Annotated in this window: 43 protein-coding genes and 1 pseudogene; 20 read left to right on the top strand and 24 right to left on the bottom strand. The window is 72.9% G+C overall.

Annotated features, from left to right (window positions below; all coding sequences use genetic code 11):
- From ACFV6D_RS13605 to metF, 3 genes are all read right to left on the bottom strand, one after another.
- Window positions 1-1,757 (bottom strand): heavy metal translocating P-type ATPase (locus tag ACFV6D_RS13605; RefSeq protein ID WP_380559721.1); only part of this gene is annotated, 1,757 nt, incomplete at its 3' end.
- A gap of 205 nt (window positions 1,758-1,962) precedes the next feature.
- Entirely contained in the window at window positions 1,963-3,126 is a 1,164-nt protein-coding gene (locus tag ACFV6D_RS13600) for a permease (protein ID WP_380559719.1), read from the bottom strand.
- A 128-nt stretch (window positions 3,127-3,254) separates the two neighbouring features.
- Entirely contained in the window at window positions 3,255-4,196 is a 942-nt protein-coding gene (gene metF, locus ACFV6D_RS13595) for a methylenetetrahydrofolate reductase [NAD(P)H] (RefSeq protein ID WP_363378274.1), read from the bottom strand.
- Between the two features lie 252 nt (window positions 4,197-4,448).
- Between metF and ACFV6D_RS13590 the strand changes: the two genes are divergently transcribed.
- Complete coding sequence (locus tag ACFV6D_RS13590) at window positions 4,449-4,790, top strand: heavy-metal-associated domain-containing protein (RefSeq protein WP_380559717.1); 342 nt, start codon at window positions 4,449-4,451, stop codon at window positions 4,788-4,790.
- A gap of 248 nt (window positions 4,791-5,038) precedes the next feature.
- Window positions 5,039-6,250: a cytochrome P450 gene (locus ACFV6D_RS13585; RefSeq protein ID WP_380339745.1), complete on the top strand. Its 1,212-nt coding sequence runs from the start codon at window positions 5,039-5,041 to the stop codon at window positions 6,248-6,250.
- A gap of 69 nt (window positions 6,251-6,319) precedes the next feature.
- Here ACFV6D_RS13585 and ACFV6D_RS13580 read toward each other — a convergent pair whose 3' ends face one another.
- Complete coding sequence (locus ACFV6D_RS13580) at window positions 6,320-7,507, bottom strand: Dyp-type peroxidase (protein ID WP_380559715.1); 1,188 nt, start codon at window positions 7,505-7,507, stop codon at window positions 6,320-6,322.
- Window positions 7,508-7,559: 52 nt separating this feature from the next.
- Between ACFV6D_RS13580 and ACFV6D_RS13575 the strand changes: the two genes are divergently transcribed.
- Window positions 7,560-8,924, top strand: coding sequence for a right-handed parallel beta-helix repeat-containing protein (locus ACFV6D_RS13575; protein ID WP_380559713.1), 1,365 nt, complete (start codon window positions 7,560-7,562; stop codon window positions 8,922-8,924).
- A gap of 42 nt (window positions 8,925-8,966) precedes the next feature.
- Here the strand turns inward: ACFV6D_RS13575 and ACFV6D_RS13570 are convergent, their stop codons facing one another.
- Both ACFV6D_RS13570 and ACFV6D_RS13565 read right to left on the bottom strand, forming a co-directional pair.
- Window positions 8,967-9,731, bottom strand: a complete 765-nt coding sequence (locus tag ACFV6D_RS13570) for a hypothetical protein (RefSeq protein ID WP_380486125.1) — start codon at window positions 9,729-9,731, stop codon at window positions 8,967-8,969.
- Between the two features lie 134 nt (window positions 9,732-9,865).
- Window positions 9,866-12,577 (bottom strand): SdrD B-like domain-containing protein, encoded by a 2,712-nt coding sequence (locus ACFV6D_RS13565; protein ID WP_380559711.1) that lies wholly within the window; start codon window positions 12,575-12,577, stop codon window positions 9,866-9,868.
- Window positions 12,578-13,069: 492 nt separating this feature from the next.
- Here ACFV6D_RS13565 and ACFV6D_RS13560 point away from each other — a divergent pair, with 492 nt between their 5' ends.
- Window positions 13,070-13,471 carry a helix-turn-helix transcriptional regulator gene (locus ACFV6D_RS13560; RefSeq protein ID WP_380370795.1) on the top strand — a complete coding sequence of 134 codons (402 nt, stop codon included), beginning with the start codon at window positions 13,070-13,072 and terminating at the stop codon, window positions 13,469-13,471.
- Window positions 13,472-13,501: 30 nt separating this feature from the next.
- Here ACFV6D_RS13560 and ACFV6D_RS13555 read toward each other — a convergent pair whose 3' ends face one another.
- From ACFV6D_RS13555 to ACFV6D_RS13545, 3 genes are all read right to left on the bottom strand, one after another.
- On the bottom strand, window positions 13,502-13,666 hold the full coding sequence (locus ACFV6D_RS13555; RefSeq protein ID WP_167745848.1) for a hypothetical protein: 165 nt from the start codon (window positions 13,664-13,666) through the stop codon (window positions 13,502-13,504).
- A 39-nt stretch (window positions 13,667-13,705) separates the two neighbouring features.
- On the bottom strand, window positions 13,706-13,984 hold the full coding sequence (locus ACFV6D_RS13550; RefSeq protein ID WP_380559709.1) for a helix-turn-helix domain-containing protein: 279 nt from the start codon (window positions 13,982-13,984) through the stop codon (window positions 13,706-13,708).
- Window positions 13,985-14,184: 200 nt separating this feature from the next.
- Window positions 14,185-15,063, bottom strand: a complete 879-nt coding sequence (locus ACFV6D_RS13545; protein WP_063346601.1) for a LysR substrate-binding domain-containing protein — start codon at window positions 15,061-15,063, stop codon at window positions 14,185-14,187.
- A 124-nt stretch (window positions 15,064-15,187) separates the two neighbouring features.
- On the opposite strand from ACFV6D_RS13545, the gene ACFV6D_RS13540 reads away from it, so the two are divergent.
- Window positions 15,188-16,240 carry a bile acid:sodium symporter family protein gene (locus ACFV6D_RS13540; RefSeq protein ID WP_380559707.1) on the top strand — a complete coding sequence of 351 codons (1,053 nt, stop codon included), beginning with the start codon at window positions 15,188-15,190 and terminating at the stop codon, window positions 16,238-16,240.
- Between the two features lie 16 nt (window positions 16,241-16,256).
- On the opposite strand, the gene ACFV6D_RS13535 is transcribed toward ACFV6D_RS13540, so the two are convergent.
- On the bottom strand, window positions 16,257-16,460 hold the full coding sequence (locus ACFV6D_RS13535; protein ID WP_380559728.1) for a cold-shock protein: 204 nt from the start codon (window positions 16,458-16,460) through the stop codon (window positions 16,257-16,259).
- A gap of 504 nt (window positions 16,461-16,964) precedes the next feature.
- On the opposite strand from ACFV6D_RS13535, the gene ACFV6D_RS13530 reads away from it, so the two are divergent.
- The 3 genes from ACFV6D_RS13530 (at window position 16,965) to ACFV6D_RS13520 (ending at window position 20,314) form a co-directional block, all read left to right on the top strand.
- The gene (locus ACFV6D_RS13530) at window positions 16,965-17,525 is read left to right on the top strand and encodes a hypothetical protein (RefSeq protein WP_380559705.1); all 561 of its coding nucleotides are present in this window, start codon (window positions 16,965-16,967) and stop codon (window positions 17,523-17,525) included.
- A gap of 297 nt (window positions 17,526-17,822) precedes the next feature.
- Window positions 17,823-19,178, top strand: coding sequence for a B12-binding domain-containing radical SAM protein (locus ACFV6D_RS13525; RefSeq protein ID WP_380559703.1), 1,356 nt, complete (start codon window positions 17,823-17,825; stop codon window positions 19,176-19,178).
- Window positions 19,175-20,314, top strand: coding sequence for an arginase family protein (locus ACFV6D_RS13520; protein ID WP_380559701.1), 1,140 nt, complete (start codon window positions 19,175-19,177; stop codon window positions 20,312-20,314). Before ACFV6D_RS13525 ends, ACFV6D_RS13520 begins: the two co-directional genes overlap by 4 nt.
- A gap of 27 nt (window positions 20,315-20,341) precedes the next feature.
- Here ACFV6D_RS13520 and ACFV6D_RS13515 read toward each other — a convergent pair whose 3' ends face one another.
- The 3 genes from ACFV6D_RS13515 to ACFV6D_RS13505 form a co-directional block, all read right to left on the bottom strand.
- Window positions 20,342-21,628, bottom strand: a complete 1,287-nt coding sequence (locus ACFV6D_RS13515; protein ID WP_380559699.1) for an MDR family MFS transporter — start codon at window positions 21,626-21,628, stop codon at window positions 20,342-20,344.
- A 209-nt stretch (window positions 21,629-21,837) separates the two neighbouring features.
- The gene (locus ACFV6D_RS13510; protein ID WP_363378255.1) at window positions 21,838-22,791 is read right to left on the bottom strand and encodes a Gfo/Idh/MocA family oxidoreductase; all 954 of its coding nucleotides are present in this window, start codon (window positions 22,789-22,791) and stop codon (window positions 21,838-21,840) included.
- Window positions 22,792-22,843: 52 nt separating this feature from the next.
- Window positions 22,844-25,450, bottom strand: coding sequence for a tetratricopeptide repeat protein (locus ACFV6D_RS13505; RefSeq protein WP_380559697.1), 2,607 nt, complete (start codon window positions 25,448-25,450; stop codon window positions 22,844-22,846).
- 417 nt (window positions 25,451-25,867) lie between these two features.
- Here ACFV6D_RS13505 and ACFV6D_RS13500 point away from each other — a divergent pair, with 417 nt between their 5' ends.
- Together ACFV6D_RS13500 and ACFV6D_RS13495 are read left to right on the top strand one after the other, a co-directional pair.
- Window positions 25,868-25,993, top strand: a complete 126-nt coding sequence (locus ACFV6D_RS13500; RefSeq protein WP_380559695.1) for a hypothetical protein — start codon at window positions 25,868-25,870, stop codon at window positions 25,991-25,993.
- Window positions 25,987-28,596 (top strand): ABC transporter permease, encoded by a 2,610-nt coding sequence (locus tag ACFV6D_RS13495; RefSeq protein ID WP_380559694.1) that lies wholly within the window; start codon window positions 25,987-25,989, stop codon window positions 28,594-28,596. Before ACFV6D_RS13500 ends, ACFV6D_RS13495 begins: the two co-directional genes overlap by 7 nt.
- Window positions 28,597-28,686: 90 nt before the next feature.
- Here the strand turns inward: ACFV6D_RS13495 and ACFV6D_RS13490 are convergent, their stop codons facing one another.
- Window positions 28,687-29,502, bottom strand: a complete 816-nt coding sequence (locus tag ACFV6D_RS13490; protein ID WP_063346609.1) for an SAM-dependent methyltransferase — start codon at window positions 29,500-29,502, stop codon at window positions 28,687-28,689.
- 441 nt (window positions 29,503-29,943) lie between these two features.
- On the opposite strand from ACFV6D_RS13490, the gene ACFV6D_RS13485 reads away from it, so the two are divergent.
- Window positions 29,944-30,504 (top strand): RNA polymerase sigma factor, encoded by a 561-nt coding sequence (locus ACFV6D_RS13485; protein WP_063346610.1) that lies wholly within the window; start codon window positions 29,944-29,946, stop codon window positions 30,502-30,504.
- On the top strand, window positions 30,501-31,163 hold the full coding sequence (locus tag ACFV6D_RS13480) for a hypothetical protein (protein ID WP_244293293.1): 663 nt from the start codon (window positions 30,501-30,503) through the stop codon (window positions 31,161-31,163). Before ACFV6D_RS13485 ends, ACFV6D_RS13480 begins: the two co-directional genes overlap by 4 nt.
- A gap of 211 nt (window positions 31,164-31,374) precedes the next feature.
- On the opposite strand, the gene ACFV6D_RS13475 is transcribed toward ACFV6D_RS13480, so the two are convergent.
- Complete coding sequence (locus tag ACFV6D_RS13475) at window positions 31,375-31,938, bottom strand: hypothetical protein (RefSeq protein ID WP_380559692.1); 564 nt, start codon at window positions 31,936-31,938, stop codon at window positions 31,375-31,377.
- A gap of 237 nt (window positions 31,939-32,175) precedes the next feature.
- Here ACFV6D_RS13475 and ACFV6D_RS13470 point away from each other — a divergent pair, with 237 nt between their 5' ends.
- Together ACFV6D_RS13470 and ACFV6D_RS13465 are read left to right on the top strand one after the other, a co-directional pair.
- Window positions 32,176-32,418: a DUF397 domain-containing protein gene (locus ACFV6D_RS13470; protein ID WP_380339792.1), complete on the top strand. Its 243-nt coding sequence runs from the start codon at window positions 32,176-32,178 to the stop codon at window positions 32,416-32,418.
- A 95-nt stretch (window positions 32,419-32,513) separates the two neighbouring features.
- Window positions 32,514-33,449, top strand: a complete 936-nt coding sequence (locus tag ACFV6D_RS13465) for a helix-turn-helix domain-containing protein (RefSeq protein WP_380339795.1) — start codon at window positions 32,514-32,516, stop codon at window positions 33,447-33,449.
- Here ACFV6D_RS13465 and ACFV6D_RS13460 read toward each other — a convergent pair.
- The 5 genes from ACFV6D_RS13460 to rpe all read right to left on the bottom strand — a co-directional run bounded on the left by ACFV6D_RS13460 (window position 33,443) and on the right by rpe (window position 38,897).
- A complete protein-coding gene (locus ACFV6D_RS13460) occupies window positions 33,443-34,285 on the bottom strand; it encodes an SAM-dependent methyltransferase (RefSeq protein ID WP_380559690.1) in 843 nt (280 codons plus the stop codon). The genes ACFV6D_RS13465 and ACFV6D_RS13460 overlap by 7 nt on opposite strands.
- A gap of 196 nt (window positions 34,286-34,481) precedes the next feature.
- Window positions 34,482-34,928, bottom strand: a complete 447-nt coding sequence (locus ACFV6D_RS13455) for a hypothetical protein (RefSeq protein ID WP_159398358.1) — start codon at window positions 34,926-34,928, stop codon at window positions 34,482-34,484.
- The gene (locus ACFV6D_RS13450; protein ID WP_159398359.1) at window positions 34,915-36,027 is read right to left on the bottom strand and encodes a helix-turn-helix transcriptional regulator; all 1,113 of its coding nucleotides are present in this window, start codon (window positions 36,025-36,027) and stop codon (window positions 34,915-34,917) included. Before ACFV6D_RS13450 ends, ACFV6D_RS13455 begins: the two co-directional genes overlap by 14 nt.
- 1,058 nt (window positions 36,028-37,085) lie before the next feature.
- Window positions 37,086-38,045, bottom strand: coding sequence for a pirin family protein (locus tag ACFV6D_RS13445; protein WP_380559688.1), 960 nt, complete (start codon window positions 38,043-38,045; stop codon window positions 37,086-37,088).
- Window positions 38,046-38,213: 168 nt separating this feature from the next.
- Entirely contained in the window at window positions 38,214-38,897 is a 684-nt protein-coding gene (gene rpe, locus ACFV6D_RS13440) for a ribulose-phosphate 3-epimerase (RefSeq protein WP_380370691.1), read from the bottom strand.
- A gap of 264 nt (window positions 38,898-39,161) precedes the next feature.
- Here rpe and ACFV6D_RS13435 point away from each other — a divergent pair, with 264 nt between their 5' ends.
- Window positions 39,162-40,013 (top strand): hypothetical protein, encoded by an 852-nt coding sequence (locus ACFV6D_RS13435; RefSeq protein WP_063346715.1) that lies wholly within the window; start codon window positions 39,162-39,164, stop codon window positions 40,011-40,013.
- Between the two features lie 55 nt (window positions 40,014-40,068).
- Here ACFV6D_RS13435 and ACFV6D_RS13430 read toward each other — a convergent pair whose 3' ends face one another.
- The 3 genes from ACFV6D_RS13430 to ACFV6D_RS13420 all read right to left on the bottom strand — a co-directional run bounded on the left by ACFV6D_RS13430 (window position 40,069) and on the right by ACFV6D_RS13420 (window position 42,280).
- Window positions 40,069-40,848: a C39 family peptidase gene (locus ACFV6D_RS13430; RefSeq protein WP_380559687.1), complete on the bottom strand. Its 780-nt coding sequence runs from the start codon at window positions 40,846-40,848 to the stop codon at window positions 40,069-40,071.
- A gap of 69 nt (window positions 40,849-40,917) precedes the next feature.
- The gene (locus ACFV6D_RS13425) at window positions 40,918-41,511 is read right to left on the bottom strand and encodes a DUF4188 domain-containing protein (RefSeq protein ID WP_380559726.1); all 594 of its coding nucleotides are present in this window, start codon (window positions 41,509-41,511) and stop codon (window positions 40,918-40,920) included.
- Between the two features lie 112 nt (window positions 41,512-41,623).
- Entirely contained in the window at window positions 41,624-42,280 is a 657-nt protein-coding gene (locus ACFV6D_RS13420; protein ID WP_380559685.1) for a TetR/AcrR family transcriptional regulator, read from the bottom strand.
- An 88-nt stretch (window positions 42,281-42,368) separates the two neighbouring features.
- On the opposite strand from ACFV6D_RS13420, the gene ACFV6D_RS13415 reads away from it, so the two are divergent.
- Complete coding sequence (locus tag ACFV6D_RS13415) at window positions 42,369-42,830, top strand: hypothetical protein (RefSeq protein ID WP_380559683.1); 462 nt, start codon at window positions 42,369-42,371, stop codon at window positions 42,828-42,830.
- Between the two features lie 17 nt (window positions 42,831-42,847).
- On the opposite strand, the gene ACFV6D_RS13410 is transcribed toward ACFV6D_RS13415, so the two are convergent.
- Window positions 42,848-43,540: a cyclic nucleotide-binding domain-containing protein gene (locus tag ACFV6D_RS13410; protein ID WP_079135459.1), complete on the bottom strand. Its 693-nt coding sequence runs from the start codon at window positions 43,538-43,540 to the stop codon at window positions 42,848-42,850.
- 250 nt (window positions 43,541-43,790) lie between these two features.
- Here ACFV6D_RS13410 and ACFV6D_RS13405 point away from each other — a divergent pair, with 250 nt between their 5' ends.
- The 4 genes and pseudogenes from ACFV6D_RS13405 to ACFV6D_RS13390 form a co-directional block, all read left to right on the top strand.
- The gene (locus ACFV6D_RS13405) at window positions 43,791-44,570 is read left to right on the top strand and encodes a hypothetical protein (protein ID WP_380492414.1); all 780 of its coding nucleotides are present in this window, start codon (window positions 43,791-43,793) and stop codon (window positions 44,568-44,570) included.
- Window positions 44,561-45,313: a hypothetical protein gene (locus tag ACFV6D_RS13400; protein WP_380559681.1), complete on the top strand. Its 753-nt coding sequence runs from the start codon at window positions 44,561-44,563 to the stop codon at window positions 45,311-45,313. Before ACFV6D_RS13405 ends, ACFV6D_RS13400 begins: the two co-directional genes overlap by 10 nt.
- A complete protein-coding gene (locus ACFV6D_RS13395) occupies window positions 45,310-45,606 on the top strand; it encodes a hypothetical protein (RefSeq protein ID WP_063346723.1) in 297 nt (98 codons plus the stop codon). Before ACFV6D_RS13400 ends, ACFV6D_RS13395 begins: the two co-directional genes overlap by 4 nt.
- Window positions 45,603-46,291: pseudogene (locus ACFV6D_RS13390) on the top strand (hypothetical protein); the annotation flags it as partial. The gene ACFV6D_RS13395 and the pseudogene ACFV6D_RS13390, both read left to right, overlap by 4 nt.

Here is a 46,291-nt window from a genome sequence, read left to right as displayed (position 1 = left end):
CGCAGCCGGGCGATCGCCTCGGCGCTGGTCGGCTTGACCGCGTCCGCGACCTCCAGGACGGCCCGGGCCTCGCCGTCCCAGCCCACCGCGATCGCAGTCCGCCCGGCCGCCTCGGCGGCGCGCTTGGCCGCGGCCAGGCCCTCCGGCAGGTACTGCGACCAGTCGTTCAGCAGCGCCTCCCGGCCGGCGACCACCGCGTGGCCGTCCACCACGCCCTGGACGCCCAGGCCCGGCACGTTCTCGAAGCCCTCGACCGCGGGCAGCTCACCGGCCTCGGCGGCGGCGGTGGCGATCGCCCGGGCGATCGGGTGCTCGGAGGCGTGCTCCAGGGCGCCGGCCAGGCGCAGTGCCTCGGCCTCGGTGACGCCCTCGGCGGTGTGCACGGCGAGCAGGGCCATCCGGCCGGTGGTGACGGTGCCGGTCTTGTCCAGGACGATGGTGTCGACCTTGCGGGTGGACTCCAGCACCTCCGGGCCCTTGATCAGGACGCCCAGTTGGGCGCCGCGGCCGGTGCCGACCAGCAGCGCGGTCGGGGTGGCCAGGCCCAGGGCGCACGGGCAGGCGATGATCAGCACCGCGACCGCTGCCGTGAAGGCGGCGGTCCAGCCCTCGCCGGTGCCCAGCCAGTAGCCGAGGGTGGCCACCGCCAGGACGATCACGATCGGGACGAAGACGGCGGAGATCCGGTCGGCGAGGCGCTGGGCGGCGGCCTTGCCGTTCTGCGCGTCCTCGACCAGCCGGGCCATCCGGGACAGCTGGGTGTCCGCGCCGATCCGGGTGGCCTCGACCACCAGCCGGCCGCCGGCGTTGACGGTGGCGCCGGTGACCTGGTCGCCGACGCCGACCTCGACCGGCACGGACTCGCCGGTGAGCATCGAGGCGTCCACCGCCGAGCCCCCCTCGACCACCACGCCGTCGGTGGCGATCTTCTCGCCCGGCCGCACCACGAACCGGTCGCCCACGGCCAGGCCGCCGACCGGGATCCGGACCTCGGCCCCGCCGCGCAGCACGGTGACGTCCTTGGCGCCCAGTTCCAGCAGCGCCCTGAGCGCGGCGCCCGCGGTCCGCTTGGAGCGGGCCTCGAAGTAGCGGCCGGCCAGGATGAAGGCGGTGACGCCGGCCGCCGCCTCCAGGTAGATGTTCGACGGGCCGTCGCTGCGGGCGATGGTCAGCTCGAAGCCGTGCCGCATGCCCGGCATTCCGGCGTCGCCGAGGAACAGCGCCCACAGGGACCAGAGGAACGCGGCGCCGGTGCCGAGCGAGACCAGGGTGTCCATGGTCGCGGCGCCGTGCTTGAGGTTGGTCCAGGCGGCGCGGTGGAACGGCCAGGCGGCGTAGGTGACCACCGGCGAGGCCAGCACCAGCGACAGCCACTGCCAGTTGTCGAACTGCAGGGCCGGCACCATCGCCATCGCGATCACCGGCACCGCGAGCGCCACGGCCGTGACCAGCCGCTGGCGCAGCGGGGCGAGTTCGTCGACCGGCTCGGCCTGCCCGGCTTGCCCGGTCGGGCCTTCGGCGGCCGGCGGCTTCGGCAGCGCGGCGCTGTAGCCGGTGGCCTCGACGGTGGCGATCAGGTCGGCGACGTCGACGCCCGCGGGGAAGGCGACCTTCGCCTTCTCGGTGGCGTAGTTGACGCTCGCCGAGACGCCGTCCATCCGGTTGAGCTTCTTCTCGATGCGGGCCGCGCACGAGGCGCAGGTCATGCCGCCGATCGAGAGTTCCACCTCCGTGGAGGCGGGTGCCTGGGTGGTCATCGTTGCTCCTCGTGACAGTCGTCGTTCCGGGGACGTACTGAGCGTCTCCGGTCCGACCTTCATACCCTCGGGGGGTATCGGTCGGCGTCGGGTTCCTTTATACCCCCTAGGGGTACCCAGAACAAGCGGATACCCCCAGCAGGTATCCTCCGGGGTCGGCGATCCGCCCCGCCCGAAACCCCAGGGAGGTACCCACCGCCGGGCGTCAGTGCCGGTCGTGCCGGTGCCCGTCCCCGGCCGCGGGCTCGCCGCCCATCATCCGGAGCATGGCGCGGCCGCCGGTGCGCAGGAAGCGGGCGAGCAGGGCGGCGGCGAGGAGCAGGAAGGCGATGTTCAGCCAGGTCGTGTAGTTCCACTCGATGCCCGCCATCGGGATCTCGGCCTCGCGCTGGTCGGGGACCAGGCCGAGCGCGCCGAAGAGGAACTCGACGGTGTAGCCGGCCACCACCATGGCCGCGTAGAAGGTGCCGAGCAGGAACAGGGCCGTCCGACGCCCGTAGTACTTCCGGTAGATGTTGAGGATCGGCAGGATCAGCAGGTCCGCGAAGATGAACGCGACGACCCCGCCGAAGCTGATCCCGCCCTTCCACAGCACCACCGCGAGCGGCACGTTGCCGATCGAGCAGACGAAGGACGCCATCGCCACCAGCGGGCCGACCAGCGGACCCCACAGCCGGCCGGCGAGCGGGTGGTCGGCGAAGAAGAAGGCCTGCCAGAAGGAGTCCGGCACCCAGGCGGCGATGGCACCGGCGATGAGCAGCCCGAGGACGAGGTCCTTGAGGATCGCCGCCCACTCCATCACGAACACGTGCGACACGGCCGTGACGCCCTGCCGGGACAGCAGCCGCCGGGCGAAGGAGCCCTCCCCGGCGACGGACATGTCCATCGCCGCGTGGCCCTCCATCGAGCCGGCCAGGCCGCGTTCGGCCTGGGCGCGGGCCTCACGCAGCAGCCGGTCGCGCAGCAGCAGCCGGAAGAGCAGGGCGAGGACGAGGATCATCACCGGCCCGCCGACGAACTCGGCCGCCGTGAACTGCCAGCCGAGCAACAGGGCCAGGATGACGCCGAGTTCGACGACCAGATTGGTCGAGGCGATCTCGAAGGCCATCGCGGCGGTGAAGTCCGCGCCCTTGCGGAACAGCGAGCGGGCAAGGGCCACGGCCGCGTACGAGCAGGAGGAGGAGGCCGCGCCGAGGAGGGCGGCGACGCCGAGGGTGCGGGGGCGGTCGTCGCCGAGCAGCCGGACGACGGTGGACTTGCGGACGACGGCCTGGACGACGGCGGAGAGCAGGAAGCCGAGGATCAGCGCCCAGGCGATCTCCCAGGTCATCGATCCGGCGATGGACAGCGCGTGCAGGATCGCGTGCATGGTGGGTCCGCCTTCCCTGGTGCCCCGGGTTCGCCAGCGCCGAGCACCATATACCCGTACCGGGTATTACCCCTCGCACCTCGCCGGGGGCCCGGCCGCTCCCCCGCCGGACCCCTGTCAGACCTCCGTCAGGCCGCCGCCAGCGGGGCCGACGACTGCGCCGCCCGGTCCAGCCCGAGGTTGCGGTGGATCTCCAGGGCGGCGGTGGAGCGGTTCAGCGTGATGAAGTGCAGGCCGGGCGCACCCTCGCGGAGCAGGCGCTCGGCCATCCGGGTGGCGTGGTCGACGCCGATGCGGTGAGCGGTCGGCCGGTCGCCGCGGGCCGCCTCCAGCCGTGCGGCCAGGCCCGCCGGGAAGGAGGCACCGCTGAGTTCGGCGAAGCGGGCGATCTGGCGGACGTCGGTGGCCGGCATGATCTCCGGGATGACCGGGGTGTCACAGCCGGCCTCGGCGAGCCGGTCGCGCAGCCGCAGGTAGTGCTCGACGTCGAAGAACATCTGGGTGACGGCGTAGTCGGCGCCCGCCCGGCACTTGGCGACGAAGTGCCGGATGTCGTCCGCCCAGTCCGCCGAGCGCGGGTGGCGCTCCGGGAAGGCCGCCACCCCGACCGTGAACGCGCCGCAGCCCTTGACCAGTTCGACCAGTTCGGCGGCGTGCCGCAGGCCCCGGGGGTGCGGCTCCCAGGCGCCGTTCGGGTTGCCGGGCGGGTCGCCGCGCAGGGCGAGGACGTCGCGGATCCCGACGTCCGCGTAGCGCCGCAGGACGGCCTGGAGCTCGGCGGTGGAGTGGCCGACGGCGGTCAGGTGGGCCACCGGCCGCAGCGTGGTCTGGGCGGCGATCCGCTCGGTGGTCTCGATGGTGCGGTCGCGCGAGGAGCCGCCGGCGCCGTAGGTGACGGAGACGAAGGTCGGCGCGACCGCCTCCACCCGCCGGATCGCGGCCCACAGGGAGCGCTCACCGGCGTCGTCCTTGGCGGGGAAGAACTCGAAGGAGTACGTCCGCTCGCCGGCCGCCAGGATCTCGCGCAGTCCGCGCGGGCCGCGCGCTCCGGGTCGGGTGGTGTGGTCCATGGGGTGTCACCTCGGGTGATGGGGGTCGGCCGCCTGCCGGGGCCGGCCGCCGGGATGCGGGCGGCCGCTTCCACCCTGCCGGAAGGGCGCAACGAGATTGCCACAAGGATCAGTTGACGATCGGTCGAGTCCGTTTCACGGCCATCGCGAGCGACGCCCTCAGTTACCCCTGGGGGGTATGGTACGTTCTCCAGGCGAAGCGGCCGACCGCACCTGCGGCCGGCGCCGGGCACTGATGACAGGAGCACCCCCATGTCCGAGACCACCGTCACCGTCGAGTCCCCCGCCACCGGGACCGCCACCGAGACCGCCGCCTCCTGCTGCGGCTCCTGCGGCACCGGCGCCACCGGGGCCACCGGGGCCACCGCCACCGGAACCGCCGGGCGGGCCGTCTTCCAGGTCAAGGGCATGACCTGCGGCCACTGCGTCACCTCGGTGACCGCCGAACTGCGGAAGATCGACGGCATCACCGACGTCGCCGTGGACCTCGCCACCGGCGAGGTCACCGTCGACAGCACCCTGCCGCTCGCCGACGAGGCCGTCGCCGCCGCCATCGACGAGGCCGGCTACGACCTGGTCGGCCGCCTCGGCTAGGTCGCACCAGCCGAACGCCCCCGACGGCAGGACCGTCGGGGGCATTCGACTTACGGGGTGGGGGTATGCCCGGCGGGATGCGCCCGGCGGGATGCGCGCCGGACAGGCCCCGGTGAAACCCTGACCGGAGGAGTTGAAATCGCTACCATCGGGACCAACGGGACAAGCAGCAGCGGAATCCAACGATCTACGTAAATACGACAGTTGGATTCTCATCCCGCGCCGGACCGCCGACCCCGAAGGGACCCATGTCCACCGCCGCACCCGCCCTCCCCCCGTTGCACCGACTCCCCGTCACCCCCGCCCAGCCGCCCCACCCCACCACCCTCCCCGACGGCACCCCCGCCTGGCTGGTCACCCGCTACCACGACGTCCGCCAGACCCTCACCGACCCCCGCTTCACCCGCGGCGACCTGGCCACCGTCGGCACCCCCGGCGGCGGCGCCGACGTCTCCAGCAACCCGGCTTCGATGTTCAACCAGGACGGGCCGGAACACCGCCGGCTGCGCAGCACCGTCCAACGGGCCTTCACCGCACGCGCCATCGCCGGCTGGCAGCCCTGGGTCGCGGAGGGCGTCCAGCAGGCCGTCGACGCCCTCGCGGCCGGCGGCACCCCCGCCGACCTGGTCACCGCCTTCACCCGGCCGGTGCCCTTCGCCGTCACCAGCCGCCTGATGGGGCTCGACGGCGACGGCCCGGACCACCTCGACGAGCAACGGCTCCGCCGCTGGACCAGGGCGATCCTCGCCGACGGCACCCCGGCCGACGGCGGCGACGCGGCCGACGGCGCCCTGGACCCGGCCGAGGCGCTCGCCGAATACGCCGCCTACACCGGCGAGTTGATCGCCCGCCGGCGCCACCACCCCGGCGAGGACCTGGTCAGCCGCCTCGTCCAGGCCGCCGACCAGGACGGCGGCGTCCCCGAGGAATCACTCGTCTACCTGGTCTGCGGGCTCACCGCCAGCGGCAACGAGAGCGTCACCGGCGCCCTCGGCAACGCCCTCGTCTACCTGCTCGGCGAACGCCCCGAGGACTGGCCCCGCCTCGCCGATCCCGACACCACCGAACGCGTCACCGAACGCCTCCTGCACTTCATCCCGCTCGGCGACGACGAGGCCACCACCCGGCGCGCCACCGAACCGGTCGACCTCGGCGGCGTCCACATCCCCGCCGGCGCCGTCCTCGCCGTCAGCCTCGGCAGTGCCAACCGCGACGCCGCCGTCTTCCCCGACGGCCTCGACGCCGGCCTCGACCACCCCCTGCCCGCCCCGACCCTCGCCTTCAGCGCCGGCCCCCACTACTGCCTCGGCGCCTGGCGGATGCGCCTGGAAATGCGCGAATCCCTCCGCCGCCTCGCCACCGCCCTCCCGGGCCTGCGCCTCACCACCCCCGTCGACCGGCTCACCTGGCAACTCGGCACCACCACCCGCAGCCCCGCCCAGCTGCCGGTCACCTGGTAGCCGGGGGCGCCGGGCCGCCCGCAGCGAGCAGCCCGCGTCGACCCCCGGGCCGTCGCGGGCGAACCGTCCTCAACCCCAGAGCTGCTCGCCCAACGTGGCGCCCTCGGGGGCGCCGGGCAGGACGTAGGCGACGGCGGAGGCCTGGTGCTGGACGAACGGGTTGAGGGCGTCGCGGGTGGCGAGGCGGGTCTGGACGCGGGTGAACTGGGCGGGGTCGCGCATGAAGGCGCAGAAGAGCAGGCCGCGGTCGTCCGGGCCGTCGTCGTAGCTGTAGCCGCGGCGGAGCATGCGTGCGCCGCCGTCGAGGCGGGGGCTGCTGAGCCGGACGTGGGCGGTGGCGGGGATGACGTAGGAGCCGTCCGGGTTCTTGGCGTAGACGTCCGGTTCGTCGTGTTCGGCGCTGCCGGTGAGCGGGGCGCCGTCGCCCGCGCGGCGGCCGATGGCCAGGTCGCGCCGGTCCGCGGGGAGGGCCGCGAAGGCGGCGACGTCCATCCGGATCCGCCGGTAGACCAGGACGGTGCCGTTCTCGTGCGCGCCCGCCGGGCCCCAGACCCACTGCCGGGCGGTCGGCTCGTCGGGGTTGGCGGTGCCGTCCTTGAAGCCGAACAGGTTGCGGGCGGTGCTGCCCGGGGCGGTGGCGGGCAGGAAGCCGGACTGGCTCCAGCGGGGCGTGGCCCCGGCGGCGCGGGCGGCGGTGGTGGCGAGTTCGGCGACGACGGTCAGCGTCCAGCGGTCGGCGCCGCAGAGTTGGAGGAGGACGTCGCCGCCGCCGCGCGCCGGGTCGAGGCGGTCGCCGGCGAAGGCCGGCAGGTCGGCGAGCGCGGCCGGGACGTTCAGGCCGAGCCGGGCGGCGAGGTCGGGGCCGACGCCCACCAGGCTGGTGAGCCGGGCCGGTTCGGCGCCCTGGAGCCGCAGGTCCGGCGACGTCCCGGCGGTCGCGGCGGCCAGCAGCCGGGTGAGCTCCGCGAGCAGGCCGCGCAGGGCGTCCCGGCCGCCGGCGGTGGTCGCGGGTGCGAGGTCGAAGGCCAGCAGCTGGGTGGCGGGTTGCGGGGGTGTGGTCACGCCGGCCTGGCGGGGGCCGTGGAAGAGAGGCGCCGGGCCGGGCGGCGGGGCCGCCGGGTGCTGCGCGGAGCCGTCGTGGCCGCCGTGCGCCAACGCCTGGACGCCGGCGCCGAGTCCGGCGGCGAGCACCGCCCCGGCCGCGAGCAGCGCCCTCCGCTCGACACCGGGTCCGGCGGCTTCCGTCTGTTTCCGCACTTTTCCGGTTTCGGCATGCATGGGCGACATTGGAGACGATAGAACACCTCTCATGCAAATCCTGATGATGCGTCATTTCACTCGGCGGCCCTCACCTGCACGTGCCACGAGACCCCTGCGACGGCTGTCCGCGGCGCTGCTCGCCACCACCCTGGCGCTGGCCGGCTGCGCGGCATCGGGCTCCTCCTCCGACGAGGCCCGCCATCCGGCCGGTACGGTCATCCAGGTCCCGGAGGACTTCCCCACCGTGCAGCAGGCCGTGGACGTCGCGCGCGAGGGCGAAACCGTGCTGGTCCACCCGGGCGTGTACCCGGAGAGCGTCCGGATCACCAAGCCGCGCATCGTCCTGCGCGGGACGGACCGCAACACCGTCGTCCTCAACGGCGGGGTGCGCCTCGTCAACGGCATCACCGTCACCGGCGCCGGCTCGGTGGTGGAGAACCTCACCGTGCACGGCTACCTCGCCAACGGCGTCCTGTTCACCGGCGTCACCGACGAGCACCTGCAACGGCACGGCGCCGGCGGCTCCGCGTACGACCCGCTGGACACCAACCGCTTCCCGCCCGTCCAGGGCTTCCGGGCCTCCCGGGTGACGGCCTACGACAACGGCCTGTACGGCATCTACGCCTTCGACGCGCGCGGCGGCGTGATCGAGGACTCCTACGCCTCCGGGCAGGCCGACTCCGGGATCTACGTCGGCCAGTGCAAGCCCTGCGACACCCTCGTGCACGGCAACACCGTGGAGCGCAACGCGGTCGGCATCGAGCTGACCAACGCCTCCGACGGGCTCAGCATCCTCGGCAACCGGGTGGTCGGCAACCGGGTCGGCGTGACGGTGAACTCCAACGACCTGGAGTCCCTCGCCCCGCAGCACGGCGCGGTGATCGCCGGAAACGTGATCACCGACAACAACGCCGCCGACACCCCGGAGCAGGCGGACGGCGGCTTCGGCATCGGCCTCGGGATCGGCGGCGGCACCGCGAACCAGGTGCTGCGCAACCTCGTCCAGGGGAACCGCGCCGCCGGGATCATCGTCACCGACCCGCCCGGGCACCCGGCGAGCGGCAACCGCGTCGAGGGCAACCGCGCCACGGGCAACGGCGTCGACCTCGTACTGGCCTCCACCGACCCCGGCAACTGCTTCACCGGCAACACGCCCGACACCCAGAGCCCGGACCAGTTGGAGGGCCAGGCGGCGTGCGGGGCACAGGGCCGCGGCCCGCTCCCCGGCGGGCGGCCCGCCACCGTCATGGCGCCGCCCGGCGTGCCGTTCCACCAGGTGCAGGCCCCGGCCGCGCAGCCCTCCCTGCCCGACCCGTCGGCGCCGGGCCGGCCGGCGACGGACCTGCCGGGGCCCGTCGACCCGGACCGCTACGCCCTGCCCACGGACGCCGCCGCCGTACCGCAACCCCGGTGAGCCCGGGCCCCGGTGAGCCGCAGCCCCGGCGGCCTCGGGGCCTCACCCGGCGGCCCACGGCGCCTCCGGCATCCGCACGCCGTCCTGCCGCCCGGTGAGGTCGACGGTCGTCGGGGTGCCCAGGCCGGACATCCGCATGGTGACCCGGCGCAGCGAGCCGTCGCCGTCGACCCAGTAGGTGAGCGGCGACGGCCCGCCGTCCGGGGCCGCGCCCTGGGCGCGCGGGCCGGAGAAGCGGTCGTAGTCGCGGCCGTCGATGCGGTCCCGGCCGAGCAGGCGCGCCCCGGACTGGGCGAGCAGCAGCGGGTTGTCCGGCCGGTCGGCGCCGAGGCGGACCAGCAGGCCGAGCCCGGCGTCCAGCGGGTCCGCCGTGTAGGAGCGCGGCGACCAGCCGGAGCGGGGGACGTGCTCGGCCTGCTCCCAGGCGGGGCCGGAGCCGGCCGGCTCCGGGGCCAGCCCGAGGCCGTCGCCGTCCCAGATGATCAGGCCGTGGTCGAGCTGGCCCGAGGCCCCGGAGACCTGGTAGCGGCCCACCCCCCGGCGGGTGCGGTAGTCCACCACCCCCTCCACCCGGATCTGCACGCCGCCGCCCTCCGCCGCGGTGAGCGCCACCGCCGCCGGGCTGGCCTGGTACAGCGTCAGCCGGGACAGCGCCAGCCGGGACGCCTCGTCCATGGTCACCGCCCGTTCCTCCGGTTCGCCCCAGGCCGTCACCCCGAGGGCCGTGGCCCCGGCGACCACCACCGCGCCGACCACCCCGACGAGCAGGCCCAGCCGCGCCCTCTTCCCGATCTTCCTACGGGCCATCTGGCAGCCCTCCTCCTGGTCAGCACCGTCGTACTGGTCGTGACCGTCGTACTTGTCGTCACTGTCGTGCGAACGAGCGGCGGGCGGGCCCGTGGCATGACTCGCGCCACGGGCCCGCCCCTCCTCACCGCTTCCTACTGGTGCCGCGCCCTGCGCTTACGGGCGACGAAGACCAGCGCACCGCCGGACGCCACCAGCACCGCGCCGCCGACGATCCCCAGCGGCACCAGGGCGTTGGCCCCGGTGTTGGGCAGCTGTCCCCCGGGCGGGGGCAGCGGGTTCACCGTCGACGGGCTCGGCGACTCCGTCGGCCCCGGCGGCGTGGTCGGCTCCGGCGCGCTCGGCGAACTCGACGGGCTCGGCGGGCTCGACGAGTTGGTCGGCGTCGGCGTCGGGGTCGGCGTCGGGGTGGGCAGCAGCTTGTTGACCGCCGTCACCGAGACACCGTCCGCGAGGTTGTCGGAGGTCAGCGCCAGCGGACCGAACACGGTGGTGTCCGGAGCCGCGTAGCCGTCGGGCGGGCTGAGCTCCTGCCAGTAGTACGTCCCCGGCACCCCGGCGCCCTGGCAGAGGCCGTCGGCGCCGGTCGTACAGGGCCCGCCCACCGCCGTGTCGGGCTTGTCACCGCCGGTCTGCAACCCGTCGGTGCCGTTGGTGTCGTGCCACAGCTGGAACTTCGCCCCCGCCAGCGGCTTGCCGTCCTGGTCGTGCTTGACCAGGCGCAGCGCGCCCTCCTGCTGCCGGAACCCGAAGTCGAAGGTGTGGTCGTTCTCGCCCGGCCCGCCGGTGCTCAGCGCCCGTTCGGGGAACTTCGCGCCGGGCGGCACCAGGCCCTTGGAATCGATGAAGTGGTTGTCGCCGACGTCCGCGTCGGTGGGCACCCACTGGTAGAGCGGCCCGCCCTTGGCGTAGTCCGCCGGGTTGTCGAGCCGGATCGTGTACTTGGTCCTCGGCTTGAGGCCGCCGGTGACGTTCGAGTCGTCGAAGTAGTACTCTCCGCGCTTCGTCGTCTTCGTCGTGCCGACCAGCTTGCCCGACTCGTCGTAGAGGTGGACGGTCGCGCCCTCGACGGGGCGCTGGCCCGGGTTCTGGATGCCCTTGCGCTCGGGGTCGTACCAGACCCGGTTGCCGATCTGCAACGGAGCCTGGTCGCAGAGCACCTCCAGGTCGCCCATCGAGGCGCCCTTGCCGAACGGCGCGATCACCCCGGCCGGGTTGAGCCGGAAGCCGAACTGCGGGTCCTGCTGGCCGTTCGCCCGCTGGAGGAACGACGTGCCGTACCCGAGGGCGGTGTGGTTGGGGTCGAAGGCGGAGACCGCGACGGTGCTCTCGACCTTGGAGAGCGCCATTCCGGCGAACGCCGTGTTGCGGTGGCCGCCCCAGGTCGTGTCGAAGAACCGGGTGCCCCGGGGAGCGAGCCCGCAGCCGTTGTTGGTGTCCATCACGTACGTGCCGTTCGCCCGGCAGGCCTTGTTCAGGTCACCGCCGGACATGACGACGGCGACGGAGCCCGGCGCCGGGGAGCCCGGCGCGCGGTCGCCGAAGCGGTCGCGGAAGGCCAGCAGCATCGAGCCGTCGGTCTCGAACGTGATCTCGCCCAACTCGGGTTCGGGTTGGGCGATGGTGTAGTTGCCGCACGGCCGACCGTTCTGCGTGGTCGGGTAGGTGCTCGTCCACGGGAACCAGCCCGCACCGTCGCACGGGCCCGAGCCGACGGTGGACTGGCGCGGGTAGTCCAGCGGCTGGTCCAGCACCGGCTTGGCGAACACGCCGGTGGCGAGGTCGAAGGGCAGGACCACCGCGCGCAGGTCGGTGAGCTTGCCGGTGGACTCGCCGGAGCACACTCCGCCGAGGTAGCCGGTGCCGTCCTGGAGGCCGAGGCCGAACGGACGCCAGTCCCCCGCCGCCGGGCAGCCCGGGTCGGGGATCGGGTAGGAGGCCGTCGGGCTCCCGGCGGCCGCCACGGTGGCGTTGTAGCGGTAGAGCTTGCGGTCGTTGAGGTTGACGACGAACAGGTCCTTGCCGTCGTCGGTGATCTTGATGCCGCCGAGGCTCTCCTTGCCCGGTGTGTCGAGGAAGGCGTCGTCGGTGCCGCCGCCGTGGGCCGTCGAGCCCGCGTTCGGGACGGTGGTGAACAGCGTCGTCTTCTTCTGCGCGATGTCGGTGACGTAGATCGCGCCGGCACCGCCCGGACCGTAGTCGGTGGTGCGCTTGGCCACCGCCGAGGAGAACAGCCGCCGGTCGGCCTTGTTCCAGGCGATGCCGTACAGCGTGCCGGTATCGGCGTTGGTGGCGAGGTTCGTGGCGGTCACGCCCTCGCCGTCCTGGCCGCGCGCGCTGTACGGGAAGGAGACCAGCGTGCGCTGGGCCCCGCCCTCGCGGTCCATCGGCTGGCAGGCCGTGACCAGCGGGGCGTTCTTCTGGCAGTAGTCACCGGGGTTCCAGAGCCCGGTGGTGTACGCCACGTTCTTGCCACCCGAGAGGTCGACGAACTCCTCGTTGCTGCTCAGCTGGGTCGGCGCGCCGTCCAGCCCCTGCCGGGAGGCGAACGCCGGGAACAGCACCCCGGGCTTCGGATTCACCACCTGCACCCGGTACTTGCCCCCGGACGGCTTGGCCGCCGCCGGGGCCAGGGTGACCGTCCCGTCGGCCGCCGTCACCCCCTCGATCGCCAGCCCGGCGTCATCCGTGAGCGTCACTTTCACGCCCGCGAGCCCTGGCTCCAGGGCCGGTGTCCACACTCCGCTGGTGTCCACCGCCCGGATCACCCGGACGGTCACCGTCCCGTCGCCGGGCTGTGGAAAGGCCGCCGGCGCCGTCACCAGCGCCGCAGCGGACAATCCCATCGTCAGCGCCGCGACCTGCGCGACGCACCTCGTTCGCTGCCTCGTTCTTCCCAATGTCCCGCTCTCATCATCGACGGGTTATCACACCCGGGCTGATCAGGAGTCATCAGCAGATCGGCAATCTTAGCTCTCCGCAAGGGAATTGACGAAACTTCATGTGCACGCGTGACAAGAGCGCCACACCCACTCCACCACCAGTTCGAATCCGGACCCGTTCGTCCGATACCGGCCGCCATGCTCGAAAACAGCACCTTCAGCCCGATTTCGTCCGAACAAGACGGTGGGGCGCGGGGACAGCCCAGGACGCAGGGACGGGGGTGCGGGAGCGGGCGGGGCGGGGCGAGGCGGGCCGGGGCGAGGCGGGCCGGGGCAGCGGCCGGAGCACGCCGGCGCGCGACCCTGTCAGACCGGGCGGGTAGCGTGGCAGACGTGCCCCAGGTGTCCCGAGTCCCCCTACCCGATCTCGTCCGACTGCGGCGGGCCCGCGACCGGATGGACCGCGACTACGCCCAGCCACTGGACGTGTCGGCGCTGGCGCACACCGCGCTGATGTCGCCGGGCCACTTCTCCCGCAGCTTCCGCGCCGCCTTCGGCGAGACCCCGTACGGCTACCTCATGACCCGCCGGATCGAGCGGGCCAAGGCGCTGCTGCGGCGCGGCGACCTGAGCGTGACGGAGGTCTGCATGGCGGTCGGCTGCACCTCGCTGGGCTCGTTCAGCTCGCGGTTCACCCAGCTGGTCGGCGAGACCCCCAGCGCGTACCGGGCCCGGGACCACGGCCACGCCGCCGCCCTCCCGGCCTGCGTCGCCAAGGTCCACACCCGGCCGGCCAGGACCGGGGAGGCGGGCGACCCCACTGGCCCGCAGCCCGGCTCCGACCGGGCTCGGCAGTAGCCCCGGACCCTAGGGCGAGTCAGACACGCCTCAGGGCGTGTCCTCCGGATCCGGCTCCGGGGGCAGGCCCACCTCCTCGCGGTCCTCCTCCGTGCGCTCGTCGAGCTCCTCCTCGTCGGGCCGCCGGGGCAGACCGCGCCCGTGCCCGGTGTCCGGGTCGCCTTCGACGTCCTTGTTGGACTTGTGGTGCGACATGGCGCCTCCTCGCCCCCGATTCCGCCGGTACCTTCCCACTCAAACGCGCGCCCCGGGCACCCGCAAGCCGGGGCCGCGATCACGGGGCGCCCCGCCCAGCGCCTCGGGGAACGCCGCCGACTCGAACTGAGCCCGCTGGTCGGCGTCCAGCCGCAGCACGTCCACGAGCAGCCGCACCGTCTCCCGTCGGGGCCGCAGCGCCCCGCCCCGCTCCAGATTGCGCACCGCGCGAACACTCAGCGTGGCGAGGTCGGCCAGTTGCTGCTGGGTCAGGCCCCGGTGCTTCCGGTGTCCGTGCAGCATGTCGCCAAATCGCATCTTTCCCGACCTTTCCCTGTCCGCGTCAGCCGGCTGCTCTAGCCTTCGTAACGCGACCGGAGAACCGTCGGGTTCAACGGCCGAGCGGTGTGAAGTCCGGCTTCGGCCACCGCCCTTGACTTCCTGTCACCATCGATCGTGGGAACCCGTCGGTCCGCCGCCTCACCCGCGTCCGGGCAGCCCCCGGCCGTCGCCCCCCGTCACGGCTCCGCCCGCTCCGGTGCGCGTTGCAGGCGGAACGCGTCCGCGAGGACCGCCTGGGCCAGCACCCGGGCCGGGCCGCGCGCCGTGGTGCGCCCCGTGGTGAGGGCGAACTCGGTGGTACCGAGGTTGGGCAGGCCCGGCTGGTCGGGCAGCACCCGCAGGCCCGACGGGATCAGGCTGCGGGCGTGCGGCACCACCCCGAGGCCGGCCAGCGCGGCGGCCCGGACCCCGGAGAGGCTGGTGCTGGTGCAGGCGATCCGCCAGGGCCGCCCGTCACGCTCGCAGACCTCCAGGGCGCGGACCCGGGTGAAGCTGGGCGGCGGGTAGACGATCAGCGGCAGCGGCTCGGCCGGGTCCGTCCGGAAGTCCTCCGCCGCGATCCACACCAGCTTGTCCTGCCAGACCAGTTGGCCCTGCGAGCCACCGCCGGGCGGGCGTTTGCCGAGCACCAGGTCGAGCCGTCCGTCGGCCAGTTGCTCGTAGAGCACGGCGCTGAGGCCGACGGTGAGTTCGAGGTCGACCTGGGGGTTGCTCCGCCGGAAGCTCCGCAGGATCTGCGGCAGCTCGGTGTGGACGAAGTCCTCCGAGGCGCCGAACCGCACCCGCCCGCGCACCTGCGTCTGCGCGAAGTAGCCGAGCGCCTGCTCGTGCGCCTCCAGGATCGTCCGGGCGAAGCCGAGCATGGCCTCGCCCTCGCTGGTGAGCTGCACCGAGTGGGTGTCGCGCAGGAAGAGCTGCCGGTCGGCGGCCGTCTCCAGCCGCCGTACGTGCTGGCTGACCGTCGACTGCCGCAGCCCCAGCCGCTGGGCGGCCCGGGTGAAGCCGCCGGTCTGGGCCACCGCGAGGAAGGACCTCAACTGCACCGGATCGAACACCTGGCCATTCTATCCGCTGATATCACAGATCATGATGACAGTGAGTGCCGCCAGCGGGATTCACAATCACCCCGGCGGACGGCAGGCTGAGGCCATCCCACCCGAACCGCCACCGCGGAGAACCATGCCTCGCCCGAACCGTCCGCTCCGCTCCCACCTGCCCCGGCGCTCCGCCCGCCTCCGGGTCGACCCGTTCATCGCCGCCCTGCTGGGCACCGTGGCAGTGGCCGCCCTGCTCCCCGCCCGCGGCGCCGCCGCACCGGCCTTCTCCGACGCCGCCACCGGCGCGGTCGCCGTCCTGTTCTTCCTCTACGGCGCCCGGCTCTCCGCCCGCGAGGCCTGGGAGGGGCTCAAGCAGTGGCGGCTGCACGGCACCGTGCTCGCGGTCACCTTCGGCCTCTTTCCCCTCCTCGGGGTGGCCGCCCACCTGCTGGTGCCGGCGGTGCTGTCGCCGCAGCTCTACCAGGGCCTGCTGTTCCTGACCCTGCTGCCCTCCACCGTGCAGTCCTCGATCGCCTTCACCTCCATCGCCCGCGGCAACACGGCCGCGGCCGTCTGCAGCGCGACCTTCTCCAGCCTCTTCGGCATCGTCCTGACCCCGCTGCTCGCCGCCGTGCTCCTGCACACCAAGGGCGGTGTCTCGCCGGGCACCGTGCTGGAGATCGCCGAGCAACTCCTCCTCCCCTTCGCCGCCGGCCAGGTGCTGCGCCGCTGGATCGCCGCCTGGATGGCCCGCCACCGCGCCGTCCTCGGCCTGGTCGACCGCGGCTCGATCCTGCTGGTCGTCTACAGCGCCTTCAGCGCCGCCGTGGTGGGCGGGGTGTGGGGCGCCCTCTCCCTGCCCCGGCTGGCGGCCCTGCTGGGGGCGGAGGCGGCGCTGCTGGCGCTGGTCCTGACCACGACGCTGCTGGTCGGCCGCCGGCTCGGGTTCGGCCGGGCCGACCTGATCGCGATCGTCTTCTGCGGCTCCAAGAAGAGCCTGGCCAGCGGCGTCCCGATGGCCACCGTCCTCTTCCCGGGCCCGGCGGCCGGGCTGATGGTGCTGCCACTGATGCTCTTCCACCAACTGCAACTGATGGTCTGCGCCGTCCTGGCCCGCCGCTGGGGCGCGCAGGCCGAGAGCGCCGGGGCCACGGCGCAGCCGGCGGCCGCACCGGCCCTCGACCACGCGGCCTGACGGGCTCCGCGCGCCCTCAGAGGCCGACGACGTCGACGGCCTGCGGGCCCTTGCGGCCCTGCTCGATCTGGAACTCGACCCGCTGCCCCTCCTCCAGGGTCCGGTACCCGAGCCCGACGATGGACGAGAAGTGGACGAAGAGGTCCGGACCGGGGACGTCCGGCACGATGAACCCGAACCCCTTCTCGGCGTTGAACCACTTCACCGTGCCGAAGTTGATCAAGGCGCGCCGGCCCTCCGCTGCCCGCCCGGCCACCGCCTGCCCGGTGTCCGCCCACGCCGGGGCGCCGACCGCCGCCAGGGCGCCGACGGCGACGACCGACGCGCACACCATGGCCGCCACGCGGCCGCGCACAAGGACGAGAGGGGACATCACAAGCCTCCTGGCGGGAGAAGGACCGGGCCGTTCAGCAGGGGCACGCGCGACTGATCGCGTACTCACGGTGTCCGCCGATACTCCGTCCCGCAAGCCCAGACGACCGACCGGGCGGTCTTCCGTCCCAGCCACCCACGGGCCCGCGAGGCCGGGCCCCGGTTCTGGACCATTCGAGGCCCATCGGCGGGGTTCCCGGGATGGCGACGGCCGGGATCCGTCGCGCCGTGCCACCGTCACCCTTCGACCTCGCCCTTCGACGCCCTTCGGCCCGCCTCGCCCCGCGTGCGGGCCGCACCCCTCCGGTCCGACGAAAGAAAGGGAACCCACGTGTCCGTACGCCGAAGCGTTGTGACCGTGTCCGCCGTCCTCGCCGCACTGTCCACCGGCGTGACCCCGGCCGCCGACGCCGCCCCGACGGCCGCCGCGGAAATCCTGAACTGCACCGTGAACGCCGCCGTCACCTTCAGCCCGCCACTCTCGGCCGACCCGCAGGCCACCACCATGGCGATCGGCGGGACGGCGAGCGGGTGCACGGGCTCACTGGACGGCCCGACGGCCGTGACGGGCGGCACCGTCACCGCGACGCTCAGGTTCGGCGCGATCAGCTGCAGCCCGGCGACGCCGCCGGCACTGGCACCGGGCTCCTCGGCGACCTTCACCTGGAACCTGCAGGACGGCACGCAGGCGAGCAGCACCGTCACCGACATCGCCATCGTCGAGGTCGACGGCTCCGGGAGCCTCACCGGCACCGTCACCGCCTCCTCCACCCGCCTGGCCGGGGAGAAGCTGTCCGCGCTCGTGGACGTCACCAGCGCCCAGCCGCTCGTGGACAACTGCGTCGACGTCCTACTCGGAACCGGCCGGCCCATCGCCGACTCGACCCTGACCGCCGACCTCTCCTTCAGCTGACACCAGACCGTCCCGATGCGCGCCGGGCCCACCCCGCAAGTGGCGGGCCCGGCGCGCATTGACGCAACCACGGTACGGCGGCATGGGGTGGATCGCGTCGCCGAGCAGCGTCACCCGGCGCACGCCCCGGGGGCACGAAGGTCCTTCGCGCTCCACGGGGTCGGTACGCGCACCAGTGAGCGTCGTTCACGCCGATGGCGGCGGCCACCGCCCGGGCAGGAGTTCCTCCGGGCGCGACCGATCGGCGCCCTCCCGTGAGCCGGTCGGCGCGAGCACGTCCCCACGTGCGGAGGAATCGTGACCAGGTGCTGCATCGTCCAACTGCCCTTCCCGTCCACCCGCGACCCCGATGACCGGCTGTCCGCCTACTACCAGGACTACGACCGCCGCTTCCGCGCCTTCCTCCCGGAGTACTTCATCCCGTCCGACGGGCTCTGGGAGATTCCGCTCTGGGTCGCGCACCTGACCGCCCTGCTGGACAGCACCGCGATCGACTCCTGCTTCGTCGACCTGTCCCGCACCCCTGCCGACAGCGAGGCCTGCGGCGCTCCGATCCTGGCGGCGACGGCACCCGGCGATCTCGTCCTGTTCTCGCCGCTGGCCCAGAACTTCCGGCTCGCCCTGGACCTCGCGGGCGAACTGGAACGCGCCGGGCGGCGCGTCGTCCTGGGCGGGAACATGGCCCCGCTGGCGCCCGAGGGCTCCGTGCACGCCGTGCACCGCGGGCAGCTCGACACCGGTTTCGCGGCCGTCCTGGTCGAGTTGGCCTCGGGGCGGGGCGGCCGTACGGAGAAGCGGGCCGCCCTCGGGCTGGTGGCCGAGCCCATCACCTGGGCACCGGACTACCGCCATCTGGACGGCTACAGCGGCAAGGTGCCGATGCTGCGGCTCAACGCCAGCCACGGCTGCCTGTACAAGTGCGCCTTCTGCGGGGACGCCTGGAGCAAGCAACTCACCCTGGTGGGGAGCAGCGCCCTCCGCGCCGAAGTGGACCAGCTCGCCGACCGCTTCCCGGACACCCGGCTCGTCTACGTCGGCGACAAGACCTTCGGGCAGTCCCGGGAGGCGGTCCGCAACCTACTGGAGGTGTTCCGCGACCGCCCCGGCTACAAGTTCATCGTGCAGACCCACGTCCTCCAGGTGAAGGAGTGGGTCATCGAGGCGATGCTCGAACTCGGCGTCGTGGCAGTCGAGCTGGGCTTCGAGTCGGCCGACTCCCAGATGCTCAAACGGCTCGGCAAGCTGTCCCGCGGACTCGACGACTACACCGAACGGATCCACGCGCTGAGCGACGCCGGCCTGAAGGTGGTCCTCAACATGATGGGCGGACTGGACGAGGAGACCGAGGAGTCCCACGCGCAGACCGTCCGGTGGCTGGAGGCGAACCGCCGGGCCCTGTGGCTCTTCAACCTCTACAACTTCGTCCCCTACCCGCTCACCCCCGACTTCCAGCGCCTGCGCGAGCGCATCTTCACCTGGGACTTCGCGCAGTGGCGGGAGGACGCCCCGGTGGTCTACCGGCCCAGCCACCTGACTCCGGAGCGCAGCTGGGAGCTCTTCCAGGAGAAGATCGCCGCCGCCCACCGCATCGTCCGCGCCCCCGTACCGGCCCACCCCAAGCACTCCACCAACTCCCCAAGGGAGACCGCATGAACCAGCCCCCCACCCAGCCCCCGTACCAGCTGCCCCACCAACCCCTCAGCCAACTCCCCTCCCAACTCCCCGACTTCGAGGCGCTCCACCGCAGCGTCAAACCCGAGGAGTTCGAGACCGACCCGCTGCCCGGGTGGGCCGGCCTCGCCACCCTGTTCGGTGCCCCCGCCGCGGACCGGGCGCAGGTCGACGTCGGGGAAGACGGCTGGGTGGCGGCCGGTGTCCCGTACGACGCGACCGCCAGCTCCCGCCCGGGCGCGGCCGAAGGGCCGCGCGCGATCCGGCAGGCGAGCCTGGTGTTCTCCAGCTACCTCACCAGCCTGGGCCAGTGGAAGATGCTGGACACCCGCAGCGGCCGGACGTTCCGCTACCGCGCCCCGCGCGTGGCCGACGCGGGGGACCTGCACATCTACCCGACCGACACCATCCGCACCTTCCAGGCGGTCGCCGCCGGGAGCCGGCGGCTGAGCGGATCGGCGCCGCGCCTGGTCTTCCTCAACGGGGACCACTCGACCACCTTCCCCACCTTCGCGGGCTTCCGCGCCGCCCGGGTGGACCGGGGCGCGCGGCGGGTGGGATTCATCAACATCGACCACCACTTCGACTTCGGGAACTGGAGCACCCTGCACGGGCCGCTCTACCACGGGTCGAACTCCCGCCGGATCAGCGAGCTCCCGGGGATGCACCCCGAGGACATCGCCTTCGTGGGCGTCGGCGACGTGACCAGGTACGACCAGTTCCGCGGCCTGCTCGACCGGGGCTTCCACGTGGTGCCCGGATCGCAGATCCTGCGCCAGGGCGCGGCCGCGGCCCTGCGCCCGCTCGTCGAGCAGCTCGGCGAGCGCTGCGACACCGTGTACGTGTCGCTCGACATCGACGTCCTCGACAGCGCCGTGGCGACCGGCACCGGCCACGTGACCATGGGCGGCATCGACACCGGACACCTCCTGGACGTCTACGAGGAGTTGCGCGCCCTGCCCGTGGAAGCCGTGGACATCGCGGAGGTGGCCCCCCGCTACGACCCCTCCGGCAGCACCGCGCAGCTCGCCGCCCGGCTGCTGTTCGAGTTCCTCTTCCGCAGCGAGAGCGCCGCACCCGACCTGGCCCCCTGGACCGACCCGCGCCAGGAGCCGTGATCCGTCCCGTCCCCTTTCAGGGCCTGGTCACGACATCGAGTAGCGCCCGGTGTCCACCCGCCGCCCCAACGCCAGGTACCCCGCCGCGGCCACCGTGCCGAGGACCGCGCAGCATCCCCAGAGGGCGCCCCGGCCGGCGTGGTCCAGCAGCAGCCCGCCGGCGACCGGCCCGAGGAAGGAGGCCGCCGACCAGGCCAGCGAGTTGACCCCCTGGTAGCGCCCGCGGGTGCTCGTCGCCGAGAGCTCGCTCACCAGGCTCATGCTCGTGGGTGCCTGAATCATCTCGCCGAGCGTCCAGACCCCCACGGTGGCGGCGTAGTAGAGGGCGGAGGAGCCCGCGAACGCGGTGAGGCCGAAGCCCGACCCGGTGAGCAGCGCGCTGACCAGCAGCAGCATCCCCCGGTGCTGGCCCTTCGTCAGGCGGGTCACCGGGATCTGCAACAGGACGATCAGCAGGCCGTTGATCCCGATCACCACTCCGTACTGCGTGCTGGTCAGCCCGGCCTTGCCCATGTCCACGGCGAGCGTCGTGTTGCCCTGCTGGAGCATCAGCCCGAAGGCGAAGGTCAGCCCGACCAGCGCCATGAAGCGCCGGTCCCGGAAGACCGTGCCCAGCCCGGCGCTCGGCCCACTCCCCGCTCCTTCCCCCACCCCTTCCCCCGGCCCTTCCCCCGGCCCGGCGGCGTCCCGCTGCGGCTCGACGGGCCGGGTCTCCGGGACCCTGGCGAAGACCACCACGGCGCAGAGCAGCGTGGACAGGGCGTCCACGAGGAACAGCACCCGGTAGTCGTGGGCGGCGACCAGCCCGGCCAGCGCGGCCGATACGCCGAACCCGATGTTGATCGCCCAGTAGTTCAGGGCGAAGGCACGAGCCCGGTCGGCGGCCGGCACCAGGTCCGCGATGATCGCGGACGTCGCCGGACGGGAGGCGTAACTGCTCAGACCGACCAGGAACGCCGTCGAGGCGATCGCCAACTGCCCGTCGGCGAAACCCAGGGCCGCCGTGGTGAGCGCGGTGAGCAGCTGGGCGGCCAGCAGGGTGGGCCGCCGGCCGATCCGGTCCGCCAGCACACCGCCGACCAGCGCGGCGATCGCCGAGCCGAGGCCGATGAGCGAGGCGACCACCCCCGCGTACGAGGCCGAATAGCCACGGTCCGCGGTGAGGTAGAGCGCCAGGAACGTGACCACACCGCCGAGCCGGTTGACCAGGGTCGCAGCCCAGAGCCACCAGAAGGCACCCGGGAGCCCGCCGAGCGACTCGGCGACCGAACGGTGGAACCGGACGATCGGACCGGCAGGGGCAGAAGCGGTCATGGGGCGGCTCCCGAGCGACGAACGCCCGTCAGACGGTGGCGACACCCGCCGGAACAACCACGCACCGAGACGGGGACCCAGGCGGCCAGGCCACCCGAACCGGCCCCATCCTGCCCTGCCCGAGCCACCCCCGCACGTCTCGGCGAGTCGCTCGATTCCCGCCCGCCCCCACCGACCCGAACGTCGCAGCGCCCCGCCCGCCCCGGGGACTACTCCGCGCCGGGCGCCGCGTGATGGATCTCGGTGATCCTCGCAGCCGCGTCGAACCCGAGGACCGGGTCGGGGCGGTCGGAGAGCAGGCTCTCGTACAGCGGCCGGTAATGGGCCACCTTCCGGGCCGTCCGACCGTCCGTCCCGAAGGCGGCGAGCAGGTCGCCGTCCCGGGCTGCGAAGCCGGTCATGGAGGTGTGGTCGATCCACACCTCCACACCCGCCCGGCCGAGGACCAGGCTGCTCTCCTTGCTGCTGGAGCCCGTGAGCCAGCTGCTGCGCAGACGTGCGGTGCCCGACTCGCCCCGGGACCGGTACTCGGCGGTGCACCACGCGCTGGCGCCGCCGTCCAGCTGCCGGGCGGAGGTGAGCGCCGTGAGGTCGACCAGGCGGGTGAGCATGCTGAGCTGGTTCACCCCGGAGTCCATCCAGCTGGAGCCGTAGGACTCATAGGCACCGGCGCCCTTGAGGACGTAGGGGTCGTAGAACGCGGAGGTGACGGCCGTGACGGGCCCCCACTCGGGGTGCTCGGCGAGCAGTTCCGCCGCCCAGCCGACCTCCGGCGAGAAGGCGAAGTGGTGCGCGGTGAACAACCGGCCCCGCACGTCGACCGCTTCGTCCAGCGCGCGAAGCCGCCCGAGCGAGGCGAGGTCGTGGACGAGGGGCTTCTCGACCAGCACCTTGGCCGTGGAGAGCCGGAGAGCCTGGGCCGCCAGCTCCGCGTGCGTGTGCGTGGGAGTGGCGAGCACGAGCAGATCGGGTCGGTGCTCCGCGAGCGCGTCGTCCAGGCCGGCGTAGTGACGCGGGGTGGTTCCACGGAACGAGGGCGGTTCCGGCCGGTTCGGATCGACCGTGAACTCGACCAGCACATCGTCCCGTTCGGCCAGGACCGCGAGATGGGTCTGCGCGATGGTGCCGACGCCGACAAGGCCGACGCTTACGAGGTCAGTCATCAGACTCTGCTTTCTCCGGACGACTCGGCCCAGGTGCGGGGGCCGGGGAGCGTCATCGACGTGTCACCACCGCTGCCCAGCGGCCCAACGACGCGACGGGGCCGTCCACCCAGCCGACGGCGGGCAGGTGCTCCGCGGCGGCGAGGGAGCCGTCGATCCAGGAGGTCGCGATGGGAACCCAGTAGGTGTTGCCGCCGGACGTACGGGTGCGCGCATCGAGCTCGGATCGCGTGCGACGAGCACCCTCGTGGTCACCGGCGAGCACGCCGAGGAGGATATCGGCCACGTCCGCCAGGTTGTGGCCGCCCCGGTAGGCGATCCCGTCCGCAAGGTGCCGGGTGTCTCCCACTGCGGACCGGGCAGCGCCGACGTCGCCGGCCATGGCGTGGGCCACCGCCTCGGCGGACCGGAGCTTGACCAGTTCGACGGGGTTGGGCACCAGGTCGAGCAGTTCCCGGGCCCGGCCCGCCGCGTCGGCGACGGCTGCCGTGTCCCCGGACCAGCAGGCGGTCTGCGCCAGGTTGGCGAGTGCCTTCGCCTCTGCGGCGGCCAGTCCCTCGCGCCTCGCCAGGTCGATCGCCTCGTGGTAGACGGAAGTCGCTTCCTCGAAGCGGGCGTTGACCCGCCAGATGTGCCCGGTCAGCCGGAGCCGTTCGCCTTCGTCCTCCGGGCCACGGACCGGCTGTTCGTGCAGGGAGGCGAGAGCGGCAGCGAACCGCCCGTTGAGGTAGTCGAAGTCGCTGAGCCAGTAGCGGGCGGCCACGTCGAACTCGCCCCCCACCAAGCCCCGGTAGATCTCCGCGGCCTGCGTGTAGTCGCCGTGGTTGCGCAGGGCGTGGGCGAGGTGGATGCGGACCAGCTGTGCCGTCCGGCCACCGTGCCGCACGCCTCCGGCCGCGCCGCCGAGCACCTCGATCGCCTCCTCGACGCGGCCGGTCCGGCGGAGCTGGACTCCTCGGATGGCGGCCCGGACCGCCCGGTACTCGGGGAGGCCCACCGGGCCGCCGCTAAGACCGGCGCCGAGCTCCGACCACTGGCCGGCCTCGACGAGTCGCTGGGTGGCCAGCGTCATCCAGTCGTCGAAGACACCGTGCTCGGCAGAGAGTTTGAGCCCGGTTTCGAGGGCTTGCGCCGTCGCCACCCGCCCGCCGGAGGGGCCCAGGCGTTCGCCCAGCCAGCTCAGCAGCCGGGCGGCGACCTCACTGCGGTCACGATCCGACCAGCCGTCCGGAAGTGTCCGGTCCGCCTCGCCGATGGCCTGCCGCAACGCCACGTGCAACGCGTACGGGAACGCATAGGCGTCGTCGTGTGTCAGGAACGGTCGGCGAAGGAACCGTGCCACGCTCCCGTCGGAGACTCCGGGTTGACCGGCGCGCAGCAGCTCTGCGCCCACCCGGTCGGTGAGCGCCGCTGTTCGGACCAGGTCGCGTTCCTCCCGGGGGAGGTCCCTGATCGACCGGGTCGCGACGGCTGTGAACGAGCCGCCGAAGTCCGCCACGGAGGGTTGCCCGCCGCGTGCCAGCAGGGCGGCGCAGTGCGAGACCGACAGGTCCAGGTACAAGGGCAGCCCTTGGCCGCCGGAGATGACGCGTTCCCGGATCTCCGCCGACATCGCGGGCTCACCGCCCCGGACGAGGGCCTCACGGAGATAGCTGTCCGCGTCGGAGTCCGACAGGTACCCCACGAGGTGCTGCCGTGGTTCGGCCGTGTCGTTGCTGAAGTGCAGCTGGGGCCAGCACTCCGGGCCGGTGAAATCCAGCTCGCCGCCCGCGCCCGAGTCGGCCCAGTCGATCCGGTTCCGGCCGGTGATGACGAACAGCACATTCGGCATCAGATAGGCGCAGCGCTGGACGAACCGTTCCACCGCGCGATCGGCCTGGCCGTTGACCACCTCGAAGGTGTCGAGGAAGACGCACACCCGGGGCCGCCGGCCCGCCCGACCGCCCCGGGGTTGCCGTTCCAAGTCCCAGGCCAGCAGGTACGGGAAGTACGAGAGCGTCTCGTAGTCGGCGTCCGCCTCGACCAGTTCGGCGAACAGGTCGCAGTCGGCCAGCAATCGGCCCTCCCGCACCCGGTCCCGGACGGCGCGGTACGTGACGAGCGCGGCCCGGTGGGCCAGTCCGGTCAGACCTCCCAGACCACCCGGGTCGACCTGCTTCACGGCCTCCACAATCTGGTCGCCCAGCGCGATACTCCGCGAGGCGCGCCGCAGCGCCGGCGAGGCGTCCAGGAACTCCTGCAAGGCCTCGCCGGGGTGGGCGCGAGCCCAGTAGGAGGCCAGTGCCAGGTCGAAGGCCGGCCAACGGCTCCCCAACTGCCCCAGGGCGGCCCTCAGACGCAGCAACAGGCTCTCGATGTCGCCGGCGCCCTCCTCCGAGAGATCGATCCGCACGGTCACCACGTCGTCGCGCTCCTTCTCCCGCGCTTCGGCGAGGAGGCGGCGCTCCAACTCGTGGGAGAGCGTCGTCTTGCCTATGCCACCCACGCCGTAGAAGGTCAGCACATTGCGGCGGCCCTGCCCGCGGTCCACGACCGGCGAGACCTCGGCCTCGTCCAGCATCCGGTGGAGCTCGTCGACCGACCGGGCGAACGCGGCCACTTCGTCGACCCGGTTGGTGAAGACCTGCTGAGCCGTGACGGTCGACGAAAGGCCGCTCATGAATGCAGCCCTCAGGTTCACCCGTGCCATGCGGCCTCCTGGCGTGCGTCGAGCCCGGTCGGTTCGGCGGCATCTCCCGTAGCAGGATGCCGTGCTGAAATCTTGTCAGTGATTGATGCGGCGCCACAATCTCGCCCATGGGGTTTTCAGGCGGCCGACCCCGTGCGCTCCTCGGCCACGACGATGGGGCGCGGCGGGGCCTCGGGTAGGCTCCCCGAGCATGTCTCAACCTGCGTGGCGTGCCGCATCCGCCGACTGGTCGATCCGCCGGGGTACGGCGTCGAAGGGTTACGGCACGTCAAGGAGCCTGATACCGGCGCCGGATGCCGTACGCATCGGACTGCATCGTGGCGCCCGCACCCTCGGAATGGGACCGTCCGATTCTGGCAGGAGTGCCTTCCCCGAGTGTGCAGCCCGATGACCACGCTGACCACGCTGACCGTGGAGGAGACCGTCACGCCGCCGCTGCGGCTCGCGGGCGGGCTGCGCCGGCGAGCCTCGGGGCAGGGCGCGGCGCGCATGACGCACCTGGGCGCGTGGTGATCCGCCGCATCCGGAGGCTGGTCCGCCTCGTGGTGCCGGAGCGCAGGGACCTGTCGCTGGCGTGGAGCACGATCAAGGGGCGCAGGGGCGGCTTCGTCGGCTCCTTCGTCGCGATCGCCGCGGGCTCGGCGGTGATCACCGCCTGCGGGATCCTGCTGATGTCGGGGCTCAGCACCGGGGTGGCCCCCGAGCGCTACTCGGGCGCGGCGGTGGTCCTCGGCGCGGAGCAGTCGTACTGGCTGGACGAGAGCTCCGAGGTCCGCTACAGCGAGCGCGTCACGCTGCCCGCCGACAAGGTCGCCGCCGTCGCCGCCGTGCCCGGTGTCCGGTCCGCCGTCGGCGATGTCGGCGTCGAGGTCGGCATGCTGGCCCCGGACGGCCGCGCGGTGGGCGGCCCGGACGGCTTCCCCGTGGTCGGGCACGGCTGGTCCGCCGCGGTGCTCGGGCCGTTCGCGGTGCGTGCGGGCAGCGCGCCCGCCGGGCCCGACGAGGTCGTACTCGACGCCGGCCTCGCCGCGCGCGCCCACGTGTCGCCCGGCGCGACGGTGCGGCTCGTGGTCGGCTCGGTCGCGTCGTCGTACCGCGTGGTGGGCGTAGCCGCGCCGGAGGGGGGCGGGTTGGGCCGCCAGTCCGCGGTGTTCTTCACCGACGGCCGGGCGGCCGAGCTGTCCGGCCGCCCGGACCGGGTGGACGCGATCGGTGTGCGGGCCGGGCCCGACGTCACCCCGGAGCAACTGGCCGGCAGGATCACGGCCGCCGTGCCGGGCGTGGTGGCGCACACCGGCGCGGAGCGCGGCGATGTGGAGTTCTTGGACGTGGGCGACGCCCGCAGCCTGGTGGTCGAGACGTCGGCGTCGTTCGGCGGCACCATGGTGCTGATCGTGGTGTTCGTGGTGGCGAGCACCCTCGCGCTGTCGGTGCAGCAGCGCAGGCGCGAACTGGCCCTGCTGCGCGCCGTCGGCGCGACGCCCCGGCAGATCCACCGGATGATCGGCGCCGAGATGACCCTGGTGTCGTTGGCGGGCGCCCTGGTCGGCGCGGTCCCCGGCGTCGTCATCGCGTTCGTGATGCGCGGCGCGTTCGTCCTCGCGGGCGCGATGCCCGCGGACTTCCGGATGGACGTGGGGTGGCTGCCCTTCCTCGCCTCGCTGGCGCTGTGCATGACCAGCGCCCGGCTCGGCGGCTGGCTGGTCGCGCGCCGGGTGTCCGGGACCAGCCCGGTCGAGGCGCTCGGGGACGCCGCCGTCGAGCCCGGGAGGATCGGCCGGGTCCGGCTGGCCATCGGTTTCCTGCTGATCCCGCTCGGGCTGTTGCTGGCCTCGGGCCGGGTGGCGGTGTCGGGCGACTCTGCCGCCGACACCGCGGCGAGCGCGGTCCTGTTGTTCGTCGTGGCGCTGGGCTGTGTCGGCCCGCTGCTGGTCAGAGGCGCCGTCGTGCTGTTCGGCTCGCGACTGAACCGGCAGTCCACGGCCCCCGGCTTCCTCGCCCAGGCCAACGCGCGGGCCCATGCGCGGCGGCTCGGTTCGGCCGTCACCCCGCTGGCCATGGGCGTGACCTTGGCCGCCGTGCAGGTGTTCGGCGCCTCCACGACGATCGCGGCGTCGCGGGACCAACTCGACGCCGGCCTGCGGGCCGACCACGTGCTGACCTCGTCGTCCGGCGCCGGGGTGTCCCCGGAGGTCGTGGACGCCGTGCGCGGCGTGCCCGGCGCCGCCGTGGCGACGCCGGTGGCCCGGATGCGGGTGCTGCTGACGTTCCCGTCCGAGGACAGCACCGCGACCAAGGTCTTCGCCGCCCAGGGCGTCGCGCCCGAACGGCTCTCCGAGACCATGGACCTCCAGGTGGTCGACGGCGACACCGCGGAACTGCGCGGCGAGACGGTGGCGTTGAGCCGGGCCGTCGCGGACACCGTCCATGCGCGGCGCGGTGGGACGATCGACCTGCGGCTCGGTGACGGCACGGCGATCAGGCCGCGGGTGGTGGCGGTCTACGAGCGGGGCCTGGGCTTCGGGGACGTCACCCTGCCCAACGACCTCGTCGTCGCGCACACCACCGCGCGGGTCGACACCGCCGTGCTGGTCAGGTCCGCGGACGGGACCGACCCGAAGGCGCTCGCCGACGCGCTGCGCGGCGCCGTCGGACGCTACCCGACGGTCCAGGTGGGCGGCCAGGAGGCGTTCAAGGCCGCGCCCGGGGGCGGCGGTTCGGGTGACTGGGCGCTCAACCTCCTGTTCCAGACCGTGCTGTTGGGCTACATCGCCATCGCCGTGGTGAACACCCTGGTGATGGCGACGGCGGCGCGGGTGCGCGAGTTCGCGATGCTGCGCCTCATCGGCGCCGAGCGGTCCCAGGTCCGCGCGATGATGAACGGCGAGGCCAGGATCGTGGTCTTCTCGGCGCTGCTGTTCGGCCTGCTGGCGACGATCCCGCCCCTGGTCGGCATCAGCCTCGGGCTGACGGGGTCACCCGTTCCGTCCGTCTCCCCCGTCGGCCTCGTCGCGATCGTGGCGGTCACCGTCGCGCTCTCCTGGGGTTCGATCGCGGTGGCGACCCGGTCCGCCCTGCGGCCGGCGCCGGTCGACGCGATCGGCGGGCGCGAGTGAGCCGCCCGGGCCCCGGAATGCCGATGTACGGGCTTGAACATCCGGGCTTCGAAGCTGCCGGACTGGGAGCTGCCAGACTGGGAGCACGGCTCAGGGGCGGATGGCGACGGCCCCGTAGCAGGAGGCCGCCGCGTCGGTGATGTGCTCGGTGTCGTCCGCAGGCGCCGGGTGCCAGCGCGGAGTGGCGGCGACGCCCGGCTCCATGAGGTTCCACCCGGTGAAGAACTGCGCGAACTCGTCGCGGGTGCAGGCGGCGACGGGGGTTCCTGCGGCGGTGTAGACCTGGATGAGCCGAGCGGTCTCCTCGGCGGCGAAGTCCTGCGTGAAGTGGCTGATCACCAGCGCGGAACCGTTGGGCAGTTGTGCCTTGAGGCCTTCGGTGATCCGCTGGGCCTCGAACGGCACGAAGTGCAGCAGGGCGTTCATGCTGAGCGCTATCGGCTGGGTGAAGTCCAGGATCGCCCGGGCCGAGTCCAACAGGTCTGCGGGCTCACGCACATCGGCCTGCACGTAGGCGGTGACGCCCTGTTCGGTGCCGTGCAGAAGCGCCTTGGCGTGGAGGAGCACGATCGGGTCGTTGTCGGCGTAGACGACCTTGGCGTCCGGTGCGACCGACTGCGCGACCTCGTGCAGGTTCGGCGAGGTGGGGATCCCGGTGCCGATGTCGAGGAACTGCCGGATGCCGGCCTCGGCGAGCAGGTGCGTCGACCGGCGCATGAAGGCGCGGTTGGCGCGCGCGGCGGAGCGGGCGTAGGGGAAGACCGCCAGGGCCCGGCCGGCGGCCTCACGGTCGGCGGGGAAGTTCGTCGTGCCGCCGAGGTAGTAGTCGTACATCCGCGCGGAGTGCGCCAGGTGTATGTCGAGGTTGACCTCTACGTCGTCGGTCCCGGCGGTGCCGTCCGTCATGCGTTCCCCCTGAGTCATGCGTTCCCCCTGATGCATCATCGACTCGCCCTGTGCAGGACAGGACCGATCCGCGCCCGCGCCACCGTGGCGAGCGGTGGCGAACCCTGGCGCGGCCCCTTCCACTATGCCCACACGCCCGAACGGCCAATCAAGGGCCGTTGCCGGTGACGACGCGACCGTGCAGCAGGACGACCGAATCAGAGCATGTAGTGACCCACTCTGACCATGTTCGAGCACGGTATCTCCATCATCCGCCGCGCCTTGTGTCTGATCTCGAAACACCTTGCTGCGGCTTAACATCTCGGCATCCAATCCGCCTTAATGTTCCTACCAGGGAAGCGAGTTCCCGCTGTGACCGCCGTACGGCCATGGGGTTCCACCACGGTCGGCGGCCCGCACCGGACGGCAGCCGACAGGCGTGCCGCAGGGGAGGAATGGGACGTGACCGAGAGCGACTGGGTGGTCGGAGGCCGGGACCGCCTGACGTTCGACGCGTTCTGCGACACGCACGAGGGGGCGTGGAGCGGGTTCGCCCGCGCGCGCCTTCGCGACGACGACGCCGCACACAGAGCGGTGGAGATCGCGAAGGTCCGCGTGTGGAAGGAGTGGCCGCGCATCCTGCGCGAGCAGATCCCGCCGTTCCACGCCTGGACGATCCTCAAGGAGGAGATCGGCGCCGCCTTGGCGGAACTGATGATGAACGGCGAGCCGCTGCCCACCCAGGCGAGCGTCCCCGGGTGGGTCTACGCGGTGCGGATCGCCGCCGAGCGGGCGCAGCACCTGATGGAGACCGAGGGCAGCCACGAGCAACTGTACGTCGCGATCCGGAGGTTGTCCGAACGGCGGCACGACGTGATCGTGCTGCGGTACCTGCTCGACCTGCCGGACGAGCAGATCGCCGACTGCCTGGGGACGACCGAGGCCAACGTCCGTTCGACCGCGAGCCAGGCCCTCGACCGCCTGGCCGCGGCGCTCGGCGGCCGCCGCGGGGAGAGCCGGTGAGCACCGAACACGACCGGGCCCTGCACCCGAACATGGCCGGCATCCACGTGCCCACCCGGGCCCCGCGGCCGCAGCCGGGGGGTACGGGCGTCTCCTGGGAGCGGCTGCTGACCGCCCCGAGTCCGCTGTCCTCCGAGCACAGGCAGGCGGCCCACGAACTCGACCTCGCCGCGTCCCTGGTCCTCTCGATGCCGTCCGCCGCGGCCTCCCTGGGCCTCCTCGTCAACGGCGCGCAGATCCACCCCGAGGGCGCCCTCGTCCTCGGCGCGCTGCTGTACGTCGCGGGCCATCGCGACGGCGCCCAGTTCTGGTGGCAGTTCGCGGCCGGCGGCGGTTCCTACACCTCCGCATCGTTCCTGAGCCTGCTGCACCGCAGCCTCGGGGAGTTCCTGGACGCGGAAGTCTGGCGCCAACAGGCCGAAGCGCTGGCCACCAAACCCCGCCCGCCACAGCGTGTCCTGAGCACTCCTCACGCCCTGCTGCCGACCCAGGTGCTCACCGACATCCTCGCCCGGTGCCACTACGGCCTCGACGTGAAGCTGCCCCCCCGCCTCGCGGCCGTCATCCACCAACTCCCCGTCGCCGGCGACGACCCCGAGTACGGCGAACTCCCCCAGGTGAGCAGCACCCTCGTCCGCGACCTCACCGACGAACGCTAACGACCGCACGAACCCCCGCCTCCCCCAGGGGCGGACGAGAAAAGGCCCCCGGTCAGCACGGCACGAGCAGTGCCGGCCACGGCGCCCAGACCGGATCCGGCGGCCGTTGAACCGGATCGACGCAGGACGCCGACGGGGTGCTCGACGAGGCACCCGGGCACCTCGTCGAGCAACCTGGCCGATCCGGTCGAGGTGCCGATCGCGGACGACATCACCAGGCCTCGGTACCGGTCTTGATGCAGCCCTCCTCAAGGGCCTCCGCCACTGGTTCTCGCACAGGGTTCACCCGGCCCACTGCCTCCTGAGTCGAAGATGTTCGGCTACCTCTGCGACCTCCGCAGCATGACGGCGGGGCGCTGTGGGTGCGGGGGCTGCCGGGGAAGGGGATCCTGGTCCAGTGTTCGGCCGTCGTGCCGGTGGAGGTGGCGTCCGGCATGGCCCGTAATGCGTCGGCAGCCCCTTCGGCGGGTGGCGAGTGGGCCGGGGTGAGGACGAGCAGGAGGGCATCGGGGGCTTCGACGAGGCTGAGCCATCCCTCTTCGCGCTCGAAGCCGTGCAGGTCGAAGCCGTGCAGCAGGTCCTCGACGGCTTCGTCGAGCGCCTGCGCGGTGACGGGCGTGCGCCAGTGGGCGACGGTCGCCCGGGCGAAGTCGCGGGCCGCCGTGGCGGCGTCCGGGGTGCCGGGCAGGCGTCGGGCCGCCGCCCTGGGCACCCCCAGTCCCAGGGCCAGGTCGCGGTCGAAGCGCGGGTGGGCGTGGTCCTGGGGCCCGATCACGGGTGTCCTCCGGTGCTGGGGTGCGGCGGGTGTCTGCGCAACGTTTCCCGCCCGTCACGGGCCGCAACCGCCCCGGGGGTGGTACGGCGAGGCCCGAAAAATGACACCCGTTTGGAGGACACCGCGTTCGAATCGGCTGCCGCTAGCATTCCCGGGCCGGGCATTTGCAATTGCAAATGGGATTGCAAACGGCCTCGGCCGTCCGCATGTCCGTGCGATGGGAAGGGGAAGAATCGAATGACTGTCGAAATGCCGGAGAACGGGGTCCGCGCCGATTCGCTGGACGTGGAATGGGTGAAGAGCCCGAGCAGTCGCGAGGTGGGGAACTGCGTCGAAGTCGGACCGCTGCCGGACGGCGCCGTCGCCTTCCGCAACTCCCGCGACAAGGAAGGGCCCGCCCTGGTCTTCAACCGCGGCGAGGCCGAGGCCTTCGCCTGGGCCATGGAGAACAGGGCTTTCGATCACGTGTTCCACCGCTGATCGGCCCGATTCCGTGGGATCTATAGAACGGCGGGTATGCGGGATGGGCGCCGTGGGATAGTGCTTTCCCGAAACCGCGCCCTCAGGAGTCCCGCATGCCCGCCCTCCCGGACCGTCCCACGCCGAGCGACCCGGACGGCGACGAGGTACGCAAGCTCCACTGGAGCGGACCGGTGGGCGCGGCGAAGGTCCTGGGCACGGTGCTGCGGTCGCTGCGGGAGGAGCGGCGGCTGCGTCTGTCGGACGTCGCTCCCCGGATCCGGGCGTCGGCGTCGAAGCTGAGCCGGATGGAGCGCGGGGAGAGCACCCCCTCCAAGAGGGACGTCAACGACCTGATCACGATCTACGGCGTCGGCCCCGAGGTCCGCGCGCACGTCGACGTGCTTCTGGAGCGGGTCGTGGCGGGACCGTTCGCGGCCGAGTACGCCGACATCACACCCGGCTGGTTCAGGCGCATGATCGGGCTGGAGGTCGAGTCCGCCCGCATCCAGTACTGGGAGGGCGGAGTGGTGCCCGGGCCGCTGCAGACGTGCGCCTACGCGCGGCGGATGATCAAGGCCGGCCTGCCCCGGGCCCCCGCCGAGGAGATCGAGCGCCGGGTGAGCCAGCGCATGGACCGCACCCGGCTGCTGGACGACGCCGACCGCACGGTCGTGGCCCTGCTGGACGAGAGCGTGCTGTACCGCAACACCGGAGGCCCCGAGGTCATGATCGGGCAGCTGGAGCACCTCAAGGAGCTCAGCCGGCGGCCGAACGTGCATGTGGCGATCCTGCCGTTCACCGCGGACCTGACCCCGCCGTCGGGGGCCTTCACCCACCTCGCCTTCGAGTACGGCGGCCCGAGCGACGTCGTCTACGTCGAGGGCCCCGGCATCGGGGCGATCTATCTGAGCAAGGACCCGGACGTCGAGCGTTACGCGGACCTGCTGAACACCCTTTTGTTCCACGTCGCCGACTACGAGGTCGGCCTGGCGCTCATCGACGAGGCGATCGGGATCCACCGGGGCAGGATGCGCCGCCCCGGTCAGTGAGCCCTGGCGACGCCGCCGAACTCCGTCCACTCGTCGCTCGTCTGCGCCGTCCGGGCAGCGGTCGGGGCGGGACGCCACTGCGACACCTCCACCACACCGGGGTCGAGGATCTCCATGCCTTCGAAGTAGCCGACCACGTCCTCTTCCGTACGGACCTCCCCCCAATGGTGCTGGGTGAGGTCGGCCATCAGGTCCGTGATCCGCCGGCGGACGTCGAGACGGGGGCTGACGAGCTGGGAGATGGCCATGTAGGCGGGGGCGTCGGCGGGCAGCCGCTCACGGACCTGGCGCACGAGCCGCGCGGGCGGGACGGATCCCTTCTCCGGGATGCAGTGCAGGACGGAGACGAACAGCGCCGCCGTCGGCACCCGGGGCAGGATCAGGTCCTGCACGGCCTTGCTGGAGAAGATCTCGTCGGTGTCGCGCATGTCGGCGTGGACGACGGCCGTGTTCGGGTTCCCGGCCAACAGGGTTCGGCCGGTGTGCATCACCATCGGGTCGTTGTCGATGTACACGACCCGGCAGCTGTCGTCGATCTCCTGAGCTATCTGGTGCACGTTGCGCTGGGTCGGCAGGCCCGAGCCGTGGTCGATGAACTGCCGCACCCCGTAGTCACGCACCAGCGTCTGCACCGTGCGCACCAGGAACGCCCGGTTGATCGCCGCGACCTCGACGCTGCTCGGTGCGACCTTCAGCAGATCGCGCACCCCGTCACGGTCGGACTGGAAGTGCGCGTGCCCGCCCAGCAGGAGGTCGTACATGCGGGCCACGCTCGGAACGGCCGGATCGTAGGTGACGGGAGAAACGATTTCCGCATCCGGTTCCAACGCGACCACCCCTGGCTCGGCCCCTTGATCGAAGTGCCCATGCTAGAGCGCTACATGACACTGCGCCAGGTTGTTAAAGGGTCTCGGAACCCGTAAGGCTGAACTCCGGGCGGATGTTATGGCGCACCTGAGCGAAGGGGTGGCGCAGGTACGAAATCCCGCGCCACCCCTTTCACTCCACGCCCGCCGGAGCCGCCCCCTTCGGTCACGCCCTTCCGGGGCCGAAGGCGAGTTCGCCGACCAGGGCGCGCGGCAGCCCCCGCTCGGCGGCGAGCACCAGCCCGGCCGCAGCCGCCGGTTCGACGCCCATCAGGTCCGCGGCCTCGGTCAGCCGCATCCCCAGCCGGTAGTGCAGGACGGCGGCGTCGGCCGCCGCGACGGGCAGCAGGCGGTGCAGCACGTCCTCGCCGTCCTGGCCGTACGGCATCCGGCAGTGCAGGGACACCGCCTCGCGCACCAACACCCACGCTCCGGCCGCAGGGCTGCGCTCGCACACCAGCCGAGGCCAGCACGCCACCAGTGCCTCCACGACATGGTCGACGACCTCGCCGGCCGCGGGCGTACGGCCCAGCCGGGCCACCGCGTACCCCCGGTACAGGCCGCGGCGGCGTTGGACGAACGCGTCCAGGCCCACCGCCTCAGCCCCCGTCACGGTCCTCGCCCCCTTCCGGCGCCGCCGAGCGCGCGAAGCACCCGGACGGTCCGAACTCGTCGGAGTAGACGGCCGCGAGCGCCGCGTAGTGCATGCGTTCCCAGTACGGGCGCAGGTCGCCCGGGTGCCCGCCCAGCGCCGCGGCCAGCTGGCTGACCACCGGCCAGTCCGGCACGGTCTCGCCCGCCAGCACCGATCGCACCAGCTCCGCCGACACCCCCCGGGCGAGGGCGCACACGGCTTCGGCGTCGGGCTGCCCGGCCGCCAGGTGCAGGCCCCGGATCGCCCGCAGCATCTGGTCGGCGGCACCCGCCACCGACACCCGCCCAGGGCGCTCGGCGCCCTGGGCCACCTCCCACAGCAGCCGCAGCTCCTCCGGCACCCCGCCGAAGGCCCGCGCCAGCGTCTGCAGGACCGGCCACGTCGGCACCCGGTCCCCGGCGAGGATGCGCGAGACGTACGACGGCGAGCACCCGGCCAGCTCCGCGGCGGCCTGCGGGCTCACCCTGCTGCGCTCCTGCAGCGCCGTCAGCGCCGCGGCGAGCAGCCCCGCACGGGGTCCCGAATCCGGCTCCGGCTCCCCCGCCGAGGCCGGTGCCGGCGCGGCCGGTGCCGCGCCCGAAGCGGTCCCCGGCGCGGGCGGGGCCTGCCGGTTCGAACGCCGGCTCAGCTGCTGTTCCACCCGCCGCAGGGTCCACCGGCGCCGGGCCGAGTCCGGCTGGACGCCCAGCGCCGACCCGATCTCCCCCCACTCCATCCCGTCGGCCCGTGCATCGCGGACGACGGCCGCCACATAGTGGTCGGCGTCACCCCGCAGCGCCCGCGCGCACGCCAGCCTCACCGTCAACGGCGCCCGGCGCGCCTGCGCCTCCAGCAGCCGGCCGGCACCCGCGTGCACGTCCTCCGCCACCAGTTGCCCCCAGCCCCCGGCCGCCCGGGCGGGGCGGCGCGCCGCCCCCTTGGCCGCGTCCCGCAGCCTCTGCGCCTGTTTCTGGCACGCCACCCGGTGGTACAGCCGGGGTCGCCCGGCCCTGACCGGCCGCCTGAACACCTCTCCGCACGACGGCAGCGCACACACCACCGTCACCCATCCCGCCATCCTCACCCGCTCTTTTCTCTCTCCCTCGGCGGTATTTCCACCCCCGGGGGCGGGCCGCGGCGCGCGGCGCCCCCGGGGCCGACGGACCGGGGGGCATCCGCCGCGGCGGACGCCCCCCGACCGCCCTGCTACGGGTGCAGCCGCAGCCGCCGGAACCGGCATCGCGCCTGACCGGCGGCGGTGACCAGAGCGCCGATTCCGGCGAACCGCCACCCCGCCCGTCTGTCGGCACATGCCAGTGGCACAGTCGCGGCCGGGGCGACCGAGCCGAGGGAGACCGAAACTCGCCAGTAATCAAAGCCGGACGGCCTTCGGGCCGGCAGCGGGACACTGGTACGTTCGGTGGTGATCACGGGACGCATCAACCGCCCCGTGAGGGCGTAGCAGTGCATGACACTCCTCCGCTCCGGGCCCCGGCCGACGGTGGACAGACCATGGCCGGGGCTGCGCTTTCTTGACGCTGAAAAAGGTACTCCTCCGTGAAAGCGGTTTGCACCGCAGATGTCTCAACCCGGTACTGCACGTGCCGATGGGAATGGCATTGCCGGTGAGTTCCAGCAGTGCCCGCGGACCTCGCAGCGACACCGGTTCCGCTCTCACCATGGCGTGACGATCGGACAGAATCGGGCATGTGTTGACGCTATCCGGGCTCTACCGATCGGTAATAGCCGATTTCCGGGCCGGTGCACCGCGTGGCGACTACAGGGCCGTAGATGGACGGGCCGGTTTTCGGTATTCATCGAATTGCAGATGCAAGCAATCGGATGATGAGATTCCACAAAAGCCGTGATGCAAGTCACATGATGTGGCGGTCGCGGGCGTCGATCATCGCGCGAGCGCGCGGCACGGACAGATCGCCCGGCCCCATGCGCCGTGGCCTCAGGAGGACCCGACGGGTCCGCTGACAGCTCGTCAGCAAAGGCGGCAAGAGGTCGGCAAAAGGTCAGCACCGGTCCGATTGAAGGCTGCCGCGCCGCCCCGAACGCGCGAGTCGACGTGGCATCCCGCAGGACCCTCCCGCCCAACCAGCGCGCGCCTCACGAACGCGTTTCACCAGGTCAGCGCACGCGCCCCCGCGCCTTCAGCGGGAGGGCGGGGAGTTCCGGCGCGCGCAGGCGGTCGCCGGCGTAGCCGTGGACGTCGCCGAAGCGGGCGGTGGACATCCAGTCCTCGCGGGCCCGGGTGATCTCCTCGCCGGTGCGGCCGATGAAGTTCCACCACATGAGGATCTGCTCGTCGAAGGGTTCGCCGCCGAGGAGGAGGACGGCGGCGTCGGTGCGGGCGTGGAGGGGGAGTTCGGGGCGGCCGCAGCCGAGGTAGAGCATGGAGCCGGGTTCGACGCGGACGCCGTCGACGTCGACGCTGCCGGACATGGAGAGGACGGCGTACTCGAAGTCGGGGACGAGCGGGAGCTTGAGGTCGGCGCCCTCGGTGAGGGCGAGGTCGGCGCCGACGAGGGGGGTGTAGGCGGTGCCGGGCGAGGTGGCGGTGTCGAGGGTGCCGAGGATGACGGTGCCGTGCAGGCCGGGGGCGGTGACGACAGGCAGGTCGGCATGGTGCTCGAAGGTGGGGGCGGTGTGCCGGTGGGCGTCCGGGAGGGCGACCCAGAGCTGGGCGCCGTGCAGGTAGCGGGCGTGCGGGCGCGGGGATTCCTCGGAGTGGGAGATCGCCCGGCCGGAGGTCATCAGGCCCAGTTCGTACGGGCGGACGGTCTGGAGGCTGCCGAGGCTGTCGCGGTGCAGCACTTCGCCCTGGTGGAGCCAGCTGACCGTCTGGAGGCCCATGTGGGGGTGGGGCGGGACCTGCATGCCGGGTTCGTCGGCGATGTCATCGGGTCCGTAGTGGTCGACGAAGCACCAGGCGCCGACCATCCGGCGGCCCAGGTTGGGGAGCAGGCGGCGGACCATCGTGCTCTCGCCGAGCTGGACCTGACGTCCGGTCAGCAGGTCCTTGACCGGTCCGGTGTCGGCCTCGCGGCCACAGGTGGTCGGGGAGGGCTTGCGGTCGAGGTTGCTCATGTGCGGTTCCACCACCGTGCGGAGAGGGGCCGGGCGAGGGGCGTTCGCCAACGATCATCCCTGACGGCCGGTGGATCCTCCACCCCTCCCCGGGCCGGGCCCCGGAACGCCGCCCCTGGACGACGGCTGGCCCGGGCCCCTGAACACCGCTCCGCCCGGACTCAGGGCTCAGTGCCCGCAGGCCCACCAGGCGTCCGCCGAGGCCTTGGTCGCGAGCTCCCGCAGCTTGCGCACGGCCTCGGCCGGGTCCTCGGCCCCGTACACCGCCGAGCCGGCCACGAACACGTCGGCGCCGGCCTCGGCGCAGCGCTCGATGGTGCCGGCGGAGACGCCGCCGTCGACCTGGAGCCACAGTTCCAGGTCGTGCTTGGCGATCAGCTCCCGGGTGCGGCGGATCTTCGGCAGCATGATGTCGAGGAACGCCTGGCCGCCGAAGCCGGGCTCGACGGTCATGATCAGCAGCATGTCGAGCTCGGGCAGCAGGTCCTCGTACGGCTCGATGGGCGTGCCCGGCTTGAGGGCCATGGAGGCGCGGGCGCCCTTGGCGCGGATCTCGCGGGCGAGGCGGACGGGCGCGGCGGCGGCCTCGACGTGGAAGGTGACGGAGCCGGCGCCGGCCTCGACGTACTGGGGGGCCCAGCGGTCCGGGTCCTCGATCATCAGGTGGCAGTCGAGCGGGGTGTCGGTGGCGCGGGCGAGCGACTCGACGATCGGGACGCCCAGGGTGAGGTTGGGGACGAAGTGGTTGTCCATCACGTCGACGTGCAGCCAGTCCGAGCCCCTGACGGCCTCGGCCTCGTCGGCGAGCCGGGCGAAGTCCGCGGACAGGATGCTGGGGTTGATCTGCGCCATTACCGACTACCTTCACACGAGGGTTCACACGAGGGCTGCGGCGTCCCGGGAGCGGGCACCTCGTCCCATCATCTCGCGCCGACGCCCGGCCGGGTGCACACCGGGACCTCCCCGTGACCGTCATCACACCCGGTCCGGGATTACCGTGGCCGCCGCCGTGGTCATCAGCACTGAAGCGGCCCGCGCGCGCCCGGTCCGTCGGCGCCCGCCGAGCCGCCCCGTCCGGCCGGGTTCGCCCCGCCCCTCTCCGAGGAAGGTCCTTCGATGGCCGATCTCGTCCACCCCGCCCGTGCACTGTGGTGGCTCTTCGAACCGGTGCACGCCGTCACCTACTTCCTGCCCGAGAGCCGCGAGGCCTACGAGGCGGCCGGGCTGCACGGCGGCTGGCGCGGCTACTTCGCCAGCCGGTCGGCGCCGCTGGGCGCGGTGGACGCGCCGCCGGTGATCGCCGCGTTCTTCAGCTTCTCCCCGGCGATGGTCGAGCGCGCGCTGCCGGAGGTGTGGACGCACGCCAGCCCGGAGGAGGCGCTGGCCGCCCGGTTGAAGGGCTCGGCGGCGGCGCTGGCCCGGCTGCTGGAGCACGTGGACCCGGCGCAGGTCGAACTGGCGGTGGAGGCCCTGGAGCGGGCCGCGGGCCGGCTCGACTGCGTCGGCCGGGTGCTGGCCGCCGCCAATGCCGCGCTGCCCCGCCCCTCCGGCCTGTACGAACGGCTGTGGCAGGCCGCCACGGTGATGCGCGAGCACCGCGGGGACGGCCACGTGGCGGCGCTGGTGGCGGCCGGATTGGACGGGTGCGAGGCGCTGGTGGTCCGGTGCGCGATGGACGTCCGGCGCGAGATGCTCCAGCCGATGCGCGGCTGGACGGACGAGGAGTGGGACGCGGCCGCGGCGCGCCTGGTCGATCGGGGCTGGCTGACCACGGCGGGCTCGGTGACCGAACTCGGCCGGATCCGGCACCAGTCCCTGGAGGCCGCCACCGACCTGGCCGCCGCGCGGGTCTGGGAGGACTACCCGCGCGCCGAACTCGACCGACTGGCCGCCGCGTTGAAGCCGATATCGGCGCTCTGTCGCAGCCAACTCCCGGTCAACCCGGCCGGGCTGCCGGACAACCCCTGATCAACCCCTGATCAGCCCCTGATCAGCCCCTCATGAGGTCCCGATCAGCAGCCGGTCAGCTCCCGACCGGTTGCTGGTCGGGAACCGATCGGGCGCCACCCGTGCCCGGCGGGCCGAGGACGATCCCCCGCCCGGCGTAGAAGCGCTCGAACGACCGCCACGGCACGTGCGCGAAGGACTGCGACTCCCCCGGGAATCCGGACGGGTTGTGGATCACCACCGCCGTGTCCGTGGCGCCCACCACCAGCACCAGGTGTCCGCCCCGCCGCACCGGCGCCGGACCGGCCGGCTCCCGGATCGCGGGATGCACCGACACCATCACCAGCCGCCCGCCGGCCACCTCGGCCGCCAGCTCCGCGGGCGCCAACTCCCGCGCCTGCGCGGCCAGTCCCCACCGCCGCCGGACGTACTCGGCGAACGGCGTGTGGATCAGTCCGCGCAGGCTCTCGCCGTCCCGGACGTACGCCCCCGCCGCCACGCACTCCCCGGCCAGCATGAGCGCCGGGGGCGCCAGGCCCCACCAGTGGTCGAGTGCCATCCGCAGGCAGGCCACCCCGCACAGCCGCCACGACCACCACGCGTACTCCTCCGGGGTGGCCGCACCGGACTGCCCCCACCGGGGGTCCTCGGCCGCGTCGACCTGTCCGTCGATGATCACCCGCACCAACTCGGCCGATTCCCACTGCGCGTGGTACGGCACCTCGTGCACCACCGGCCCGCCCGCCGGTGCGCCCGTCGCTGCGCCCGCGTGTGCTCCGGCCGATGCGCCGGTCGGCGCGCCCGCCCGTACACCTCTCGGCGCGCCCGTCGGCATCCCGCCCTGCTCCTCCGCCATCCCCCGACGCTCTCACGCCGCGGCACCCGGGCCGACCCGCGACACTCCCTGAGCGCCCGGTGAGCACCCCTACTCGGGCACGCGCTCTCCCGAGCCGTCCTTCGAGCCCTCCTTCAGGCCCTCCTTCAGGCCCTCCTTCGAGCCCTCCTTCAGGCCTTCCGTCGAACCCTCCGACCGGTAGGCCAGCCGCTGCGACGCGCGGCGCCCACGCGCCTCGAGCGGCAGGGAGCCGGTAGCGCCCGCGAGACCGAACGGCGGCATGTCGAAGTAGATCGACTCGTACCCGCCCTCCGGCACCACGTACGTCTCGTGCCACAGCCCGACGTGCCGACGGGCCTTCCCCTCCCGCAGTTTGCGGTTGACGATGCCCCAGACGCTGTGGTGGAAGCCGTCCGGCGCGCTCGCGTAGCCGTACAGCTTCTCCTTCGACTCCCAGTACTGGACGACGTAGTACGTGCGCGGCGAGGCGGTGAGCAGGATCCGCCCGCGCAGGCCGCGTTCGGGGCTGCGCCCCAGTTCGTACAGCATCCGGAACATCGCGAACATCACCGGGCCCCAGTGATGGACGGCCCAGAAGCGGTTGATCCGCATGCCGATCAGCAGCACCACGGTGTCGCCGGTGGCGCCCGCGGTGGTGTAGCCCGGCGTCGGCTTGGCGAACATCGATCGGACGAACGTCGTTCCCATGGACATCTCGGCCTCCCGCACCCCATGTAATCGGTGATTACATCAGGGCCGGGAAACCCGGTCAAGGCTCGCCGCACGCACAAATCGGTTACTGCGAAGGATGGTTGGCGATTCCCTGACCGAAGGTGTCGAGCACCTTCCCGGCCAGCTCCTCCGCCTCCTCCCCCGGCAGGTAGCCGTCCACGATCATCTGCGCCAGCCCGAACACCAGCGCCTGCCCGGCCAGCCCCATCAGCCCCGGATCCCCCGGACGCAACCGGCCCGCCTCCTGGTCCGCCACGATCAGACCGGTGAACGCCCGGTCCATGCCGTCCAGTTGATCCCGCAGCTCCGGGTCCCGCGAGGCCACGAACACCCGCGAACGCACCAGGTCGAACCGGTGCGGATGGTGCAGCGCGTACCGGACGAACCCGAGCCCGACCGCCCGCATCACCGACCCCCCGGCCGCCCCCCCGGCCGGATCCACCGCCGCCACCGCCGCCACCGCCGCCACCGCCGCCACCTCGGCCTCCTGGCACCGTACGAAGTCCGCCAGCACCCGGTCCGCCAGCGCCGTCAACAACGCCTGCCGGTCCGCGAAGTGGCGAAACGGCGCCCCCGCCGACACCCCGGCCCGCCGCGCCACCTCCCGCATGCTCACCTTCTCCTGCCCGTACTCGTCCAGCAGCTCGAACGCCGCGGCGACCAGCGCCTCCGGCAGCGATCCGTGGTGGTACGAGCTGCGCCCGCCAGGCCGTTCCGTCATGCCTGCCTTGCTACCACAGCAGGCCGCCCCACCAGGAAACCATCACCCCACCGATCGGAGCCCCATGCCCACGCACATGCCCACGCACATGCCCACGCCCACACCGGCCGCTCCCACCCCCCAACCCGCCTCCCGCGCCGCCACCTTCGCCGCCGCCTACGCCCTCCTCCGCGCCTCCGCCACCCTCGCCGACCACTGGATCCAGACCGACCACCAGGCCGGCACCAAGGGCCGGCCCACCCCGGCCGGCCGCCGCGCCTGCGCCGCACACGTCGCCGCCTACACCGCCACCCAGGCCGCCGCCCTCCTCCTCGGCACCCGCGCCCTCGGCCTCCGCCCCAAACCCCGCCGCCTCCTCGCCGCCCTCGCCCTGTCCGCCACCACCCACTACCTCGCCGACCGCCGCGAACCCCTCCGCCGGGCAGCCGACTTCACCCGGCGGGGAGGCTTCGTCCGCCTCGCCGAGCACGGCATGAACGGCGCCTACCTCCTCGACCAGGCCTGGCACCACGTGTTCGAGACCGGCGCCGCCCTGATCGCCGCGACGTGACAGCATCCGTCCACCGCTCACGGCAGCCCCCCGAGCCGCGCGGCGGCCGCGAGCAGGCCCTCGGGGTCCGTCACGAGGGTCAGCTTGCGACGCCCCTCCGGCATCCCGCCGAACGGCGGCAGCGCCGTGAGCTGCCGCAGCAGTTTGGGGCCGATGGCCAAGCAGTCCGCGAGGTCCTTCTGAGCGACCCGCAGGTGAACGCCGTCGGGCCCGCTCACCGCGAGTTCCTCGTTGTCGAGCAGCGGCGCCAGGAGCCACGCGAGCCGCGCCACGTTGTCGCCGGACCGCGACAGGACCTGGGTCTCCAACTGCCGGCCGATGACGTACGACCAGATCGCCGCCCCGTACGCGTCCTGGAACGCGCGGCTCCTGAACAGCTCCGCTCCGAGGGTGACCACTTCGCAGTCCGTGTACGCCGTCACGGTGGCCGTCCGCGGCCGGCGGCCGTACACGGCCATGTCCCCGAGGAGGTCGCCAGGGTGCCGGAGGACGATCAGCTTCCCGTCCTGGTCGATCCGGACGGCGCCCTTCTTCAGGAAGGACACCGAGTGACCCTCGGCGCCCTGCCGCATCAACTGTTCGCCTTTCCGAATCCACCTCACTTTGGCGGAACCGAGGATTCCCTCCCAATCGGTGTCGGACAGGTGATCTCGAAATGTTCGATTCAGCCCGAACGCCTGCTCCGCCGTCGAATTTCCCCACAAGGTCATGGCGAGAGATTAGAGGCACCGCACCCCAATCAGGCTGAACGTCAGGCAAGTTGCCGCACACCCGGACACCTTCCCCATATCGGGTGCTACCCTGCCGCGCCTTTGGATCGCCTACGAATGAACCTGTGGCGCACCCCACATCGTTAAGAGGCCTCCGGCCCCCTAATTTTCGCCGCCGGGCCGCAGACTCCTGGTCATCAGCTCGACCGCCCGGTCGACGCGCCCGGACCGTACGTTCCAGGAGGCCGCCATGCCCGAACCCCCGTCACTTCCCGGCGACTCCAGCCAGCCCCTGCCGCCGCTCTCCGGCCTGCTCTGTGTGGACGTGAAAGGCTTCACCGAGCTGCCCGGCGCGGTCCACGCGCCGGTCAGCGCCCACCTTGAGCCCGTCATCGACGCCGCGCTCACCGCGGCCGGCCTCGACGACCTCCGGACCGCGAAGAGGTTCCCCGCCAACTCCGGCGACGGGCTCGCGTTCGGCTTCGACCCCGTGCTGCTGGGGTACGTCGTCCACCCGTTCCTCGACCGCCTCGACGAGCAACTCGCCAAGCACAACGCCGATCCGGGCCGCGTCCGGCTCCGGATGCGGGTGAGCGTCCACTCCGGTCACGTCGCGCCCGAGGGCGTGCCCGGCGAGGGGAACGGGCCGGCGAGGAACGAACTGCACCGGCTGCTCGACTCCCGAGAGGTCAAGGCCGTTCTGGCCAGGGCCAGCCCGGAGACGACGCACCTGGTGGCGATCGTCTCCGACCGGGTGTACGAGGACGCGGTCGTCTCCCGGCACTCCGGCCTGCACCCGGACCGGTTCCAGAGCATCCTGGCGACCGTTCCCGGCAAGGCGTTCGCCCGGCGGGCGTGGCTGTACGTCCCCACCCCGTCCGGGAACCTCCTCGCCCTGCCGGAGAGCTCCTCGTTCCATCCGCCCCGCTCGCTCCGGCGGCTCTTCAGCGCGTTGCGCCGTCTGAGTTCGAAGATCTGGCCCATTCTCGATCCGCACCGTCCGTCGGGAGGAACCGACCCATGGCTCTGATCACGTACAACAGCCTGCTCGACGTCATCCACGCCCGGGTGACCAGCGCCGCCCACCTGCGACCGGAGGTCCTGCCGGTCGAGGTCGGCGGGGAGACCGTCCACCTCGACCTGCCGCAGGCCCGGGCGGCACTGTACGAGCGGCCGGTGGACAAGGTGCTGCGCCGCGAGGTGTGGCGTCGGGCCGTCGCGCTGGGCCAGCACGACGCGCTGGCGTCGGCCATCGGCTCGACGGAGGTCACCGGCTGGGTCGAGGCCGTCGTCTGGCTGGCGCTGCCGCACCTCAGGCGGGTGGCCCGCCAGGCGGCGGGCCGCCTGGGGGCGGACCGGAGGGACGTCGAGTCGGAGGTCGTGCTCGCGGTCGTCGAGCGGCTGGCCGAGGTCTCGGTGGACGATCCCGACGTCGGGCCGGACCTGCTCCGGGCGGCGGGCCGCCGGGGGTGGGAGTTCGCCCGCCGGTCGGCCTCCGGCGGGCGGCCGGTGGAGGACATCGTCGCCGTGGCCGACGCCCGCACCGCCGCGTCCACCGAGGACCTCTGGGAACTGGCGATCTCTCGACCGGACCGGCCCGACGGCCTGGCCGCACCGCTGCGCCTCACCTCGCGCTCGGCGGTCGAGGGCGCGCGGCTCGGTGAACTCGCGGACCACCTCGGCCTGCGCGAGGTGGTCCACCGGACCCACCGGCCGCACCGTGGCCCGCGGCTCGGGTCGGTCTCGCTCCGCTCGACGGCGGCCGGCCGGTGATCGCCCCCGCCGAAGGCCCGCTGACCTTCCCCGAGTTGTTCGACCTCCCGCTGTCCGTCGACCTGCGCACGGCGGCCCGGGCGTTCGGTATCTGTCTGGCCACCGCCTACAACCTCGTCCACCGCGACGCCTTTCCCTGCCCCGTCATCCGCACCGGGTACCGCTACCGGGTGCCCACCGTCGGCCTGCTCAGCGCCCTGGGCATCGAGGAACTCCCCGTCTACGCGTCCGATCTGGCCCCCTGGGTCAGCGCCCCGCCGCTGCCCGGTCTCGAATGGAAGGACCTCGCGTGATCGCGATGACCACGACCGCCCACCCTGAGCCGCTCCGCCCGGAGCCGTCCGGACCGGAGGCAACCCTCCCGGAGGCGCCGGCGCAGCTGCCGACCTGCTTCGTGATCGGCCCGATCGGGGACCGGCACGCCGAGGTCGGCAGTCCGGCCCGCCAGGCGTACGAGACGTCCCTGGAGACCTTCGAGGAGGTCATCGGCCCGGCCTGCGCCGCCTTCCGGATCCAGCCGCTGCGCGCGGACCAGATCCAGCAGGCCGGGGAGATCACCGAGCAGATCTGCCGCCATGTGCTGCAGTCGGACATCGTCATCGCCGATGTGACGGGCGGGAACGCCAATGTGATGTACGAACTCGGCCTTCGGCACACGACCGGCCGCCTCACCATCCACATCGGCGAACACGGGCTGCTGCCGTTCGACATCTCGCCGATCCGGACGATCCTGTTCAAGCGGTCGCGCAGTGGACTCGTGAGCGCGCGCAACGAGTTGCAGGAGGCGCTGAACCGGGGGATCCGGGAGGGGTTCGCCCCGCTGACCCCGGCCAGGATCCTGCTCGGCCTCCGCTCCCGGGACGAGGCCGAGGCCGGGGGGGCCGGCCCCCGCGGGGGCGGGGGCGGGGGGCGCGCCCCCCCCGCCCCCCACAGCTCCGCGCCGGCGGCGGCCAGGTTCGTGAGGGGACCCCCCCGCCC

This window comes from Kitasatospora sp. NPDC059812 (assembly GCF_042732075.1).
In the GTDB taxonomy this organism is placed as follows: Bacteria; Actinomycetota; Actinomycetes; order Streptomycetales; family Streptomycetaceae; genus Kitasatospora.
Note: the sequence above shows the minus strand (reverse complement) of the source record. Positions and strands in the feature narration are given on the sequence as shown.

Coding starts and splice junctions, on each gene's coding strand:
- ACFV6D_RS13600 (WP_380559719.1), bottom strand. CDS start 3,126: ATGCACGCGATCCTGCACGCGCTGTCCATCGCCGGATCGATGACCTGG.
- metF (WP_363378274.1), bottom strand. CDS start 4,196: ATGGACCACACCACCCGACCCGGAGCGCGCGGCCCGCGCGGACTGCGC.
- ACFV6D_RS13590 (WP_380559717.1), top strand. CDS start 4,449: ATGTCCGAGACCACCGTCACCGTCGAGTCCCCCGCCACCGGGACCGCC.
- ACFV6D_RS13585 (WP_380339745.1), top strand. CDS start 5,039: ATGTCCACCGCCGCACCCGCCCTCCCCCCGTTGCACCGACTCCCCGTC.
- ACFV6D_RS13575 (WP_380559713.1), top strand. CDS start 7,560: ATGCAAATCCTGATGATGCGTCATTTCACTCGGCGGCCCTCACCTGCA.
- ACFV6D_RS13570 (WP_380486125.1), bottom strand. CDS start 9,731: ATGGCCCGTAGGAAGATCGGGAAGAGGGCGCGGCTGGGCCTGCTCGTC.
- ACFV6D_RS13565 (WP_380559711.1), bottom strand. CDS start 12,577: ATGGGATTGTCCGCTGCGGCGCTGGTGACGGCGCCGGCGGCCTTTCCA.
- ACFV6D_RS13560 (WP_380370795.1), top strand. CDS start 13,070: ATGGACCGCGACTACGCCCAGCCACTGGACGTGTCGGCGCTGGCGCAC.
- ACFV6D_RS13555 (WP_167745848.1), bottom strand. CDS start 13,666: ATGTCGCACCACAAGTCCAACAAGGACGTCGAAGGCGACCCGGACACC.
- ACFV6D_RS13550 (WP_380559709.1), bottom strand. CDS start 13,984: ATGCGATTTGGCGACATGCTGCACGGACACCGGAAGCACCGGGGCCTG.
- ACFV6D_RS13540 (WP_380559707.1), top strand. CDS start 15,188: ATGCCTCGCCCGAACCGTCCGCTCCGCTCCCACCTGCCCCGGCGCTCC.
- ACFV6D_RS13520 (WP_380559701.1), top strand. CDS start 19,175: ATGAACCAGCCCCCCACCCAGCCCCCGTACCAGCTGCCCCACCAACCC.
- ACFV6D_RS13515 (WP_380559699.1), bottom strand. CDS start 21,628: ATGACCGCTTCTGCCCCTGCCGGTCCGATCGTCCGGTTCCACCGTTCG.
- ACFV6D_RS13510 (WP_363378255.1), bottom strand. CDS start 22,791: ATGACTGACCTCGTAAGCGTCGGCCTTGTCGGCGTCGGCACCATCGCG.
- ACFV6D_RS13505 (WP_380559697.1), bottom strand. CDS start 25,450: ATGAGCGGCCTTTCGTCGACCGTCACGGCTCAGCAGGTCTTCACCAAC.
- ACFV6D_RS13500 (WP_380559695.1), top strand. CDS start 25,868: ATGACCACGCTGACCACGCTGACCGTGGAGGAGACCGTCACGCCGCCG.
- ACFV6D_RS13490 (WP_063346609.1), bottom strand. CDS start 29,502: ATGACGGACGGCACCGCCGGGACCGACGACGTAGAGGTCAACCTCGAC.
- ACFV6D_RS13470 (WP_380339792.1), top strand. CDS start 32,176: ATGACTGTCGAAATGCCGGAGAACGGGGTCCGCGCCGATTCGCTGGAC.
- ACFV6D_RS13465 (WP_380339795.1), top strand. CDS start 32,514: ATGCCCGCCCTCCCGGACCGTCCCACGCCGAGCGACCCGGACGGCGAC.
- ACFV6D_RS13450 (WP_159398359.1), bottom strand. CDS start 36,027: ATGGCGGGATGGGTGACGGTGGTGTGTGCGCTGCCGTCGTGCGGAGAG.
- ACFV6D_RS13445 (WP_380559688.1), bottom strand. CDS start 38,045: ATGAGCAACCTCGACCGCAAGCCCTCCCCGACCACCTGTGGCCGCGAG.
- rpe (WP_380370691.1), bottom strand. CDS start 38,897: ATGGCGCAGATCAACCCCAGCATCCTGTCCGCGGACTTCGCCCGGCTC.
- ACFV6D_RS13435 (WP_063346715.1), top strand. CDS start 39,162: ATGGCCGATCTCGTCCACCCCGCCCGTGCACTGTGGTGGCTCTTCGAA.
- ACFV6D_RS13430 (WP_380559687.1), bottom strand. CDS start 40,848: ATGGCGGAGGAGCAGGGCGGGATGCCGACGGGCGCGCCGAGAGGTGTA.
- ACFV6D_RS13425 (WP_380559726.1), bottom strand. CDS start 41,511: ATGTTCGCCAAGCCGACGCCGGGCTACACCACCGCGGGCGCCACCGGC.
- ACFV6D_RS13420 (WP_380559685.1), bottom strand. CDS start 42,280: ATGACGGAACGGCCTGGCGGGCGCAGCTCGTACCACCACGGATCGCTG.
- ACFV6D_RS13415 (WP_380559683.1), top strand. CDS start 42,369: ATGCCCACGCCCACACCGGCCGCTCCCACCCCCCAACCCGCCTCCCGC.
- ACFV6D_RS13410 (WP_079135459.1), bottom strand. CDS start 43,540: ATGACCTTGTGGGGAAATTCGACGGCGGAGCAGGCGTTCGGGCTGAAT.
- ACFV6D_RS13405 (WP_380492414.1), top strand. CDS start 43,791: ATGCCCGAACCCCCGTCACTTCCCGGCGACTCCAGCCAGCCCCTGCCG.
- ACFV6D_RS13400 (WP_380559681.1), top strand. CDS start 44,561: ATGGCTCTGATCACGTACAACAGCCTGCTCGACGTCATCCACGCCCGG.